57 protein-coding genes and 1 tRNA gene (1 of these 58 running past the window's edge) are annotated in these 55,511 nt (G+C 67.8%); 31 read left to right on the top strand and 27 right to left on the bottom strand.

Annotation, left to right across the window (positions count from 1 at the left end; translation table 11 throughout):
- The 3 genes from EJK91_RS12615 to pth form a co-directional block, all read left to right on the top strand.
- A protein-coding gene (locus tag EJK91_RS12615; RefSeq protein ID WP_125079099.1) for an oxidoreductase crosses the window boundary here: on the top strand, nt 1-639 show its 3' portion. It extends 243 nt beyond the left edge of the window; 639 of the gene's 882 nt are visible here — the last part of the coding sequence; its start codon lies beyond the left edge, outside the window; it ends in the stop codon at nt 637-639.
- 138 nt (nt 640-777) lie between these two features.
- Nucleotides 778-1,410 carry a 50S ribosomal protein L25/general stress protein Ctc gene (locus EJK91_RS12610; protein ID WP_125079098.1) on the top strand — a complete coding sequence of 211 codons (633 nt, stop codon included), beginning with the start codon at nt 778-780 and terminating at the stop codon, nt 1,408-1,410.
- 12 nt (nt 1,411-1,422) lie between these two features.
- On the top strand, nt 1,423-2,007 hold the full coding sequence (pth, locus tag EJK91_RS12605; RefSeq protein ID WP_125079097.1) for an aminoacyl-tRNA hydrolase: 585 nt from the start codon (nt 1,423-1,425) through the stop codon (nt 2,005-2,007).
- A gap of 45 nt (nt 2,008-2,052) precedes the next feature.
- Here pth and EJK91_RS12600 read toward each other — a convergent pair whose 3' ends face one another.
- The 3 genes from EJK91_RS12600 to EJK91_RS12590 all read right to left on the bottom strand — a co-directional run bounded on the left by EJK91_RS12600 (nt 2,053) and on the right by EJK91_RS12590 (nt 6,431).
- Nucleotides 2,053-3,687: a fatty acyl-AMP ligase gene (locus EJK91_RS12600; RefSeq protein ID WP_024442520.1), complete on the bottom strand. Its 1,635-nt coding sequence runs from the start codon at nt 3,685-3,687 to the stop codon at nt 2,053-2,055.
- A gap of 250 nt (nt 3,688-3,937) precedes the next feature.
- Complete coding sequence (locus tag EJK91_RS12595; protein WP_164517950.1) at nt 3,938-4,900, bottom strand: 4-(cytidine 5'-diphospho)-2-C-methyl-D-erythritol kinase; 963 nt, start codon at nt 4,898-4,900, stop codon at nt 3,938-3,940.
- A 64-nt stretch (nt 4,901-4,964) separates the two neighbouring features.
- On the bottom strand, nt 4,965-6,431 hold the full coding sequence (locus EJK91_RS12590) for a PE-PPE domain-containing protein (RefSeq protein ID WP_125079096.1): 1,467 nt from the start codon (nt 6,429-6,431) through the stop codon (nt 4,965-4,967).
- A 135-nt stretch (nt 6,432-6,566) separates the two neighbouring features.
- Here EJK91_RS12590 and EJK91_RS12585 point away from each other — a divergent pair, with 135 nt between their 5' ends.
- Entirely contained in the window at nt 6,567-7,403 is an 837-nt protein-coding gene (locus EJK91_RS12585; RefSeq protein WP_125079095.1) for a serine/threonine-protein kinase, read from the top strand.
- Here the strand turns inward: EJK91_RS12585 and rsmA are convergent.
- From rsmA to EJK91_RS12570, 3 genes are all read right to left on the bottom strand, one after another.
- Nucleotides 7,319-8,269 (bottom strand): 16S rRNA (adenine(1518)-N(6)/adenine(1519)-N(6))-dimethyltransferase RsmA, encoded by a 951-nt coding sequence (gene rsmA / locus EJK91_RS12580; protein WP_046301311.1) that lies wholly within the window; start codon nt 8,267-8,269, stop codon nt 7,319-7,321. The genes EJK91_RS12585 and rsmA overlap by 85 nt on opposite strands.
- A complete protein-coding gene (locus EJK91_RS12575; protein WP_082105737.1) occupies nt 8,242-9,360 on the bottom strand; it encodes a resuscitation-promoting factor in 1,119 nt (372 codons plus the stop codon). The genes rsmA and EJK91_RS12575 overlap by 28 nt, the downstream gene beginning before the upstream one ends.
- Nucleotides 9,361-9,470: 110 nt before the next feature.
- Nucleotides 9,471-10,316, bottom strand: a complete 846-nt coding sequence (locus tag EJK91_RS12570; protein ID WP_206430415.1) for a TatD family hydrolase — start codon at nt 10,314-10,316, stop codon at nt 9,471-9,473.
- 18 nt (nt 10,317-10,334) lie between these two features.
- Between EJK91_RS12570 and metG the strand changes: the two genes are divergently transcribed.
- Complete coding sequence (gene metG / locus EJK91_RS12565) at nt 10,335-11,885, top strand: methionine--tRNA ligase (protein WP_125079093.1); 1,551 nt, start codon at nt 10,335-10,337, stop codon at nt 11,883-11,885.
- Nucleotides 11,886-11,902: 17 nt separating this feature from the next.
- Here metG and EJK91_RS12560 read toward each other — a convergent pair whose 3' ends face one another.
- Nucleotides 11,903-12,256, bottom strand: a complete 354-nt coding sequence (locus EJK91_RS12560) for a hypothetical protein (protein WP_024442527.1) — start codon at nt 12,254-12,256, stop codon at nt 11,903-11,905.
- A gap of 101 nt (nt 12,257-12,357) precedes the next feature.
- Here EJK91_RS12560 and EJK91_RS12555 point away from each other — a divergent pair, with 101 nt between their 5' ends.
- Genes EJK91_RS12555 through EJK91_RS12545 form a run of 3 tightly spaced genes read left to right on the top strand, consistent with a single transcriptional unit; the run spans nt 12,358 to nt 15,761 of the window.
- The gene (locus EJK91_RS12555) at nt 12,358-13,533 is read left to right on the top strand and encodes an NAD(P)/FAD-dependent oxidoreductase (RefSeq protein WP_125079092.1); all 1,176 of its coding nucleotides are present in this window, start codon (nt 12,358-12,360) and stop codon (nt 13,531-13,533) included.
- Nucleotides 13,530-14,492: an RNA polymerase sigma-70 factor gene (locus EJK91_RS12550; protein ID WP_024442529.1), complete on the top strand. Its 963-nt coding sequence runs from the start codon at nt 13,530-13,532 to the stop codon at nt 14,490-14,492. The genes EJK91_RS12555 and EJK91_RS12550 overlap by 4 nt, the downstream gene beginning before the upstream one ends.
- A 12-nt stretch (nt 14,493-14,504) precedes the next feature.
- Entirely contained in the window at nt 14,505-15,761 is a 1,257-nt protein-coding gene (locus tag EJK91_RS12545; protein WP_125079091.1) for an aminodeoxychorismate synthase component I, read from the top strand.
- Between the two features lie 5 nt (nt 15,762-15,766).
- On the opposite strand, the gene EJK91_RS12540 is transcribed toward EJK91_RS12545, so the two are convergent.
- Together EJK91_RS12540 and rsmI are read right to left on the bottom strand one after the other, a co-directional pair.
- Nucleotides 15,767-16,165, bottom strand: coding sequence for a DUF6632 domain-containing protein (locus tag EJK91_RS12540; protein ID WP_024442531.1), 399 nt, complete (start codon nt 16,163-16,165; stop codon nt 15,767-15,769).
- Nucleotides 16,166-16,235: 70 nt separating this feature from the next.
- Nucleotides 16,236-17,072, bottom strand: a complete 837-nt coding sequence (gene rsmI, locus EJK91_RS12535) for a 16S rRNA (cytidine(1402)-2'-O)-methyltransferase (protein WP_125079090.1) — start codon at nt 17,070-17,072, stop codon at nt 16,236-16,238.
- A 24-nt stretch (nt 17,073-17,096) separates the two neighbouring features.
- Between rsmI and EJK91_RS12530 the strand changes: the two genes are divergently transcribed.
- The 3 genes from EJK91_RS12530 to EJK91_RS12520 all read left to right on the top strand — a co-directional run bounded on the left by EJK91_RS12530 (nt 17,097) and on the right by EJK91_RS12520 (nt 20,320).
- A complete protein-coding gene (locus tag EJK91_RS12530) occupies nt 17,097-18,656 on the top strand; it encodes a dolichyl-phosphate-mannose--protein mannosyltransferase (RefSeq protein ID WP_024442533.1) in 1,560 nt (519 codons plus the stop codon).
- A gap of 139 nt (nt 18,657-18,795) precedes the next feature.
- Nucleotides 18,796-19,653: a hypothetical protein gene (locus tag EJK91_RS12525; RefSeq protein WP_125079089.1), complete on the top strand. Its 858-nt coding sequence runs from the start codon at nt 18,796-18,798 to the stop codon at nt 19,651-19,653.
- Between the two features lie 67 nt (nt 19,654-19,720).
- On the top strand, nt 19,721-20,320 hold the full coding sequence (locus EJK91_RS12520) for an alpha-ketoglutarate-dependent dioxygenase AlkB (protein ID WP_125079088.1): 600 nt from the start codon (nt 19,721-19,723) through the stop codon (nt 20,318-20,320).
- Nucleotides 20,321-20,329: 9 nt separating this feature from the next.
- On the opposite strand, the gene EJK91_RS12515 is transcribed toward EJK91_RS12520, so the two are convergent.
- Nucleotides 20,330-20,986, bottom strand: coding sequence for a DUF5642 family protein (locus tag EJK91_RS12515; protein ID WP_125079087.1), 657 nt, complete (start codon nt 20,984-20,986; stop codon nt 20,330-20,332).
- A gap of 42 nt (nt 20,987-21,028) precedes the next feature.
- Complete coding sequence (locus tag EJK91_RS12510) at nt 21,029-22,054, bottom strand: GNAT family N-acetyltransferase (protein WP_125079086.1); 1,026 nt, start codon at nt 22,052-22,054, stop codon at nt 21,029-21,031.
- Nucleotides 22,055-22,211: 157 nt separating this feature from the next.
- On the opposite strand from EJK91_RS12510, the gene gdhA reads away from it, so the two are divergent.
- Complete coding sequence (gene gdhA, locus EJK91_RS12505; protein ID WP_125079085.1) at nt 22,212-23,561, top strand: NADP-specific glutamate dehydrogenase; 1,350 nt, start codon at nt 22,212-22,214, stop codon at nt 23,559-23,561.
- A 99-nt stretch (nt 23,562-23,660) separates the two neighbouring features.
- Entirely contained in the window at nt 23,661-23,990 is a 330-nt protein-coding gene (locus EJK91_RS12500; RefSeq protein WP_125079084.1) for a DUF732 domain-containing protein, read from the top strand.
- Nucleotides 23,991-24,015: 25 nt separating this feature from the next.
- Here the strand turns inward: EJK91_RS12500 and EJK91_RS12495 are convergent, their stop codons facing one another.
- Nucleotides 24,016-25,050 (bottom strand): EcsC family protein, encoded by a 1,035-nt coding sequence (locus tag EJK91_RS12495; RefSeq protein ID WP_125079083.1) that lies wholly within the window; start codon nt 25,048-25,050, stop codon nt 24,016-24,018.
- Between the two features lie 10 nt (nt 25,051-25,060).
- A complete protein-coding gene (locus tag EJK91_RS12490) occupies nt 25,061-25,933 on the bottom strand; it encodes an SCO6745 family protein (RefSeq protein WP_125079082.1) in 873 nt (290 codons plus the stop codon).
- 144 nt (nt 25,934-26,077) lie between these two features.
- Here EJK91_RS12490 and EJK91_RS12485 point away from each other — a divergent pair, with 144 nt between their 5' ends.
- From EJK91_RS12485 to EJK91_RS12475, 3 genes are all read left to right on the top strand, one after another.
- On the top strand, nt 26,078-26,686 hold the full coding sequence (locus EJK91_RS12485; protein ID WP_125079081.1) for a TetR/AcrR family transcriptional regulator: 609 nt from the start codon (nt 26,078-26,080) through the stop codon (nt 26,684-26,686).
- A complete protein-coding gene (locus EJK91_RS12480; RefSeq protein WP_125079080.1) occupies nt 26,683-27,507 on the top strand; it encodes a hypothetical protein in 825 nt (274 codons plus the stop codon). Before EJK91_RS12485 ends, EJK91_RS12480 begins: the two co-directional genes overlap by 4 nt.
- 287 nt (nt 27,508-27,794) lie before the next feature.
- A complete protein-coding gene (locus EJK91_RS12475; protein ID WP_064890600.1) occupies nt 27,795-28,238 on the top strand; it encodes a CDGP domain-containing protein in 444 nt (147 codons plus the stop codon).
- Between the two features lie 24 nt (nt 28,239-28,262).
- On the opposite strand, the gene EJK91_RS12470 is transcribed toward EJK91_RS12475, so the two are convergent.
- A complete protein-coding gene (locus EJK91_RS12470) occupies nt 28,263-29,282 on the bottom strand; it encodes an alcohol dehydrogenase catalytic domain-containing protein (protein ID WP_125079079.1) in 1,020 nt (339 codons plus the stop codon).
- Between the two features lie 75 nt (nt 29,283-29,357).
- Here EJK91_RS12470 and EJK91_RS12465 point away from each other — a divergent pair, with 75 nt between their 5' ends.
- Complete coding sequence (locus EJK91_RS12465; protein ID WP_064890602.1) at nt 29,358-29,957, top strand: TetR/AcrR family transcriptional regulator; 600 nt, start codon at nt 29,358-29,360, stop codon at nt 29,955-29,957.
- Nucleotides 29,958-30,121: 164 nt separating this feature from the next.
- On the top strand, nt 30,122-31,198 hold the full coding sequence (locus EJK91_RS12460) for a MinD/ParA family ATP-binding protein (protein WP_241178692.1): 1,077 nt from the start codon (nt 30,122-30,124) through the stop codon (nt 31,196-31,198).
- Between the two features lie 33 nt (nt 31,199-31,231).
- Here EJK91_RS12460 and EJK91_RS12455 read toward each other — a convergent pair.
- The 5 genes from EJK91_RS12455 to EJK91_RS12435 all read right to left on the bottom strand — a co-directional run bounded on the left by EJK91_RS12455 (nt 31,232) and on the right by EJK91_RS12435 (nt 35,520).
- Nucleotides 31,232-31,304, bottom strand: a tRNA-Ala gene (locus EJK91_RS12455).
- Between the two features lie 49 nt (nt 31,305-31,353).
- Nucleotides 31,354-32,460: a divisome protein SepX/GlpR gene (gene sepX, locus EJK91_RS12450; protein WP_125079078.1), complete on the bottom strand. Its 1,107-nt coding sequence runs from the start codon at nt 32,458-32,460 to the stop codon at nt 31,354-31,356.
- 146 nt (nt 32,461-32,606) lie between these two features.
- Complete coding sequence (locus tag EJK91_RS12445; protein ID WP_024442841.1) at nt 32,607-33,269, bottom strand: GNAT family N-acetyltransferase; 663 nt, start codon at nt 33,267-33,269, stop codon at nt 32,607-32,609.
- Nucleotides 33,270-33,279: 10 nt separating this feature from the next.
- Complete coding sequence (gene glp, locus EJK91_RS12440) at nt 33,280-34,557, bottom strand: molybdotransferase-like divisome protein Glp (protein ID WP_024442842.1); 1,278 nt, start codon at nt 34,555-34,557, stop codon at nt 33,280-33,282.
- 51 nt (nt 34,558-34,608) lie between these two features.
- Entirely contained in the window at nt 34,609-35,520 is a 912-nt protein-coding gene (locus EJK91_RS12435; RefSeq protein WP_024442843.1) for a UTP--glucose-1-phosphate uridylyltransferase, read from the bottom strand.
- 76 nt (nt 35,521-35,596) lie between these two features.
- Here EJK91_RS12435 and EJK91_RS12430 point away from each other — a divergent pair, with 76 nt between their 5' ends.
- The 3 genes from EJK91_RS12430 (at nt 35,597) to EJK91_RS12420 (ending at nt 37,396) form a co-directional block, all read left to right on the top strand.
- Nucleotides 35,597-36,193, top strand: coding sequence for a 5-formyltetrahydrofolate cyclo-ligase (locus tag EJK91_RS12430; protein WP_241178691.1), 597 nt, complete (start codon nt 35,597-35,599; stop codon nt 36,191-36,193).
- 108 nt (nt 36,194-36,301) lie between these two features.
- A complete protein-coding gene (locus EJK91_RS12425) occupies nt 36,302-36,679 on the top strand; it encodes an FmdB family zinc ribbon protein (protein WP_024442845.1) in 378 nt (125 codons plus the stop codon).
- Nucleotides 36,680-36,745: 66 nt separating this feature from the next.
- Complete coding sequence (locus EJK91_RS12420) at nt 36,746-37,396, top strand: SAF domain-containing protein (RefSeq protein WP_125079076.1); 651 nt, start codon at nt 36,746-36,748, stop codon at nt 37,394-37,396.
- 6 nt (nt 37,397-37,402) lie between these two features.
- Here EJK91_RS12420 and EJK91_RS12415 read toward each other — a convergent pair whose 3' ends face one another.
- The 6 genes from EJK91_RS12415 to rpmF all read right to left on the bottom strand — a co-directional run bounded on the left by EJK91_RS12415 (nt 37,403) and on the right by rpmF (nt 42,519).
- Complete coding sequence (locus tag EJK91_RS12415; protein ID WP_125079075.1) at nt 37,403-37,834, bottom strand: large conductance mechanosensitive channel protein MscL; 432 nt, start codon at nt 37,832-37,834, stop codon at nt 37,403-37,405.
- A gap of 231 nt (nt 37,835-38,065) precedes the next feature.
- Nucleotides 38,066-38,560 (bottom strand): MogA/MoaB family molybdenum cofactor biosynthesis protein, encoded by a 495-nt coding sequence (locus tag EJK91_RS12410; RefSeq protein WP_024442848.1) that lies wholly within the window; start codon nt 38,558-38,560, stop codon nt 38,066-38,068.
- 103 nt (nt 38,561-38,663) lie between these two features.
- On the bottom strand, nt 38,664-40,085 hold the full coding sequence (locus EJK91_RS12405) for a S1C family serine protease (protein WP_125079074.1): 1,422 nt from the start codon (nt 40,083-40,085) through the stop codon (nt 38,664-38,666).
- A 55-nt stretch (nt 40,086-40,140) separates the two neighbouring features.
- Entirely contained in the window at nt 40,141-41,589 is a 1,449-nt protein-coding gene (locus EJK91_RS12400; RefSeq protein ID WP_024442850.1) for a HAMP domain-containing sensor histidine kinase, read from the bottom strand.
- A complete protein-coding gene (locus EJK91_RS12395; protein WP_024442851.1) occupies nt 41,589-42,281 on the bottom strand; it encodes a response regulator transcription factor in 693 nt (230 codons plus the stop codon). The genes EJK91_RS12400 and EJK91_RS12395 overlap by 1 nt, the downstream gene beginning before the upstream one ends.
- Nucleotides 42,282-42,345: 64 nt before the next feature.
- Entirely contained in the window at nt 42,346-42,519 is a 174-nt protein-coding gene (rpmF, locus tag EJK91_RS12390; protein ID WP_024442852.1) for a 50S ribosomal protein L32, read from the bottom strand.
- A 325-nt stretch (nt 42,520-42,844) separates the two neighbouring features.
- Between rpmF and EJK91_RS12385 the strand changes: the two genes are divergently transcribed.
- From EJK91_RS12385 to EJK91_RS12355, 7 genes are all read left to right on the top strand, one after another.
- On the top strand, nt 42,845-44,560 hold the full coding sequence (locus tag EJK91_RS12385; protein WP_125079073.1) for an acyclic terpene utilization AtuA family protein: 1,716 nt from the start codon (nt 42,845-42,847) through the stop codon (nt 44,558-44,560).
- Nucleotides 44,557-45,705: an acyl-CoA dehydrogenase family protein gene (locus EJK91_RS12380; protein ID WP_125079072.1), complete on the top strand. Its 1,149-nt coding sequence runs from the start codon at nt 44,557-44,559 to the stop codon at nt 45,703-45,705. Before EJK91_RS12385 ends, EJK91_RS12380 begins: the two co-directional genes overlap by 4 nt.
- Nucleotides 45,706-45,787: 82 nt before the next feature.
- Nucleotides 45,788-47,383, top strand: coding sequence for an acyl-CoA carboxylase subunit beta (locus EJK91_RS12375; protein WP_125079071.1), 1,596 nt, complete (start codon nt 45,788-45,790; stop codon nt 47,381-47,383).
- An 8-nt stretch (nt 47,384-47,391) separates the two neighbouring features.
- Nucleotides 47,392-49,383, top strand: coding sequence for an ATP-binding protein (locus EJK91_RS12370; RefSeq protein WP_125079070.1), 1,992 nt, complete (start codon nt 47,392-47,394; stop codon nt 49,381-49,383).
- Nucleotides 49,380-50,546 (top strand): acyl-CoA dehydrogenase family protein, encoded by a 1,167-nt coding sequence (locus EJK91_RS12365; RefSeq protein WP_024443587.1) that lies wholly within the window; start codon nt 49,380-49,382, stop codon nt 50,544-50,546. Before EJK91_RS12370 ends, EJK91_RS12365 begins: the two co-directional genes overlap by 4 nt.
- Nucleotides 50,546-51,334, top strand: coding sequence for an enoyl-CoA hydratase family protein (locus EJK91_RS12360; RefSeq protein ID WP_046300996.1), 789 nt, complete (start codon nt 50,546-50,548; stop codon nt 51,332-51,334). The genes EJK91_RS12365 and EJK91_RS12360 overlap by 1 nt, the downstream gene beginning before the upstream one ends.
- A gap of 56 nt (nt 51,335-51,390) precedes the next feature.
- Nucleotides 51,391-51,990 (top strand): DUF1707 SHOCT-like domain-containing protein, encoded by a 600-nt coding sequence (locus EJK91_RS12355; RefSeq protein ID WP_125079069.1) that lies wholly within the window; start codon nt 51,391-51,393, stop codon nt 51,988-51,990.
- 143 nt (nt 51,991-52,133) lie between these two features.
- Here EJK91_RS12355 and EJK91_RS12345 read toward each other — a convergent pair whose 3' ends face one another.
- On the bottom strand, nt 52,134-52,769 hold the full coding sequence (locus tag EJK91_RS12345; protein ID WP_024443582.1) for a TetR/AcrR family transcriptional regulator: 636 nt from the start codon (nt 52,767-52,769) through the stop codon (nt 52,134-52,136).
- Nucleotides 52,770-52,837: 68 nt separating this feature from the next.
- On the opposite strand from EJK91_RS12345, the gene EJK91_RS12340 reads away from it, so the two are divergent.
- A complete protein-coding gene (locus EJK91_RS12340; RefSeq protein ID WP_024443581.1) occupies nt 52,838-53,752 on the top strand; it encodes an oxygenase MpaB family protein in 915 nt (304 codons plus the stop codon).
- Nucleotides 53,753-53,766: 14 nt separating this feature from the next.
- On the opposite strand, the gene EJK91_RS12335 is transcribed toward EJK91_RS12340, so the two are convergent.
- The gene (locus EJK91_RS12335) at nt 53,767-54,123 is read right to left on the bottom strand and encodes a hypothetical protein (RefSeq protein ID WP_125079068.1); all 357 of its coding nucleotides are present in this window, start codon (nt 54,121-54,123) and stop codon (nt 53,767-53,769) included.
- 181 nt (nt 54,124-54,304) lie between these two features.
- Here EJK91_RS12335 and EJK91_RS12330 point away from each other — a divergent pair, with 181 nt between their 5' ends.
- On the top strand, nt 54,305-54,616 hold the full coding sequence (locus tag EJK91_RS12330) for a DUF2563 family protein (RefSeq protein WP_125079067.1): 312 nt from the start codon (nt 54,305-54,307) through the stop codon (nt 54,614-54,616).
- Nucleotides 54,613-55,511, top strand: an 899-nt coding sequence (locus tag EJK91_RS12325) for a putative alpha/beta hydrolase (protein WP_444850817.1), incomplete at its 3' end; no start/stop codon positions are given. The genes EJK91_RS12330 and EJK91_RS12325, both read left to right, overlap by 4 nt.

Genomic DNA, 55,511 nt, shown 5'->3' with positions numbered 1-55,511 from the left:
GCCGCGGAGACCGAGTCAGTCGATGTGCTGATCAACAACGCGGGCATCATGGCGGTGCCCTACGCCAAGACCGTCGACGGTTTCGAAAGCCAGATCGGCACCAACCATCTGGGGCATTTCGCGCTGACCAATCTGCTGTTGCCCAAGCTCACCGACCGGGTGGTGACGGTGTCCTCGGCCCTGCACCGGATGGGCTACATCAGCCTCACGGACCTGAACTGGGAGTCGCGGCGGTATTCGGCGTGGCTGGCCTACGGCCAGGCCAAGCTGGCCAATCTGCTGTTCACCAGCGAACTGCAACGCCGGCTCGTGGCGGCGGGCTCACCGGTGCGCGCGCTGGCCGCCCACCCCGGCTATTCGAGCACCAACCTGCAGGGCCAGACCGGAAATCGGATCAGTGACGTGGTGATGCGCACCTTCGGCAACGGTCTGCTGGCCACCAGCCCCGACTTCGGGGCGCGCCAAACGCTCTACGCCGCGTCGCAGGATCTGTCCGGCAATACCTTCATCGGTCCGCGCTTCGGCATCGTCGGCCGCAGCGGTTCGGTGGGCCGCAGTCTGCTGGCCAAGCGCGGATCCACGGCCGCCGGGCTGTGGGAGCTGTCCGCGCAGCTCACCGGCGTTCAATTTCCACTCTGAGCCGCCGATGCGCTAGCCTGACCAGGCGTCACGGCGAGGGCGGCCACCATTGGGCCGCCGTTATCGACGAGGACCTCCTTAGATGGTTGTCGCGATCTGGCCGTGCCTCATGCACCCCGTAGCAACCAAGGAGTCCAGATGGCCAAGAGCCCGACCACCAACCAGCTGACCGTTTCGGTGCGCACCGAGACCGGCAAGGGCGCCTCGCGCAGGGCCCGTCGGGCCGGCCGCGTCCCCGCGGTCCTCTACGGCCACGGCAGCGACCCCCAGCACCTCGAACTGCCGGCCCACGACTTCGCGGCCGTGCTGCGCCACTCCGGCACCAACGCCGTGCTCACCCTCGACATCGAGGGCAAGGAGCAGCTGGCGCTGACCAAGGCTCTCGAGATCCACCCGATCCGTCGCACCATCCAGCACGCCGACTTGCTGGTCGTGCGCCGCGGCGAGAAGGTCATCGTCGAGGTCAACGTCGTCCTCGAGGGCGACGCCGTTCCCGGCACCCTGGTCACCCAGGACGCGACCGCCGTCGAGATCGAGGCCGAGGCGCTGTCGATTCCGGAGCAGCTGACCGTCTCCATCGAGGGCGCCGAGGCCGGCACCCAGGTCACCGCCGGGGCGCTGGAGCTGCCCAAGGGCGTGAGCCTGATCTCCGACCCCGAACTGCTGCTGGTCAACGTGATCGAGGCCCCGAGCGCCGAGGAGCCGGCCGAGGCTGCCGGCGAGGAAGCCGGCGCGGAGGCCGCCGAGGGCGCGGCCGACGAGTCCGAGTAGGCCGAGCACCGCGTGGCCGAGTCACCACCGATATTGGTGGTCGGCCTGGGCAACCCGGGCCCGACCTACGCCCGCACCCGCCACAATGTCGGCTTCATGGTCGTCGACCTGCTCGCCGAGCGGATCGGGTCGTCGTTCAAGCTGCACAAGAAGTCGGGTGCCGATGTGGCCACCGGGCGCCTGAGTGGGCGCTCGGTGGTGCTGGCCCGGCCACGCTGCTACATGAATGAGTCGGGCCGCCAGGTGGGGCCACTGGCCAAGTTCTATTCAGTGCCGACCGGCGGCGTCGTGGTGATTCACGACGATCTCGACTTGGACTTCGGCCGGATCCGGCTCAAGCAGGGCGGCGGCGAGGGCGGTCACAACGGCCTGCGCTCGATCGCGACGGTGCTAGGCAGCAAGGACTTTCAGCGGGTCCGTCTCGGGATCGGCCGGCCGCCCGGCCGCCAAGATCCGGCGGCGTTCGTACTGCAGGCATTCAGTGCCCGGGAGCGCGACGAGCTGCCGACGATCTGCGAGCAGTCCGCCGACGCCACCGAGCTGCTGATCGAGCTGGGTCTGGAACCGGCCCAGAACGTGGTACACGCCTGGGCCTAGCGGGCCGAGTGCCAGATTCCCACACGCGGTGGATGCTGCCGCGGCCTAGGTGACCAGGGCGACGGAGTTGGCCCGGCGCAGCTTGCCCGACGGCGTCTTGGGGATGCTGCCCGGTCCGAGCACCACCACGTTGCGCGGCCGCATATCGACCTCGGTGACCACTTCATGGGCGACCTGGTGCTCGATGCGACGTACCTCGACCGGGTCCTGCCAGGCGTTGGATTCCACCGCGACCGCGAACGTCTCCCGCGAGTGCCCGGCGTCCAGGCGCACTGCGACCGCACAGCCCGGGCGCACGCCCTCGACGCGGCCCGCGGCCCGCTCAATGTCGGTCGGATAGATGTTGCGGCCCGCCATGATGATGACGTCCTTGACGCGGCCACACACCACGACGTGGCCGTCCTCCATCTGGTAGCCCAGGTCGCCGGTGTCATACCAGCCGTGCTCGTCCTGCGCCGGCAGGAAGCCCGCCATGGTCAGGTAACCCGGGGTCACCGGCTCGCCGCGCAGCTGGATCACGCCGACCCCGCGCGCCGGCAGCGAATTGCCGTGCTCGTCGACGATCCGGATCTCGATGCCCTCCAGCAGCGGCCCCAGCGAGGCCAGTCGCCGGGTGTTGCCCTTGGTGGCGGGCACCGCCTGGCGCAGCGCGGCCAGCAGGTCGGCGTCGACCTCGTCGACCACCAGACCCGCACCGCACTTGGAGAACGACACCGCCAGAACCGTTTCGGCCATGCCGTAGGCCGGCAGGATGGCGGCCGGGTTCAGCCCGAACGGTTTACCGGCGTCGATCAGGTCCTCGACGTCGGCCGGCTCCACCGGCTCGGCACCCGAGAGCGCGAACCGCAGCGTGGACAGGTCGAACTGGCCCGGCGTGGCTTGCTTGCGCAGCCGCTTGGCGAACAGCGCGTAGGCGAAGTTCGGGGCCGCGGTCATGGTGCCCTTGTACTTGTCGATCAGCTTGGCCCACAGCAGGGTGTCCCGCAGGAAGTCCATCGGGGTGATCTTGACCAGCTCGGCGCCGAAGTACATCGGCACGGTCAGGAAGCCGATCATGCCCATGTCGTGGAAGCACGGCAGCCAGCTGACCATGACGTCCTTCTCGACGTCGTACTCAGCGCTGATGAACATCGCCTCGGCGTTGGAGTAGATGTTGCGGTGGGTGATCTGCACGGCCTTGGGCGACCCGGTCGAGCCGGAGGTCAGCTGCATCAGCGCCAGATCGTCTTCACCGGCTTCTTCCGGATCGATCGGTTCGGCGGCCAGCAGGTCAGCAACGGTGACGACCTTCAGGCCCTTCTCGGTCAGCACCGGGGCCGCCGCCATGAAGGGGTCGGAGATGATGACGGCCTTGGCGTCGATCATGTCGACGACGGTCATGGTGTCCTCGGCCCACACCGCCAGGTCGGTGCGCGGGGTGGGCTGGTGCAGCATGGTCAGGCTCGCCGCGCGCATCCACACGCCCTGGGCGGTGGGAGCGATTTCGACGGGGGCGCCGGCGAGCACGCCGACGGCGTCACCCGGGCCGACGCCGGCAGCCGCCAGCCCACCGGCGATGCGCCGGGCGCGTTCATGGACCTCGCCCCAGGTGTGCCGGACGGGTGTGTGCGGCTCACCGGTGACCATGCCCTTGGACGACTCCCGGGCACTACGGAACATGTTGTCGGTAAACCTGCTCACGACGGCCTCCTAGCCGGCACCAGTACTTTCCATACGGGCTCAGATTTCATGTTCCACCTGCCGTTGACCACATCGCGAGAGGCACACGCGCACAATTCGGTGGCGGTTAGATCTCGATACCGTAATGCGCGGCCCACCAGAGCGGCGAGCGTCTGGATGGCAGGGTTGTCCTGGCCGCAAATTGTCACCGCGGGCCATCTTAAACTCCTCTTAATCCGCGGGCAAATCTGCTAGCGGATCGGTGACGGTGTTATGCGCCACTCACCGATGACGGCACCACCCGGGCGCCGTAGACCGGACCGCTGGCCACCCGCACCGCCCGTCCCGCGCCGAGCGCCGACAGCTCGACGGCGACGTCGGTCGCCGACTGCGCTGAGCTGCACAGGAACGCACACGTCGGACCGGATCCGGACACCACGCCGGCCAGGGCACCTGCCTCCACGCCAGCGCGCAAGGTGCGGCGCAGGCCCGGATTGAGGCTGACCGCCGCCGCCTGCAGGTCATTGCCGAGCAAGCCGGCCAGCCGCTGCGGGTCCCCGGCGGCCAACGCGGCCAGCACCGGCTCGGGGTCGCCCGATTCCGGCAGTTTGCGCCCGGTGTCGCGCAGCCGGTCCAGTTCTTTGAAGACCGCCGGCGTCGACAGCCCGCGGTCGGCGAACGCCAGCACCCAGTGGAACGTCTCACGGGTCAGCACCGTGGCCAATTCCTCGCCACGACCGGTGCCCAGCGCCGTCCCGCCGTGCAGCGCGAACGGCACATCGCTGCCCAGCTTGGCGGCCAGTGAGTGCAGGTCGCGACGCGGCACGCCCAGCTCCCACAGCACGTTCATGCCGACCAGCACCGCAGCGGCGTCGGCGCTGCCGCCGGCCATGCCGCCGGCCACCGGGATGGACTTGTCGATGCTGATCGCCACGTCCGGAGCCCGGCCCACGTGCTCGGCCATCAGCTCGGCAGCCTGCCACGCCAGGTTGCGCTCATCGGTGGGCAGCACATCGGCGCCCTCGCCGCTGAGTCGCAACGACAGCACGTCGGCGTCGCGGACGGTCACCTCGTCGACCAGCGAAACCGCGTGGAAGACGGTGGTCAGCTCGTGGTAGCCGTCATCGCGACGGTCACCGACGGCCAGGTAGAGGTTGAGCTTGCCCGGTGCCCGCACGGTGACCGAACCGGTCGGGGACCACTCGGTGGCGGTATTGCCGTCGGATGCGGTCACGTGGATGAGACTATCGGTCCACGGCAACCCTGCACCCGGGCTCCGGGCCGCGAATCCCTACCGATCAGGAGAACAGGTCGGCGAAGTCGGCGCTGATCGAGCTGAAGGCATTCATCAGAACCTCCACCTCGAACCCGGCGGCCATGGTGACCAACCCGGTGGTGGCCGCCAGCGGCATCCCGATCGCGCCCACCAGATCACCGGACATCAGCTCGTTGAAGAACAGGCTCGCGCTGTAGGCCGGCAGCGTGGTGATCAGCGAGTTGATGATGTCGGCGGTCGGCAGCAGCGTCGCGTACAAGGTCGCCGCGGCACCGCTGAGGGTGTTGACCACATCCATCAGGCTCGGCAGCGAGAAGTCCGCGGGGCCGCCACCGTCCAGACCGAACAGGTCGGTCGCGCTGCCGGACCCCATGTTCTGCAGATCGGCGATGAAGTCATTCCAACCTTGTTCGGCACCGTTGACCAGTGCGGTGAGCACGTCCATCGGGTTCACGTCGGGGAACAGTCCGAACGGCGTGGAGATGTCCGCCGGCCCCTGGTCCCAACCATGCTCGATGTTGCCGTAGCCGAGGTTGATCAGCACCCGCAGGGCCGGCTGCAACAGGTCGGCGAACGCGTTGCCGAATGCGTTGCCGCGCAACAGCTGCAGCAGCGGCAGGTCTTCGGTAGGAATCATGAAGTACTGGTTGTTGCCGGTGTAGCCGTCGGAGACATTGAGCTCGATGGCGCTCGCCAGCTGTTCGTCGGTGAGCCTCGGGTAGGTGCCGTGGATGAACATGATGCCCAGGAAGGCGTTGAGGTCGGCCAGGAAGTTCAGCGGGTACTTCGGGAAGTCGGCGAAGCCGTCGTATTCCTGGATGTAATTGGCGGTTTCCCAGGGCGTCTCAGATGGAGCGCCCCCGCTGAACGTGACACCGAGACTGGCCAGGCTCAGCGGAACCCCGGGCACGTCGAAGCGAGACAGCAGGCCACCGTTGGGGTTGGCCGGGCTGCCCAGCGTCACGAACGACAGCTGGTCGGAGGTCGGACGCTCGCCCTCGGGCAGGGCCAGCAGCTGGTCCATGACCAGACCGTTGATGACGCCGCTTTGCGAATAGCCTAGTACGACAAGGTCATTGCCCTTGCCGACCTCTTCCATGATCTTCTGGTACAGGATGGTGGAGCCCTGGGCCAGCGAGGTGTCGAGCGGCAGCGTCTTCACACCGGTCAGCGGGTAGAGACCCTCCGGGGTGAACAACGGGTTAGTGGCATCCACCTGAAAAGTAGGCTGGCCCTCGAACTTCGGGGTCTCCGGCGAGATGAACCGATCTGTGAGGGCGGTCAGGTACTGCGGCGGCGGGATGGGCAGCCCGCTGCCGCCCATGATCCACGATTCGGTGTCCAGCAAAGATGTCTGCGCGATCACGGTCTTCACGGACGCGGTCAGGTCCGGCACCACAACCGGGGCGACACCGAGGGCGGTGATGGCGGCCAGCGTCAGAGGCACGGCACCAAGGGAACTCAGTTTGCTGTGGGACAGAGTTGTCATGACGGCCTCCTGGATGCTGATGCAATCGGGTCGATTATTCACCTCGCGCCAGCGAAATGTCATCCCCTTTTAGCTATTCGATCATGCAAATCTCAGTTTTCTGCGAGGTAGCTGTGCGCGCCCTAATCTGAGGTAATGAACGCAGCCGGCGACTACGGCGGCTACCTGATCGAGCGCGAGATCGGGCGTGGCGGGCACGCCGGGGTGTATTTGGCCCACCACCCCAGCAGCCGCGACGTGCCCGTAGCGCTGAAGGTCCTCGATGAGTCGCACCGCTCCCCCGCCGAGCAGCGCCGGTTGGAGCGGGAGTTCGGGTTCGCCAGCGCCCTCAAGCACCCCCACATCGTCGCGGTGTACCGGCACGGGCCGTTCTGGCTGGCGATGCAGTACGTCGACGGGGGCAAGGCGACCCGCCTGCGCACGCTGCAGGACCGCCTGGCCGCGCTGACCCAGATCGCGGCCGCGCTCGATTACGCGCATCGTCGCGGCATCGTGCACAGTGACGTCAAGCCGGCCAACATCCTGATCCATGCCGACTTCGGCCGGGCCGGTGCGGTACTGACCGACTTCGGAGCGGCCCACGCCGTCGTGGAAGACGTGTGGCACCGGCCCGGACATTTCGGGCACCCCGAAGTCTCGTTGCCCTACACCGCGCCGGAGATCCTGCAGGGCAAGGCCCCGTCGGCGGCCACCGACGAATACGCCTTGGCCTGTACGGCGGTAGAACTGCTCGCCGGAGCGCCGCCCTTCCCCACGCAGAGCGCAGCCGACCTGGCCGAAGCGCACCTGCGGCTGCTACCGCCACCACTGTCCGACACGCTCGGTCCGGCGGCGAGACCAGCCGATGTGGTGGTGCAACGTGCGCTGACGAAGTTTCCGGCACGCCGCTACGGGTCCTGCGCAGACTTCGTCGAGGAGTTGTCCCGCGCGCTGCTGCCGCATGCCGGGCCACCCAAGCCGGTCGAGACCTGAAGCAGGCGCACGAAATCGTCGATCGCCAACGTCTCGCCGCGACTCATCGGATCGATTCCTGCAGCCTCCAGCAACTCCGCGGAGCGCCCCCCCGATCCCGCCCAGTCGGCGAACGCATTACGAATAGTCTTGCGGCGCTGGGCAAAAGCGACATCAATCAGGGCAAAGACCTGACGGCGAAATGCATCTTCGACCGGCCACGGAGCGGTCTCGTATCGGTCGATGCGCACCAACCCGGAATTCACCCGCGGCACCGGCCAGAACACGCTGGGCGGTACCGTGCCGCAGCGGCGCACCGCGCCGAAGAATCGTGCCTTGGCGCTGGGCACCCCGTAGTCCTTGCCACCAGGCTCAGCGGCCAAACGCTCGGCTACCTCCAACTGCACCATGACCGTCACGGTGCGGATGGAGCCGAACTCCGACAGCAGGTGCAACAACGCCGGAACCGCAACATTGTAGGGCAGATTGGCCACCACCGCCGTCGGCGCGGTCGCCACCTCGTCACGGCGCAGGGTCAAAACGTCCCGCCCGAGCACCTCGAGCCGGGCGGCGTCAGCGGGAGCGTGTTCGGCGATGGTCTGCGGCAACCGGGCGGCCAGCACCGGATCCTTCTCGACGGCGATCACCGTCGGGCCGTACTCGAGCAACGCCAGGGTCAACGAGCCCAGCCCAGGCCCGACCTCGAGGACGTGGTCGTCGGCGGTGATACCGGCGCCGTCCACAATCCGGCGCACGGTGTTTGCGTCATGAACGAAGTTCTGCCCCAGAGATTTTCGGGGCCGCAGGTCGAGTTCGTTTGCCAGGGCCCTGATGTCACCGGCCCCGAGTAGCCCGATGGTCAGCGCCTCCCGCTGCACACCGGCCAGGCTCCCCAGCCTTGGCGGGCCTGGGTGACCTCCGCGATCGCGATCTGCTCTTCGCGAGTAGCCATATCCGCGCGCGGCGCGTACTTCAGACCGCCGTTGGCCACCCACGTGCCGTAATCGAACTGCACGCCACCGTAGAAGCCGTTGCCGGTGTTGATCGCCCAGTTTCCGTGCGACTCACAGTTGGCGATGCGGTCCCAGGCGGCCCCGTACACCGACGGCGGCACCTCGGTGCCCGGCTTGGCGCCGACCCGCAGTACCGAATCGCGGGCCGGGTCCACCACCGCGTTGGCGACCGGCAGGCGGCCGGTCTCGGCGCCGTTGACGGTGGCCACCGAGTAAGTCACGTCCTGGGTGCCCGGCGTGCCCGGGTCGTCAACGACCTGCCGGCTGATGTTCATGGTCGGGTCTTCGATGCGACGGGCCGGCGGGGGCAGCGGCACCCGCTCGGTGACCTGCTTGACCCGGATCCGCGTCACCTGGATCGCCATGCCCTCGGTGACCGGGGTCGAGGCCGCCGGGATGACCTTGTCGGCCTGCTCCAGCGGGGCGCCGTCGGCAGCCAGCAGTTCAGCGACATTGGGTGCGGCCAGGTGCACGGTGCGCACCACGCCACCGTCGTCGATCGTGACTGTCTTGGCGCTGACGACCGGCAGTGCCATGCCGGCCAGCGGAACCCGGCTGCCGCGCGATGCCGCAGCGGGGGCGGTGTCGGTCATCGAGAGCTGGGCCAGCGCCTCGTCCACCGAGAGCGCCGTCGTCCACACCTGCTGAGGCTCACGCCCGTCCAGCGAGACCTGCAGGGGCCGCCCGCGGCGGACCATGATCGTGTCCGAGTCGTGCACCTGCGCGGTGCGGGCGGGGCTCACATCGTCGCGCTCGCCGAGGTCGAAGCCGTTCTCGGAGACGACGTCGATGACCCGCGACCGCATGGTGGTGACGGTGATCGGGGTTCCATCGACGTCCAGCGTCACGGTCTTGGCGCTGGCGACCGCGAAGCCGCCCGCAAAGGTCAGCACCAGCAGTAAAGCGCCGACCAGAAGCCGCAGCATCGGCGAGGGAGCCTGATGCAGCCTGGTCAAAAGATTCAAGACAAAAACCTCACGACACGGGAAAGGGGCCCTTGCGGTGCCCCAGCTTCGATAACGGAACGGTAACGAACTCCACTGGCGTCGGCAACCGAATGTGACCTGCTCGACCTTCACCCCAGCCCATACACCCGCCGGGCGTTGCGGTTCGTGACCTGCGCCAGTTCGGCTGCCGATCTTCCCAACAGCTCGGCCAGCGCTCTCACAGTGTATGGCAGACAGTAGGGCTCGTTCGGTGCACCGCGGTACGGATGCGGAGTCAAAAACGGCGCATCGGTCTCCACCAGAAGCTGCGCGTCCGGAATCAATGCTGCCGCTTCCCGCAGGTCACGGGCGTTTTTGAAGCTGACCGTGCCGGACAGACTCAGAATCCAGCCGGCGTCGATGCAGGTGTGAGCCATCTCCGGGCCGGACGAGAAACAGTGGAAGATCACCGTCTCCGGGGCGCCTTCGGCGCGCAGCACGTCGAGCACGGCGGCGTCGGCGTCACGGTTGTGGATCATCAGCGGTTTGCCAGCCCGTTTGGCCAGGTCGATATGCCAGGCGAACGCCTCGCGCTGGGCCTGGGGGGTCGCGCAGCCCTCCAGACGCCCGGGCCAATACAGGTCCATGCCGGTCTCGCCGACCGCCACCACTCGAGGATGGGCGACCAGCGCCTCGATCTCGGCGCGGGCCGCATCGGTGAGCGAATCGGCGCGAGTGGGATGCAGGGCGACCGCCGCGTAGACCCGCTCGTCGGCGTCGGCGGCCTGAGTCACCCAGCGAGCCGACGCCAAGTCGTCGGCGACGGTCACCGCCGCCTGCACCCCGACGGCGGCGGCGCGGTCCATGATGGCGCGCACCGACGAGGCGTCGGCACCCCCACAGGCGTCGAGGTGGGTGTGGGCGTCGACCAGCGGACTCAGCTCCTGCGGTGCCGGCGGCGGAGTTTTGGCTGACCGTTTCGAGCTCACCCGCACACAATAAGGTGGCGAGTGATGAGAAGAACGCAGCCTTTCTATGTCACCACCGCTATCACCTACCCCAACGGTGACCCGCACATCGGCCACGCCTACGAGTACATCGCCACCGACGCGATCGCCCGGTTCCACCGGCTCGACGGGTTCGACGTGCGGTACCTGACCGGCACCGACGAGCACGGGCTGAAGATGGCCGAGACCGCCGCCGCCGAGGGCATCGCCACCGCGGATCTGGCCCGGCGCAACTCCGATGTGTTCCAGCGACTGCAGGAGAAGCTCAACATCTCCTTCGACCGGTTCATCCGCACCACCGACGCCGATCACCTGGAGGCCTCCAAGGCGATCTGGCAGCGCATGGTCGACGCCGGTGACATCTACCTGGACGCCTACTCCGGCTGGTATTCGGTGCGCGACGAGCGGTTCTTCACCGAGGGTGAGACCCGGCTCAACGAGGACGGTTCGCGGGTCGCCGCCGAGACGGGGGCGCCGGTCACCTGGACCGAGGAACAGACCTTCTTCTTCCGGCTCTCGGCCTACGCCGACCGGCTGCTGGCGCACTACGAGGCGAACCCGGACTTCATCGCCCCCGACGTGCGTCGCAACGAGGTGGTCAGCTTCGTCTCCGGCGGCCTGCGGGATCTGTCGATCTCGCGCACCTCGTTCGACTGGGGGGTGCCGGTGCCCGGACACCCCGACCATGTCATGTACGTCTGGGTGGACGCGCTGACCAACTACCTGACCGGCGTCGGCTATCCCGACACCGACTCGCCAACCTTCCGCCGGTATTGGCCCGCCGATCTGCACATGATCGGCAAGGACATCATCCGGTTCCACACCGTGTACTGGCCCGCCTTTCTGATGTCGGCCGGAATCGATTTGCCGCGCAGGGTTTTCGCACACGGCTTCCTGCTCAACAGCGGCGAGAAGATGAGCAAGTCGGTGGGCAACGTGATCGACCCGGTCGAGTTCGTCGACAAGTACGGCGTCGACCAGGTGCGCTTTTTCCTGCTGCGCGAGATCCCGTTCGGCCAGGACGGCAGCATCTCCGACGAGGCGATGATCGGCCGCATCAACGCCGACCTGGCCAACGAGCTGGGCAACCTGGCGCAGCGCTCGCTGTCGATGGTGGCCAAGAATCTGGGCGGGGTGGTGCCCGAGCCGACCGCGCAGGCCGCCGACGGCGAGGAACTGCTGGCCCTGGCCGACGCGCTGCTGGAGAAGATGCGGGCGGCCTTCGGCACGCAGTCCATGCACCTGGGCCTGGAGGCGATCTGGCAGATGCTGGGCGCGGCCAACCGGTACTTCTCGGCCAACGAGCCGTGGAAGCTGGCCAAGAGCGAGTCCGCGGCCGATCAGGCCCGCTTCGGCACCGTCCTCTACACCACGCTGGAGGCGGTGCGGATCGCCGCGCTGCTGGTGCAGCCGGTGATGCCGGACTCGGCGGCCAAGCTGCTGGACCTTCTGGGCCAGACCAGCGAACAGCGGATGTTCACCGCCGTACCCCAGCGGCTGGCGCCGGGCCTGACGCTGCCGGCACCCTCCGGGGTTTTTCCGCGGTATCAGCCCTGACGATGGGAACGCCCGGGCTAGAGCGGATCTAACCGTACGGCCACGGTCACTGCGCCATGCTCGTCGCGGTGCGCGACGGCCTGCCCGGTCCGGTTGACTCCGTCGAGCCGGATCGTCAACGGCCCGCCCTCGCCTGAGAAATTGCGCCACCAGGCCTTTGCGTCCGGCATGGCGACTCCGATTCGCACCTCGTCACCGCTGCGCCAGTAGCCCACCGGAAGAGTGAAGGTCTGCCCGGACCGTCGCCCCACATAGCTGATCGTGGTCAACCGCCGGCCGAACAGCGAACCGAGCATCGGCGCTGCGATCAGCGACGTCGCCACGGCGTTGAACACCTGAATGAATCTCCGTCCCCGGCCACCGAACGCCATGGACCCAGCCTACGCACGCAGTGAATCAGGTCACACCGTGTCACGCTCGCCCGCTCCGCGGTGTCTAGAGGGCATCACCACTTCAAGGACAGGAGCACCTCATGACCCGCATCCAGGTCGTCATCATCGGCGGCGGCTACGCCGGCACCCTGGCCGCCAACCGGCTGCGCCAGCACCCGGACGTCGACATCACCCTGGTCAACCCGCGCCCGGAGTTCGTCGAGCGGATCCGGCTGCACCAGTACGTCGCCGGCACCGGGACGGCCACCATCGACTACCCCGAACTGCTCGGTGACGGCGTGCGGCTGCTGGTCGACTCCGCCACCCGGATCGACGCCGCCGACCGGCGCATCCAGCTGGCATCGGGCACCGTCCTGCGCTATGACTTCCTCATCTATGCGGTGGGCAGCACCGGGGCGATCACCCCGACGGTTCCCGGCGCCGCCGAATTCGCCTACTCAATCAGTGAATTCGAGTCCGCGACCCGGCTGCTGGCCCGGCTCGGCGAGCTGGCATCGGATGCCCCGGTGACTGTGGTGGGCGGCGGACTGACCGGAATCGAGGCGGCCTCCGAACTGGCCGGACAGGGCCGGCCGGTGACCCTGGTCTGCGGCGAAATGCTCGGACCGTCACTGCACGCGGCGGGCCGACGCTCGGTGGTCAAGGCGCTGCGCAAGCTGGGTGTCGATGTGCGCGAGGCGGTCGTCGCCGAAGTGCGCCCCGACGCTCTGGTGCTGCGTGACGGCACCGTGCTGCCCAGCGCGGTGACGGTCTGGACGGCAGGGTTCGGCGTGCCGGACCTGGCCGCGGCCAGTGGACTGGCCACCGACGCGTTGGGCCGGCTGCTCACCGACGAAACCCTGACCAGTGTCGACAACCCGTGGATCATGGCGGCTGGGGATGCCGTCGCCCCCTCGGGCCAGCCGCTGCGGATGAGCTGCCAGGCCGCCCTGCCGCTGGGCGCCCAGGCCGCCAACACCGTGTTGGCCCGCATCGCCGGCACCTCGCCGGTCGCGCTGGACCAGGCGTTCGCCGCCCAGTGCATCAGCGTGGGGCGCGACGCGGCCACGGTGCAGTTGTCCCGCCGTGATGACACTCCAATCAAGGCGTTCGTCGGCGGTCGGCTTGGCGCCGTGGTCAAGGAGGCGATCTGCAAGTACACGGTCAAGTGGATTCGGGGCGAGGCGGCCAAGCCGGGCTCGTACCGTTGGATGAAGGCCGGCGCCCGTGCGGGCCGCATCGCACAGGGTCAGGCGGAACGGGGGGCCGCGGTGTGACAAACGGTCAAACCCAGCGGTTCAGCGAGCCTCGACGAAGGAGAGGCGAAGCTGGAACCGCTGCTCAAGCCCAGCGGTTCACCGAGCTCCGGCCGCTACTGTTCACCATCGCCTACGAGATCCTTGGCTCGGCAACCGAATCCGACGACGTCTTGCAGGACAGCTACCTGCGCTGGGCTGAGGTGGACCTGGCCGAAGTCCGCGATGTCAAGGCGTACCTGGCCAGCCTGGTCACCCGTCAGGCGCTCAACGCGCTGCGGGCCGGCGCTCGGCGCCGCGAGGAGTACGTCGGGCCGTGGCTGCCTGAGCCGCTGCTGCTGACCGAGCACGATCCCTCGGCCGATGTCGTGCTGGCCGAATCGGTGTCGATGGCGATGCTGGTGGTGTTGGAGACGCTGCGCCCCGAGGAGCGCGCGGTGTTCGTGCTGCGCGAAGTGTTCGGTTTCGACTATGACGAGATCGCGGCCGCGGTCGGCAAATCCGCGGCCGCGGCCCGCCAGGTCGCGCACCGGGCGCGCAACCACGTTCAGGCGCGGCGGCCGCGCTACGCTCCGGTCGACCCGGAGGAGAGCGCGCGGGTCACCGCGGAGTTCATGGCCGCGGCGGCGGGCGGCGACATCACCACCGTGCTGTCGATGCTGGCGCCGGATGTGGTGTGGACTGCCGATAGCGGCGGCAAAGCCAGCGCGGCCCGCCGGCCGGTCGTGGGTGCCGACAAGGTGGCCCGCACGGTTATCGGGCTGCTGCGGCAGGGGACGCAGATGCCCGACGTCCGGGTGGACATGGGCGTCTGCAACTCCGCACCCGCGGTGCTGTTCTACCGCGCCGACCGTCTGGAGGGTGTGTTCACCTTCGAGATCGTCGACGGGCTGATCACCAACTTCTACGCCATGCGCAACCCGGACAAGCTGGCGGCGGTGGCGGCCGCCCGCGAGATCACCCGAGGCGCCGACGTCTGACAAGCTAGTGCCGTGCGAATCGAGCGGCTCGGCGACTTGGGGGCAGCCCCGGCGGTGCTGCGCGCAGTCGGCGATGCGACCGACCGACGCGGGCTGCCGCCGCCGGCCGCTCTGACCGGCGAGTGGTTCGGGTCCCAGGCGGTGATCGCCCCCAGCGTGGCCGTGAAGCCGGTGGGCCCCGACCAGGTGTTTTGTGCCCCGAATGCCCCGAATGCCCCGCATGGACCCGGTGTGGTGGGCGGCGGCTGGATCGGCTATCTGTCCTACCCCGATGCCGGCGCCGACGGCCTGGGGCCTCGCATCCCCGAAGCCGCCGGCGGCTGGACTGACTGCGTGCTGCGTCAGGACAACACCGACGGGCAGTGGTGGTTCGAAAGCCTGTCCGGAGCGGCCATGCCGGGTTGGCTGGCCGAGGCGCTGACGACGCCCGCCCCGGCGCGGGGATACCGCATCTATTGGGAGACTCCGGACCGCCAAGCGCACCGCGCCGGAGTGCTGGCCTGCCTGGAGGCTATCCGGTCCGGTGAGGTGTATCAGGCCTGCGTGTGCACCCGCTTCACCGGAACCGTCAGCGGCGCCCCACTGGATTTCTTCGCCGACGCGGTGGCGCGCACCGGCCCCGCGCGTGCCGCCTACGTCGCCGGCGACTGGGGCGCGATGGCCTCGCTGTCACCGGAGCTGTTCCTGCGCCGCCGCGGTCAGGTCGTGGACTCCAGCCCGATCAAAGGCACCCTGCCGCTGTACGCCCGCCCGTCGGCGCTGCGCGCTTCGACCAAGGACGTCGCGGAGAACATCATGATCGTGGACCTGGTCCGCAATGACCTGGGCCGGGTGGCGATCACCGGCACGGTCACCGTGCCCGAGCTGTTGGCGGTGCGGCCGGCCCCCGGGGTGTGGCATCTGGTGTCGACGGTCTCGGCCCGGTTGCCCGAGCAGCTGGCCATGGCGGAGTTGCTGGATGCGACGTTCCCGCCCGCGTCGGTGACCGGGACCCCCAAACACCGTGCCCGCCAGCTACTTTCGGAGTGGGAGCCCGCGCGTCGCGGGGCGTACTGCGGCACGGTGGGGTTGGCGTCGCCGGTGGCCGGCTGCGAACTCAACGTCGCGATCCGCACCGTGGAGTTCGACGCCGCCGGTGGCGCGGTGCTGGGGGTCGGCGGCGGTATCACCGCGGACTCCGACGTCGACGCCGAGTGGCAGGAGTGCCTGCACAAGGCCGCCCCGATCGTCGCCGACGGCCAGTCCCAGGAACGCAGCACCGCGTCGTAGACGCGCTACACGGTTGCGCCGCGGCGCGGCATCAGCAGCGCCAGCACCAGCGCCACGATCACCAACGCGGGCACGTCACCGGCCAGATGACCACGTTCGGCCGGGTCGCCGATCGCCTGCGCCGTCATGATCGCGGCGTGCACCACACTGGAGGCCACCGTGAACCAGATCAGGCTGCGATGAGCCAGCGGATCACGTGCGGCGAACAGCAGGAACACCCCGAGCGTGGCGTACATGCCCAGGATCATCACCAGATAGTGCGACGAATCCGCGCCGGCATGGCCCCAGGCCCAGCCCGCCGGCCAGAGCACGGTCAGCGGATAGATCCCGACGACGAAGATCAGCCCGACGACGGTCAGCGCAACCTTCAGCGGTGTCGTTTCAGTCCTGTCGTTCGACGTCATCCGCGTCCTCTTCGAGCCCGAGCAGCTACATCAGCAAAGCCTAACGGCGCACAGGCGAATCCGATATCCCCTACTGGCGGGATCGCAGCACCGCGTCGTACAGCTCGCGTCGCGACACCGCGGCGGGCACGTCGGCGATCACCTGCGCGCAGGCATCCTTGACCCGCATGCCTTCGCCCGCCAGCCGGTTCACCTCGTCCACCAGCGTCGCCAGGTCAGCGCGCGGGGTCGCGCCCGCCAACACCACGGTGATCTCCCCCAGCACGCCGTCGACGGCCCAGCCGGCCAGCTCGGTCAGCGTCCCGCGCCGCACCTCTTCGTGGGTCTTGGTCAGCTCCCGGCAGACCACTGCGCGACGGTCCCCGCCGAGTTCGGCGACCGCGTCACGCAGGCAGTCGGCCAGCCGCCGCGGCGACTCGAAGAACACGCAGGTGCGCCGCTCGTCGGCCAACGAAGCCAGCCACGCCCGTCGCGCCGCCTGCTTGCGGGGCGCGAAGCCCTCGAAGCAGAACCGCTCCGAGGCCAGCCCGGACAGCGCCAGGGCGGTCGTCACCGCCGATGGCCCGGGCAGGCAGGTCACGGCCAGCCCGGCCTCGGCGCACGCGGACACCAGGCGGTAGCCCGGGTCGCTGATCAGCGGCATCCCGGCGTCGCTGACCACCAGCACGGTGGCGCCGGCCTCGATCTCGGCAAGCAGGGCCGGGACCCGCGTCGCCTCGTTGGCGTCGAACAGGCTGACCACCCGGCCGGCAATCTGCACATCGAGAGATTTGGCCAGCGTCCGCACCCGGCGGGTGTCCTCGGCGGCCACGACATCAGCGGTACGCAGCGCTTCGACCAGCCGCGACGACGCGTCACCGGGCTGGCCCAACGGGGTGGCACCCAGCAGCAATCGACCATCGGGCATGGCGCACAGCCTACGATCGTCGGAATGAGCGCTCCGACCGCTACCAGGCCCGCGGCCGTGCCGGAGCGCTCTGCTCCGGTGATCAGCCCGGGGCTGCTGGTGCCGGTCGCCGATTTCGGCCCGACCGACCGGGTCCGGGGCTGGGCCGTCACCGCGGCAGTCACGCTGTTGGCCGCGGTGACCCGGTTTTCCAACCTCTACACGCCGACCGACGCCGGCACCCCGATCTTCGACGAGAAGCACTACGCGCCGCAGGCCTGGCAGATGCTGCACAACCACGGGGTCGAGGACAATCCCGGCTACGGCCTGGTGGTGCACCCGCCGGTGGGCAAGCAGCTGATCGCGATCGGTGAGGCGCTGTTCGGCTACAACGGGCTGGGCTGGCGGTTCACCAGCGCACTGCTCGGCGTGCTGGCAATAGCGCTGCTGGTGCGGATCGTGCGGCGCATGACCCGCTCGACGCTGGCCGGCGGGATCGCCGGGCTGCTGCTGGTGGGCGACGGGGTCAGCTTCGTCGCCGCGCGCACGGCGCTGCTGGACGGCTTCCTGACGTTTTTCGTGGTGGCCGCGTTCGGGGCACTGATCGTCGACCGCGACCAGGTGCGGATGCGGATGCATACCGTGCTGACGGAAGGCCGCTGCGGCGCAACCCCGTGGGGCCCTCGACTCGGGGTGCGCTGGTGGCGCTTCGGCGCCGGGGTGCTGCTCGGCTTGGCCTGCGCCACCAAGTGGTCCGGCCTGTACTTCGTGGTGTTCTTCGCGGCGATGTCGCTGGCGTTCGACGTGGCCGCCCGCCGGCAGTACCGGGTGCGGCGGCCTTGGCTGGGGACGCTGCGCCGCGACGTCGGTCCCACGGCGTATGTGTTCGCGCTCATCCCGTTCGGGGTGTATCTGGCGTCGTACGCGCCATGGTTCGCCTCCGAGACCGGCGTGGACCGCCATGAAGTCGGCCAGTCGATCGGCTTCGAGAGTCGGTTCCCGATTCCCGACGCGCTGCGCTCGCTGTGGCACTACACCTACCAGGCGTATCACTTCCATGCCGGGCTGACGAACGCCGCCGGCAACCACCACCCGTGGGAGTCCAAGCCGTGGACGTGGCCGATGTCGCTGCGCCCGGTGCTCTATGCGATCGACCAGCACGACGTGCCCGGCTGCGGCGCGCAGTCCTGCGTCAAGGCGGTGATGCTGGTGGGCACGCCGGCGATGTGGTGGCTGGCCGTGCCGGTGCTGGGCTACGCATTGTGGCGCAGCCTGGTGCGCCACGACTGGCGCTACGCCGCGGCGCTGACGGGCTACTGCGCTGGTTGGCTGCCTTGGTTCGCCGGCATCGGCCGGCAGATGTATTTCTTCTACGCGGTGCCGATGGCGCCGTTTCTGGCGATGCTGCTGGCCCTGATCTGCGTCGACATCATCAACAACGGCAGAACCCGTACCGAGGAGCGGTGGGCGCTCGGTCTGCTTGCGGTGTCGTGCTACGTGGCCCTGGTGCTGACCAACTTCGCCTGGCTGTATCCGATTCTGACCGGGGTGCCGATCTCCCCGGCCACCTGGAACATGGAGATCTGGCTGCCCAGCTGGTCGTAGCAGCGTCGCCGCGTGCGTCGTCGCGTCCTTCGTCGCGTGAGATTGCGCGCAGGGCTGCGGGCGGAACTTATCCACAGCCCTGCGCGCAATCTGAACGCGCGGGCCTCTAGATGTCGGTGCTCCTCACCACCATCGACCCATGTTCGAGGTGTTCAAGGGAACCGAGGCGCTCGCCGGCGGCCTCACTCGCGGCACCCTGCGGTGGAACTACTCCGCGCTCTTCCCCGACGTCTACCTGCCAAAGGAGGCGTCACCGACATTGCGCGCCCGTACCGTGGGCGCCTGGCTGTGGTCGGGGCGCAGGGGCGTGATCGCGGGCCGTGCCGCGGCGGCACTGCACGGCGCCCGGGGGATCGACGCGGCTACGCCGATCGAGATGATCTGGCGCAACGGCCGGCCACCGACGGGAATCATCGTGCGCAACGAACGCATCGACGCCGACGAGCTGGTCGACGTCGACGGGATGCTGGTGACCAGTCCGGCGCGTACGGCGCTGGACCTCGGCCGGCATCTACCCCGCGACCTGGCCGTGCGGCACCTCGATTCGTTGAGCCGTGCCACCGGTGTTCAGGCTCGCGACGTCCTGGTGCTGATCGAGCGGCATCGCAAGGCGCGCGGATTGCGTCGGGCAATACCTGCACTCGACCTGATGGACCCCGGCGGCGAATCGCCCAGAGAGACCTGGCTGCGGCTTCTGCTCATCGATGCGGGGCTTCCGCGGCCCAGGACACAGATCCGGGTGAGCGATGGCTTCAACAACGCCTTCATCGACATGGGGTACGACGAGACGAAGATCGGCCTGGATTACGAGGGCAAACACCACAGCACGGATCGGGCGCAGTACGTCCACGGCATCGGGCGTGCTGAGCTGCTCCACAGCCAAGGGTGGATAGACCTGCAGGTGGTGGCCGAACATAGCCGGAGGTTCATCCTGCATCGGCTGTCGGAGGCATTCGCGCGCCGCGGCCAGCCGTTGAGATTGCGTACTGGGTCGTGAAGTCCGGCCGCGCACAGCCGTAGACGCAATCTCGACGAATCGAACGGATGTGCGATAAGCTGCGGGCGTGGCGATACCGGTACAGGAGTCGCTGTTCGGCCTCAGCGAACGCCGACAGCTCGGCGCGGGCGCCTGGCTCGACGTTCGCCCGGGCTGGCTCTCCGAGGAAAGCAGCGAACTGGTCAGCGAGCTGCAGTCGGTAATTCCGTGGCGGGCCGAACGCCGCCGGATGTATGACCGGGTGCTCGATGTCCCGAGATTGGTGAGCTTCCACGATCTGGCGACCGGCGAAGCGCCGCACCCGGTGATCGCCAAGCTGCGCCGCCGGCTGAATGACATCTACGCCGGGGAACTCGGCGAGCCGTTCACCACGGCGGGGCTGTGCCTCTACCGCCACGGGGGCGACAGCGTGGCCTGGCACGGCGACACCCTCGGCCGCGGCGCCAGCCAGGACACCATGGTCGCGATCGTCAGCGTCGGCGCCACCCGTACGCTGGCCCTGCGCCCACGCGGGGGCGGCGCGGCCCTGCGCTTGGCGCAACACCACGGCGACCTGGTGGTGATGGGCGGCTCGTGCCAGCGGACCTGGGAGCACTCCATTCCGAAGACGGCCACGCCCACCGGCCCGCGGATCAGCATTCAGTTCCGTCCGCGCGGCGTGCGCTGACCGAACGCGCTAGTTCCGGATCGCTTCGACCGCGGCCACCAACAGCTCGCGGGCACGGGCGGTGTCTACCGGGGCGATGGGCTCGCCCGGCCGCACCAGCGAGTTGGCGGTGACCAGCACCTGGTAGGGCCCGAAGTAGGCCGAGTAGTTGTACAGCTCACCGACGCGGGGCTTGCCCCCGGCGACGGCTTCGATCACCCGGTGCACACCCAGGGTCTTCACCCCGTCGATGTGCGGCACGTCGACGGTCTCGATCAAGCCGCGCATCGCACCCCCGGAGAAGCCGATACGCCGGCAGGTACGGCCCGGCTCATTGACTGAAACCGGCTCGGAGGTCTCCAGGGCGATGGTGATGAACCGGTTGCCCTGGCCTTCGGCGGCAACGGCGGCCATGTTGCCCTGCACACCCTGCGGCAGCTGCTGGCTTATGGCGAACTTCGAGCAGTCGGCGGGATCGAAGGTCAGGCCCGAGGGCAAGGCGGTGCCCGCCAGCAGCTTGGGGTCGATCCCGGTGCGGGGGACGGCCTTCGCCTCGAATTCCGGGCCGAATGACGACTTGAGGTCGACTACCTTGCCGATGTCGGCGGACACCTCGGCGGGGCTGGAGCTGCAAGCGGCGAGCAGGCAGACGCAGCCGATGGCCAGTACCGCGCGAAGGGTCAACATCGCAGCCAATTTACCCAACGCGACCTGCGGCGTTGGCAGCGGTTACCCCACAGCCTGGATCGCTTGGCGGCCAACCTCTTTGATCTGATCGGCGATCGCGCGGCCGAACGGCAGCTGCTCCTCGCCGGGCACATCGAGCATGGTGGTGACCACACCGGGATCGTCGCGCTCCCAGTAGGCGCCCAGATGATCGAGGATGGCGCGCATGGGCGCATTCTCCGAGAGCACCCGCGCGGTGAACTTCTCAATGCCTTCGAGCCGCGCGATCACGGCCACCGCTCCCATCAGATAGGTACCGATGCCGCGGCCCTGGTAGCTGTCGCCGACGATGAAGGCGATCTCGGCGAACGTCGGATTCTCCGGATCGCGGACGAACCGGCCGTCGGCGACGAACGAGCCGTCGAGCTCGGTGATCACCCACACGAAGTGATCGACGTAGTCGACCTCGAACAGGTAGTGCATCAGGGCCGGGTTCGGTGTCCGGGTGGTCTGGAACCGCCGGTAGAGGGTCTCGCCGGAGAACTCGACGTGGCCCGTCACGGTTCGGGCGCTGTCGCCGGGCAGCACCGGCCGCAGCAAGAGTTCGGTGCCGTCGCGAGCCTGGATCGGCACGGCGGTGAGGTAGGCGGCCAGGCGCTGGCGCGCGATGCGCACCAGCCGTCCCATGACCTCGGGCACATGCACCATCGCGTGGAAGGCCTGCTCGTCACCGATCCAGCCGGTCAACGGCGTCGAGGTGGTGACAGTGGCGGTTCGCAGGCCTTTGCGCAGCAGCGCGATCTCGCCGACCACCATGCCGGCCGTCACCTCGTTGACTACCACGGCACCGTCGTCGCCGATATGCTTGACCTGGGCTGATCCCGATGAGATCAGGAGGAATGACAGCGCCTGCTCGCCTTGCCGCATCAGTTCGGCACCGGCGGGTGCCTGCAGGGGACGCAATCCGGCGGCCAGCGGAGCCAGATCAGCCGCGGAGCATCCGGCGAAGATCGCCATCTCGGCGAGGTCAGCGGCGGGTAGCGCTCCATCGGGTGCTGCGGTAATCGGGTCCCGCCGCGACATCGCCATCGAAGTGCTCCGCCCCTAGTCCGCCAACTTAGGTTAACCGGCGCCCCGCAAATGTTAATGATTTAACAACGATGTAACGGCCAGGATTCGGCGTTAGCGATTCTGGCCGCTAGCCTGTGGCCGCTGACTGCGACACGCGAGGAAGAGATCATCCACTATGACCGAACTGAATCCGAAGCTGCACGACATCTACGAAGAGGTGCTCCGGCGCAACCCCGGTGAGGCCGAGTTCCACCAGGCCGTTCTCGAGGTGCTCAGCAGCCTCGGCCCGGTGGTGACAAAGCACCCCGAGTACGTAGACCGCGCCGTCATCCGGCGGATGTGCGAGCCCGAGCGCCAGATCATCTTCCGGGTGCCGTGGCTGGACGACAACGGCGACGTGCAGATCAACCGCGGTTTCCGGGTGGAGTTCAACTCGGCCTTGGGCCCCTTCAAGGGCGGCCTGCGGTTCCACCCCTCGGTGTACCTGGGCATCATCAAATTCCTCGGTTTCGAGCAGATCTTCAAGAACTCCCTGACCGGCCTGCCAATCGGCGGCGGCAAGGGCGGGTCGGACTTCGACCCCAAGGGCCGCTCCGACAACGAGATCATGCGGTTCTGCCAGTCCTTCATGACCGAGCTCTACCGCCACCTGGGCGAGTACACCGACGTCCCGGCCGGTGACATCGGTGTGGGTGGTCGCGAGATCGGCTACCTGTTCGGCCAGTACAAGCGCATCACCAACCGCTACGAGTCCGGCGTGCTGACCGGCAAGGGCCTGAGCTGGGGCGGGTCGCAGGTCCGCACCGAGGCGACCGGGTACGGCGCGGTGTTCTTCGCCGACGAAATCCTCAAGACCTCCAAGGACTCCTTCGAGGGCAAGCGGGCCGTGGTGTCCGGTTCGGGCAACGTGGCGATCTACGCCATCGAGAAGATCCACCAGCTCGGGGGCACCGTGGTGGCCGCTTCGGACTCCAGCGGCTACATCGTCGATGAAAAGGGCATCGACCTGGAGCTGCTCAAGGAGATCAAAGAGGTCAAGCGCGAGCGGATCGAGGCCTACGCCAAGGCCCGCGGCGGGGCGACGCAGTTCGTCAGCGACGGCTCCATCTGGGACGTGCCCTGCCAGATCGCGCTTCCTTCGGCCACCCAGAACGAGCTGGACGGCACCCACGCGGCGACGCTGGCCAAAAACGGCTGCAAGATCGTCGCCGAGGGCGCCAACATGCCGTGCACCCCGGAGGCCGTCAAGTTGTTCGGTGACGCCGGTGTGACGGTGGCCCCGGGCAAGGCGGCCAACGCCGGCGGTGTGGCCACCAGCGCCTTGGAGATGCAGCAGAACGCGTCGCGCGACTCGTGGAGCTTCGAGTACACCGAGCAGCGCCTGGCCGCGATCATGCAGAGCATTCACCACCGCTGCCTGGTCACCGCCGATGAGTACGGCGCCCCCGGCAACTACGTGCTGGGCGCCAATATCGCCGGCTTCATCCAGGTCGCCGACGCGATGACCGCGCTGGGCCTCATTTAGTTCCGGTTGACTCTGCGTCCATGGCGGGTGCACTCGCACTTCTCCGCCATGGACGCAGAGTCGACGTGCTTTCGGCTCCTTATCGCTAGCATCGCCGGTATGAATCGGATTCTGGGTGCCGCCGTGTTCGTCGGAACGGCCGCCTTCGCCTTGCTCGGCAGCGCACCGGCCTACGCCGACGACGCGAGCTATCTCGCGGCACTCGACGCCAACGGTGTCTTCAAGTCCGGTCCGCCCAACGCGCGCCTGTCGGCCGGACACCGGTTCTGCAACCAGCTTCGCGGCGGCTCCTCGGTCGATCAGGTGGTCAACGATTACGTGCGTCGCCCGTCATTCGGTGGACCGTCCATGGTCGACGATCTGACCGTCAACCTGCGCCCGGTGATCGACATCGCGCAGCATGAACTGTGCCCTGACACCCTGCACTGATTCGCCGGTTCAGCTGCCGGAGGATTTAGTCGCCGGGTTGGAACCGATGAGCGGACCGGTCGAGTATCTCGTCGATCAGCGGGATGTCGACATCGCCGTCGGAGATCACCGCCGGCTCCCACAGCCCGGCGTCCAGGTCGTACTTCTCGGTGAGGAACCGCAGCCGGTAGGCCTGCTGGGCGCGTTCGAAGGTCTGCTGGGCGATGCGTGCGTTGAGCCCGCCGTTGACCACCGCACCCAAGATCGGAACTGCTTGCGCCAGCTTGCGTTTGGCCAGCCGGAAGCCGAGCGCCATGGAGACCTGACTGATCACGTTGTCCGCCTGCTGCGGCTGTAGGTGGTGCCACGTCCCCTGCCGCAGCATCTGCTGGGTCAAACGCGACAGCGACGCCAAGGCGGCGGCCTTCTCCGCGGAGTTGCCGGCGGAGGAATAGGCGATCACCCCTGATGCGAACGCCTGCTCGTCGGGCTCGCGGACGTCGTAACCGTAATGCGCCGCAACCAATGCCACGATCCGGCCCATGCCGACCAGTACCGCGGTCACGTCCGCCACAACGGCCGAGGCGGCGACGGTCATGGTCGTGCCGGCGGTGACCGCGCTGGTCACTGCCGAGCCCGTCACCGCCAGCGATGACGCCGCACCTTCGGCAATCGCCAGGGCGACGTAGCGCTCCTTGCGGCGCGGGACCGAACGGTCGCAGTGTTTCAGGTCGAGGTTCTTGACTTCGCCATAGGACCGCACCGTGAGGCCTTCGTCGGCGAACATCGCAAAGACGTTGGCCGGCTTGACCGAATTGAGCCCGCGCTCGACCAGCACGGTGTGCAAGGCTTCCAACGCCTTGGTGGTGACCTGGTCCAACTTGCCGATTGCCGCGGTGACGCCCGGGACCCGCTCGACCCCGGAGCGGACTTGGGAGACCACGTCTTTGGCGCGATCGGCGATGCCCTGGCTTAGGCCCTCGAACCATCCGGGGGATTCGGTGCCGGTGGCCGCCTCCAGCAGCGCGCCCCATTGCTTGCGCTCGTAGGAGGACATGACCGGCCGACCAGACTGAGCCACGTGAGAAATCCTACCGCTCACGACCGCTCGAGAGTGGGCGAAGATCAAGGCCCATCGGCGAATCAAGCGGGATCTCGCCGGCCGACACGACGGCGTGGGTCAGCGGCCGCAGCGCGCGGATGAGGTCGTGTCGTTCGGTCTCGGTCAGCGCCTCATATGCCGGGGCGGCGAGCCGGTCGGTTTGTTCTTCGATCTGCGCCTTGAGCCGGACACCGTCCGGGGTAAGCCCCCCTGTCCCGGCAAGACCCCGGTTGCGCAGCAACTCCGTTCGCCGGTTCCACTCGTCATCGGTGAAGTCGCGGGCCACCGTGTACGTCTGGCGCGGGGCCCCCGAGGACAGGGCGTGGAACACATGCGATTCGCGGCCTTCGATGCCGGCAGCCAGAAGTGCCGCAATATGGCCGTCACCGCGATGCTCGCGCAGCACCGTGGCGGCGTGCCACAACCTCGCCAACGGCTGATCGGGCGGCGGCAGTGCATGATTCGCAGCGCCAAGCACCCGGCCGGCGAGTGGCACCGCGTCCGCCGCGCGTGCGGCGAGTTCGGCCGCACGAGCCACCTCCGGCCCGTCCGCCAAGGCCGCGAGTTGGCGCCGCAATGCGGCGACCGCACCTTCTACCCGCGCTTGCAGCGCGGCTTCGGGCGGCGCGAAACCCCATGCGGCGGGCAATGCCTTGGCAACGCGTTCGAAGGAGAAGTTGTAGAACGCCGCATGCACGACTTCGGCGCCGACCGCACCCAGTGGCGCGGCGCGGCCCGCGAAGTAGCCCATCCAGAATCCGCGATAGCCGGCCGCGTCGAGTGCAGCCAAGGGTTCCGGCGAGAAGTAGACAACCGCGTGCAAGGGCTCCAGCAGCCGCCAGGCGTCACGAGCGCTAGACACGGTGGCCTCCCGCTCTGGATGTCGTCATGCCCATCCCCGAAGGAAAGCACACCGCTCCCGCGTTCTCAGTCGGCTGTCGATTCTCCGAATATTTGCTGACGATTGTCATTGACGGTCGTCAATGAATGTTGCTAGCGTTCGACCATGACGACCGCCCGGGCAATCAAGAAGACCCGATCGCAAGCCAGCGGTGCCCGCGAAGCCCGTCGACTCGAGACGAGGTCGCGGCTGTTTGAGGCCGCGGTGTCGGAGATCCGCCAGTACGGACTCGCCGGTGCAGACGTCAGCGCCATCGCCAACGCAGCGGGCGTAGCCCGGGGCACGTTCTACTTTCATTTTCCAACCAAGGAGCACGTCCTTATCGAGGTCGAGCGCAACGAGGAGACTCGGATCATCGGCGAACTAGCCGAGGCCAACGGCGACCTGGCGTCGGTACTTTCCCAGCTCGTCCATCATGTTCTGCGCGCCAAGCAGCGGTTGGGTGCCGAGGTCTTCCAAGACATGCTCGGCCTGCATTTCTCCTCGACCCGTCCCGTCGAGGATGAGTTGACACAGCACCCCCTCGCGGAGTTCCTGGTGGAGCTCATCGAGCGGGCACGGGCCGCCAACCAGGTTCCCCAGGAAAGCGACGCCGCCGAACTCGGGACGTTCTTCCTTACTGGGCTTTTCGCGTTGCTATCCACCGGGGTCCACGATCCGGCACTGCTGGATCGGTACGTGTCAACGATCGTCAAGGGAATGGAGATCCGATGAACGGCACCGGGATTGACGGCTATCGCGACTACTTGCGTCAGCGCGACGGGGAAGCCGACTTGTTGAATCGACGGCTTGCCAATCGCGAAGAGTTCTTCGGTCGCGTTGAAGCCACTCCCGTGCGGTCAGCGAAAACCGTTGACCGACCGACTTTTCTTCGCAATCTACGGCGCCGGCGACCCGAGCCCGGCCTGGACCGCACCATGCTGTTTCTGTTGGCGACGGCGAAGCTCAACCAAGCCGAACGATTCGGCGTCGGGCTGGGCGAGACCTACGGACGCAACAGCGACGACAATCGGCCGCCCGAGAACGTCTACCTCGAACTGGAAGAGCACTACCACACCAGGCTGCTGGCGTACGCGCTCGACGTTTTTGGCCTGCCCTTTCAAGTTGTTCCCCCGCCGTTCGTCATGCGGCAGTTCGTCAAAACCGGGGTGTTCATCCCCGAGCGACTCGGCTTCCTGTTCGTCGGTGCGGCCGAGATGGCGGGCTGCATCATGTTCGACGAGCTACGTCGTGCCGGCACCGCGCTGTTTACCGACGAACCCGACGTGGCCGAACGAATCAACTTGCTCTACAGCGAGATTCTGACCGACGAGATCGGCCATGTCGGATACTGCGCGTCCCGCTGCACGTCGGGGGAACGGGCGATCATGCGCCGCATCTACCCGCTGATCGGGCGGCTGATCGCCCGACAGACCGCCGAGATCGACCTGCTCATCGACCCCAAGGTGCTGCGCGCGCGGCTGGATCGCCCTTTCGATCTCGCGGAACTCAGTGCCGAGCTGACCAACCCGACGTACGTGGTGACACACCCTTAGTGCCGACGGAGCAGTCCGACAAGATCGAGCATGCCGAAGCGACGAGCCGGTCGGCTCGCTCTTCGATCTGCGCACTTCCGCAATAGCCGGCCGCGCCGCGCGCGAGCAGGGTTCCAGCGGAGATTGACGACCGCGCACTGGGTCTCTACCAGCGGTAATGTCTGCCCTCGACCTTCGAATCGCGGTGAACGTAAAGTAACGCTACGGTGAACAACAGATGAACTACCGTTTGCCTGATCTGTCCGAGCGTGTGTTGTTGTAAGCCGAGTTCGAAGGATTACTTCCCCATGTCCACCCATCCGATATTCAGAACAATCATCGGCATCGTCGCCTTCGGCGCAGTTGCCTTCATGGACGCCTACAGTCCCCCGGTGGCCCGCGCCGACATCCCCGCCAACTGCGATTCCCGCCCCTGGGGCTTTCTGGGCAGAGAGACGCGCCTGATCTGCGATTCGCCGATCCGGCCGGACGGCTATTGGACACGCGACCGGATCATCGGGATTCCGGCCCACTATGAAAACGCGACCAGTCGCTGCTCTAACAGCAGGTACTACAGCAACTGCACCTACTACCCCGGCGGCTGGGTCAGCACCCACATCTCAAGCCAGGAGACTTACCAGGTCCGCGCCGACAACGTTCTCCCCGACGAGCCGGGGCACATGCCGGACCCGGCACCACTGCCCCCTCCGCCCGAGAATTCCGCGCCCCCGCCGACTCCGGGCCGCGATTGAGTAAGCATCCCCGGGCCATGGAGATCAGTCGTCCAGCACGAAGATTGGCTTGCTGCCAGCCTTGGGTGACGCGAGTATGTCTGGCATCTCAGCCCAGGAGTATGTCCCGCTGGTGACGACTTCGGGATGCAACACCCCAGCGGCGACTGCGTCGAGCGTAGGCGTCATGTTGGGCCGAGCGTGCCCTTTGCCGTTATGGAAATGGACGCCGCGCAGATAGAGATTGAGCAACGGCAGTGCGACGTCCTCAAAGTAGATGCCAACGCTATTGACGTAGCCCTCAGGCATCACCGACAGCAGCGCCTTGCGCAGGCGTTCGGGATCAGCAGAGGCATCCACCGCAAGATGAAAGTCTTTCTCGCGCTTGCCATTGATGTCGCGGACTTCGGCCCCCAGCTGCGCTGCAACAGCCATCCGGCCAGGATCGTCGTCGTAGTAGACAGTGCGCGCCTGAGCGCAGTGCACAGCGACATCGACGCAGTAAAGACCGATCGAACGCGTGCCGCCGAAGATGGCGATCTCCGGATCATCGATCCCCGCGACGGTCGGCATGACGGACTCCCAGCCGAGCGCGAGGTTGTCGCCGATGGACGCAAGGTGCACCGGGTCAACGCCTGCAGGTAGTTGGGCGAGGTTGAAATCGGCGTAGGGAACGCGGATCAATTCGGAGAATGTGCCACCCCAGAATCCGTTTACGGGAAGGCCGTATTGCGCCTCGCCGTGCAGCAGGCAACGCGCCGTGTGGCCAAGTCGACATTGCACGCAGGTCCCGCACGCGATGTGCCAGGCGACCCCGACAACGTCACCGACCGCGACGCTTCCACATTCCGGCCCGACCTCAACCACGGTGCCGACACACTCATGGCCCAGCGGAAACGGCCCGAGGCCGGAGAACGGAGTGCGACCGGCAATGACGACATGATCGAGGTCGCATGTCGTAGCGGCCAAGGGACGCACCAATGCGTCCGCCGCATCAACGATCTTGGGTTCATCGACTTCATCAAATCGAAGCTGACGGGGACCAACGAACATCAAACTGCGCATACCCACTCCTTATAACACTCGTTATAGATCGAGGACGTTAGACTATGACGGTCGTTATAGCAAGGGAGGTCGGCGATGCCGGAGGACTCAGCGGCGTCCCGCCAGCGGATGGTGATCGGCGCAGCCGACATGATCCGCAGGCGTGGACTCAACGCCACCAGCGTGCGCGAGCTGGCCAAGCACGCCGACGCCCCCCTGGGCTCGACCTATCACTACTTTCCGGGCGGCAAGTACGACTTGGCGACCGAAGCGGTGCGGTGGGCCGACGACATCACCGCCCGGATGCTCACCCAAGAATTGAAGGCAGGCCCCCTGGCCGGCCTGAAAGCCTTCCTGGCCATGTGGCGAAAAGTGGTCCTCGACAGTGACTTCCACGCAGGATGTCCGGTCTTGTCGGTGTCGGTAGAAGACCTCCCCGACAAGCACGGTCGCCCTCGCGAAGCTGCCAGTGCGGCCTTTCTCAATTGGACCCGCATCCTGGGTGACTCGCTGCGCGAGCACGGCGTGAAGTCAGCAGACGCCGAACGCCTCGCGATCCTCATCGTTGCAGCCGTGGAGGGCACCGTCGCCATGTGTCGGGCTCATCGAAGCATCGAACCACTAGACCAAGTCGCCGAAGAGTTAAGCCGGCTCATTGAAGACGCTGTTGCGCTTGGGCGTACGGACGGCCACTGACCGTCGTTGCCGCCGCACCCGACAGAAGAAACCCGAACCTGGGATAGCCACTGCGACTGCCGCCGTACCGGATTAGCTGCAGAACTGTAACGGCCGGCAAACAGTTCTGTTGTGCTGACCAAGATTGGTGATAAGCGCTTGACCACCCGTGCTACTAATGCTGCGTGACCGACCTGCACCGACCGTCACCGCAGTTGCCCGATTGGGGCGCTGCCGGCACGGAACGGCGTTCGCATCGGCGGCCGAATCAGGCCGGTGCCCACCGGATCGGAAACGAGGCGGGCCGCCGTCCCCGTCGGTATTACCCGATCTCCGAAATCCTGCATATTCCGGATGCGCCCGCGCCGCGGAAGCCCGCACCGGCCTCCGGCTGGCGCAAACTGGTATACGCGGCCTCCTTCCACGGCATCAACGCGGGGGAATCGCGAATTGAACAGCATTACCGTGTCCTTCGAGACCAGATCCGTCAGCGCATGCACAAACACCTGGTCATCGGCGTGGTCTCCGGTAAAGGCGGGGTCGGTAAGACCACGCTGACCACATGTATCGGCGGAATCTTCCGGGAATGCCGTTCAGACAACGTGGTGGCGATCGACGCCGCACCGGGCTTCGGGACATTGGCCGACCGGATCGATAGCGACGCACCTGACGGCTACACCGAGATCATCACCAAGAGTCCTATTGCGGGCTACACCGATATCCGAGAACATCTCGGCCACAACAACGTCGGTTTGGATGTGCTGTCGGGAAATCAGACATCCGATCAGCCTCGTCCACTGGTGCCGTCGATGCTGAACGAGGCGTTGGCCCGCCTGCGCCGTACGCACCAGATCGTCCTGATCGACACGTCGGACAATCTGGACCATCCGGTGATGAAGACGGTATTCAACTCCTGCGACGCTTTGATCTTTGTGTGCGGGCTGACCGGCGATACCTCCCTGCCGGTCGCCCGTTCCATCGATCTGCTGCGCTCCATGGACTACGACGAGCTGTTGGCGCGTTCGATGGTCATCCTCAACGACAGCCGGAACCACGCCACTGCGAATGCGCGACGCTACCTCACCGACCTGTTCACCGAAGCCGAGATCCCCGCCGAATACATGCCATACGATCCGCACCTTGCCCGCGGCGGAATCATCGACACCCAGAATGAGCTTCGTCCCCAGAGCCGGCTACGCCTGTTCGAAATCGCGGCGACACTGGCGGAAAAACATGGGCGCAAATCCGATCCGCTGAACTGACCGGGCGCGACGACCTGATCTGCACAAACTCTGTGGAGCTAAGGGGAATCGAACCCCTGACCTTCTCGATGCGAACGAGACGCGCTACCAACTGCGCTATAGCCCCTGACCGCTAGGAGATTACCAGCCCCTAGCCGGTGCCCTGAAACCGAGACCTATTGACCGGATGCGCGTGCCAGGTCGCCGCGCCAGCCGTACCGTTCGGCGCTGGAGGTGTATTCCAGGTGCTCGAACACCGGGTCCTCGTCGTCGATCTCCAGCACCGCCACACCCGGACGGCGCAGCCGTGACGGCACCACCTCGAACGCGTCGGTGTGCAGACTTTCGCGCTGCGTACGCGGCCGCTCGGAACGCCGTGCGCGGCGCGCCCGCACCTGCTGCTCGATTCGCGTCTGACGGCGCAGGTAGGCCAGATAAAGCACCGTCGCACCCGCGGCGCCGCCACAGATCCACCAGGCGGTGGGCGCCACGGTGAAGGCGGTGAGCGCCGAGAGCACCAAGACGACCGCCAGCGACATCAACACCCGCTTGCGGAACTCGTACTTACGCGCGCTGACCGCCGCAGCGGTGTCGATACGAGGCCGGCGACCGCGGGCCGACAGACCCGCCGCGCCCGCCCTGGTGGACTCCGCCGCAGGCTCCAGGCCGGAGCTGTCCTCGACGTATTCGTACTCGTAGCCGTCGGCTTCACCCTCGGCAGCCGGCTCCCCGTCGGCCTCCTCCTCGGCCTCGGCTTCCGCCTTGGCCGCCAGGGCGGCCTCCTCCGCAGCGCGAGCTTCCGCCTCAGCGGCGGCCTCGGCTTCGGCCTGGGCGCGCGCCTCCGCCTCCACCTCGGCGGCCAGACCCGCGTCCGACAGCGGCAATTCGTCGGAGTCGTCGGCGACGACGTCCACGTCCAAGTAGTCGAGTTCAGCCTGCTCGCCGACCTGCGGCTCGGCGGCGACGAACACCGCCGCCGCGGCGACGAACACCCGCGAACCACCCTCGGCGGGTTCGGCCCCGGACTCGTCGACATCATCGATGTCGGTGTCCTCGAGGTCGTCGGCGCTGTGCTGCCAGTCGGGGTCGCTGCGGTGGCCGGTTGCCGGGCCGCCGCGCTTGAGCAGCCGGGCACTGGAACCACTGGTCAAGACCCGGGTCGCCAGGGCGACGTCGCTGGTACGACGCACCGCGTCACGCTTGCTGACCAGCATCGGCACCAGTACGAACAGCCAGAGGACGACCAGTGAGATCCAGAGCAATGATTGCGGGATGCTGGGCATGGTTGGCCTGCTCCTTTCCGAGCCAAGGCTAGGTGTGAGAGCCACACGACCTCGGATGACGCGCCGAACCAATTACACAGTTGTAATTTACTCGCTGACCTCGTCAGTCACAACTACCACACGGGTAACATTCGCCCGAATATTCGTCAGACCCGGGAGGCCCGGCCGGACTGGATCAGCGCCGAGGTCACCGATCCGGCGACCTCCTCCGTCGTCATCGCCACCAGTAGGTGGTCACGCCACCCGCCGTCGACGTCCAGGTAGCGCTGCAACAGCCCTTCCTGACGAAAGCCGACCTTGGCCAACACCGCCCGGCTGGCCGCGTTCTCCGGCCGGACGGTGGCCTCCACCCGGTGCAGCCGTACCGGCCCGAAGCAGTGGTCCAACCCGAGGGCCACCGCCCCGGTGGCCACTCCTCCCCCGGCCACCGCGCTGGACACCCAATAGCCGATCCAGGCCGAGCGCAGCGCCCCGTGGGCGATGTTGCCCACCGTCAGCTGACCGCAGAATCGGCCGTCGAGCTCGATCACGTACGGCAGCATCCGCCCATAGCGGGCCTCGGTCCGCAGGCTCGAACACAGCGGCGGCCAGGAGGCACTACCGTGCCGGGTCACCCAGTCCACCTCCACGCTGGGCTCCCACTGCTCCAGGTAGGCGCGGTCGGCCAGCCGGATCCGGCTCCACGCCACGCCGTCCCGCATCCGCACCGGCCGCAGCCGGATCACCCCTGCCGGCACCCGCAGAGGCCCCAGCACACTCGGCCAGCCGGGATGCTCAACGGCTTTGAACGGCCACAGATTGACCAACATGGACCCGGGTTCAGCCCCGCTGCGCCAGGAAGGCGACATCCACCAACTCGCCGGCGGCGATCTGCTCGACCTCCTCGGGAACCACGACCAGGCAGTTCGCCTCGGCCAACGTGGCCAACAAGTGCGACGCAGTGCCGCCACCCGCCCCCAGCACCTGCACCAGGTACTCGCCGGTGTCTTCGTCGCGCATCAGCTGGCCGCGTAAGAATCCCTTCCGTCCGGGCATCGAAGCGATCGGCCCGAGGGTGCGCGCCTGCACCATCCGGCGCATTGGCTCACGCTTGCCCAGCGACAGCCGGATCAACGGGCGAATCATCACCTCGAACACCACTAGCGCGCTCACCGGGTTGGTGGGCAACAGAAACGTCGGCACACCCTCGGGGCCGAGCTGGCCGAACCCCTGCACCGAACCGGGGTGCATCGCGATCCGGGCGACCTCCATGTCACCGAGATCGGACAGCGCCGCGCGCACCTCATCGGCCGCAGCGCCCCCGACCCCACCGGCGATCACCACCACCTCGGCGCGATTGAGCTGTCCCTCGACGACCTCGCGCAGCTTCTTGGGGTCATGGCTGACGATGCCCACCCGGTTGACCTCAGCGCCCGCGTCACGACCGGCCGCGGCCAGCGCGTAGGAGTCGACGTCGTAGACCTGCCCGTTGCCGGGCGTGCGATTGACGTCGACCAGTTCGCCGCCCACCGCCATGACCGAGACGCGGGGGCGCGGGTGGACCAGTACGCGATCGCGCCCGACAGCGGCCAGCAGCCCCACCTGAGCCGCCCCGACCACCGTGCCGGCGCGCACCGCCACATCGCCGGGTTGCACGTCATCGCCGACCCGGCGCACATAGTCGCCCGGGCGGACGCCCCGCAACACCCGCACGCGGGAGTTCCCACCGTCGGTCCACCGCAGCGGAAGCACCGCATCGGCCAGCGTGGGCATCGGCGCCCCGGTCTGAATCCGGGTGGCCAACTTGGGTTGCAGCCGAGTGGGCGTGCGGGCGCCGGCTTCGATGACACCCAACACCGGCAGGGTGACGACGGTATCGGCGGCATCATCGCGTCCGGCCCCAGCAGAGCTCTCGCCGATCGCGTCGGCACCCAGGACATCAACGCTGCGCACCGCGTAACCGTCGATGGCGGCCTGGTCGAAGGCGGGCATCGGCCGCTCGGCGACCACTTCCTCCGCACACATCAAGCCCTGCGCCTCGGCGATCGCCACCCGGACCGGGCGGGGCGCTACCGCGGCAGCCGAAACCCGGGCCTGCTGCTCCTCAACCGAACGCACGGTGTGCCTTTCTCCGTTGCAGCCTCGGTCCGATTCTCCGCAGACGTCAGCTCAGTTCTCCGCCAAGCCCAGCCGCGCCACCAACCACCGGCGCAGATCTGGACCGTAGTCATCGCGGTCCAAGGCAAAGTCAACCGCAGCTTTGAGGTAGCCGCCCGGATTTCCCAGGTCGTGTCGCGACCCCCGGTGCACCACGACGTGTACGGGATGGCCCTCGGCGATCATCAGCGCGATGGCGTCGGTGAGTTGCACCTCGCCGCCGGCCCCGCGGTCGATGCGCCGCAACGCGTCGAACACGGCCCGGTCCAGCACGTAGCGGCCCGCCGCGGCATACATCGACGGTGCGTCTTGCGCCTTGGGCTTCTCGACCATCCCCTTGACTCGCATCACGTCCGGGTTGTCACCGTCGGGCAGCGGCTCGACGTCGAAGACGCCGTAGGCGCTGACCTCCTCGGGGCTGACCTCGATCGCGCACAGCACGGTGCCGCCCCGGCGGGCACGCACCGCCGACATGGTCTCCAACACCCCGGTGGGCAGCACCAGGTCGTCGGGCAGCAGGACCGCCACGGCATCCTCGTCGTCGGACAAGGTGGGCTCGACACAGCTGATGGCATGCCCCAGACCCAGCGGCTCGGCCTGCACCACCGACTCGACTTTGATCAACTGCGGGGCCCGGCGCACCTTGGCCAGCATCGCCTTCTTACCGCGAGCCTCCAGCGTGCCTTCCAGCACCAGGTCTTCGACGAAGTGCGCCACCACGCCGTCCTTGCCTTCGGAGGTGATGATCACCAACCGCTCGGCACCGGCCTCGGCCGCCTCGGCGGCGACCAACTCGATGCCGGGGGTGTCGACGACCGGCAACAGTTCTTTGGGCACGGTCTTGGTAGCGGGCAGGAAACGGGTGCCCAAACCTGCCGCGGGCACAATGGCGGTGCGCGGAATCGGGACCTTCGGCGTGGGCATTGCTCACACGATAACCGCAATCCACTTCGCCTCTTCGGCTGGCGGTGGGCGAGCCGTTGCTGACAGTCTGGTTGCCGTGACCGACGACGCGGTGGTGGCCGCCAAGTCCGCGTTGCGGGCGCGGCTGCTCGCCGACCGACGCGCGGTAACCCCCGCTGTGCACGAGGCCGAGGCCGCGGCGCTGGCCGAGCACCTGGAGCGCCTCGCGGGCGAGGCCACCACGGTCTGCGCCTATGCGCCGGTGGGCAGCGAGCCGGGCTCGACCGCGATGCTCGCGGGCTTGGCCCGTAGCGGCGCGCGCGTGTTGTTACCGGTGGTGCGCACCGAGGACGACGGCACCCCGATGGCGCTGCTGTGGGGCGAATACCGGCCCGAGCATCTCACCACCGCCCGGTTCGGACTGCTCGAACCACCGGAACCCTGGCTGGCCGCTGACGCGCTGGCCGAGGCGGACCTGATCGTGGTGCCGGCGGTGGCCGTCGACCGCTGGGGCGCGCGGCTGGGGCGCGGCGCCGGGTTCTACGACCGCTCGCTGCGGTGGCGCAGGCCGCAGGTTCCGCTGGTCGCGGTGGTTCGCGACGCGGAGCTTCTCGATGAACTGCCCGCGGAGCCCCACGACGTGCCGATGACCCACGCCGTGACGCCCGGGCTCGGTGTGGTGGCGCTGGGCTGACGTCGAGGTGGCCTGAGCACGAGTCCTGGAATGAGGAAGGCCACATGGTGGTTCTAGCACTTAGCACGGTAGAGTGCTAAGCCGATTGTTCGATCCACGGAGGTTCACGTGCCCACCTACAGCTATGCCTGCACAGAGTGCAGCAACCGCTTCGACGTGGTCCAGGCCTTCACCGACGACGCGCTGACCACCTGCGAGGAGTGCAACGGCCGGCTGCGCAAGATCTTCGGCAAGGTCGGCGTGGTCTTCAAGGGCAGCGGCTTCTACCGCAACGACAGCCGCGAAGCGGGTAAGTCGGGGAAGTCAACGTCCAACGGTTCCAGCAACGGCAGCAGCTCGGCCAGCTCTTCGGCCTCCAGCGACTCGGGCAGCAGTTCGGGCGAGAGCAGCACCAAATCGACCGACAGCGGCTCCACGTCCGGCGACAGCGCCAAGGCCAGCGCCTCCTCGTCGGCGTCTGCGAAGCCCGCGACCGCCTCGGCGTAGTTCGTTATCCACAGCCCGGCGCCCCGGCCGGCGATCCGTTGTGGGCCGGCCGCCTAGCGTGGCGCCATGGGCGACTCGCTCAACCCCACACTTGCCAGCCGGGTCTCGCTGGCACTGCGTCCGGACTGGACTCGCACCGTGCGCGCCCGGCGAATCACCGCCGGCGCTCTGGTGGTGTTGGCCGGCGTCACGGCGATGCGCTCCAACCCGCAGGGTGAACAGCTCGACGTCGTAGTGGCACGCCGCGACATCGCGCCGGGCACCGCCTTGACCATCGACGACCTTTCCCTCGAAAGCCGTTCGGCTCGAACGGTTCCCGACGGTGCTGCCACTGATGTGGCCGAGGCGGCAAAGATGACGCCAGCCGGTCCGGTCCGCCGCGGCGAGATACTCACCGATGTACGCATGCTGGGCCGCCGGCTCACCGAGGCGGCCGCCGGACCCGATGCCCGCATCGTGGGGGTGCATCCGGCCGACGCCGCGCTGATCGATCTGGTGCGCCCCGGCGACGTGGTCGACGTCGTGACGGCCGCCCCCGAGGATGTCGCCGGCCCGCCAGGTGCCGCTCGGGTGCTCGCCAGCGGCGGGATCGTGGTCTCGGTGTCGGGCAAGCACAATCAGGATGACCGGGTGGTACTGGTGGCGTTGCCGGCCACCGCGGCGGTGGCGGTGGCCGGCGCCACGCTCGGTCAGGCTGTCACGCTCACCCTGCGCTGATCCCCGCTATGCGGCGGTGGCGGGCTGGACGCTGGCGCAGAACTTGCACTTGTTGGCATCGGCGGCGATTTCGGACTTGCACTCCGGGCAGGTCTTGGTCGGTGCCGGGTCGCCGAACACGGTGGTCCCGCGGCGCTTCTGGATGTGCTTGTAGGGCAACACGATCAGGAAGTAGATCGTGGCCATGAACACCACGAAGTAGATGATCGCGGAGATGAATGCACCGAGGTCGATGAACGTCGCCTCGTTGCCCTCCGCCCCCAATTGGTAACCCAGCCCCAGCCCGGACGTGTCGGGCTGCGCGGCCGAGACCAGCGGGTTGATCACGCTGTCGGTGAAGGCCTTGACCAGGTTGGAAAACGCCAGCGCCACCACCAGACCGATGGCGACCGTGATGACGTCGTCGCGCATCAGGAAATTTTTGAACCCCTTGAGCACCGCAACTCCCCTTCCGTACAGATGCACTGCGAAGCGGCGCCACGCCGCCTACGGCGAACCGTAATAGCCGCCGTGGAGTCCATACGGGCGATTTCGCGAAGTCGAACCTCAACCGTGATGCGGCGGGATGTTGTCCCGCAACCAGCGCTCGCGTTCTTCAGCCTCTCGAGCGTCGTCGGGATCGCGTTCGTCCGACGACGACTGGTGCTCTTCGAGTCCGGGCATGGCCGCCTAGATCTCCAGACTGGACAATTGGCCGATGATCGCCGCGGCCAGCGGGTTCAGCGTCGCCATCCCGTCGCGGACCGCCGCCCGGGACCCAGCCAGGTTGACCACCAGGGTGCTGCCTGAGACGCCGGCCAGACCACGCGAGAGCCCCGCGTCGGCAATGCCGGCGGACAGCCCCGAGGCCCGCAGCGCCTCGGCGATGCCGAGGATCTCGCGGTCCAGCAGCTCGCGGGTGGCCTCGGGGGTGACGTCGCGCGGGGTCACCCCGGTCCCACCCACCGAAACGACCAGGTCGACCCCGCCGATCACCGCCGTGTTCAGCGCGTTGCGGATCTCTACCTGGTCTGCGGCGACGGCGACTACACCGTCGACCATGAATCCGCCTTCGGCCAGCAACTCGGTGACCAACGGGCCACTTTGGTCCTCATCGCCGTGGGCGGTGCGGTCGTCAACAACGACGACGAGGGCGCGGCCGGCGAGTTCTCGGGACTGCTCCATGGGTGCAACCGTATATCCGGTTACCGCCGGCGTTTCAGCGAGGCTCGACGAAGGAGAGCCGAAGCTGGGACCGCCGCATGAACCGAGCGGACCCAGCAACCCGTCACTGCTGCGCTTTACCCAGCGTGACCTGCGCGGTCTTGGATGCTCCGCCGGCGTCTAGGTAGGTCAGCGTCACCTGGTCGCCGGGCGCCTTGGAGCGCACCGCGGCCACCAGCGCGTCGGCACTGCCGATGGGGCGCTTGTCGAAGGCCGTAACGGTCGCGCCCTCGGGCAGACCGGCCTTGGCGGCTGCCTCCCCAGGCACCACCTCGACCACCTTGGCGCCGTGCAGGCTGCGCTCGCTGGTGACGCGTACCCCCAGCGAGGCGTGCGACGCCGTGTGGTCCGGCGAGTTGATGAGTTCATCGGCGATCCGCTTGGCCTGATCCACCGGGATCGCGAAGCCGAGGCCGATCGAACCGCTCTGCGCTTCGGCCGAATCGCCGCCCATGGTGGCGATCGCGGAGTTGATGCCGACCAGGTCGCCGTTCATGTTGACCAACGCACCGCCCGAATTACCGGGATTGATGGCGGCATCGGTCTGGATCGCGTCGAGCACCGTGTTCTGGTTGCCCGACTCACCACTGGTGGAGACGGGCCGGTTGAGAGCGCTGACGATCCCGGTCGTCACGGTGCCTTCCAGGCCGAGCGGCGACCCGACCGCCACCACGTTCTGGCCCACCCGCAGATCCGCTGAGGACCCGATCGTGATCGGGGTCAGGTCCGAGACGCCCTGCGCACGCACCACGGCGATGTCGCTGGCTGGGTCCGTACCCACCACGGTGAACGGCGCGGTGCGGCCATCGGAGAAGGTCACCGTGGTCCTCGGGGCGCCCTTGGGAGCTCCGTCGGGCTTAGCGCCCGGGTCCAGCTTGGTGCTCGGGTCGGGCTTGGCGGCTGCGGCGGCCACCACGTGATTGTTGGTCAGGATCAGCCCGTCGGCCGACAGGATGATGCCCGAGCCCTCCTCGGACTGACGGCCCAGATCGGTCTCCAGCATGACGACGCTGGGCACCACCTTGGCCGCGACCTTCTCCACCGAGCCGTCCGGCAGATTGACCGCGGCCGGTACGCCCGGGGCCTGAATGCTCGGCAGGTGGCTTCCGGTGGCCACCGGCTTGTGATCGGAGTGCAGTGCCGACCCGACCACACCGCCCATCACACCGGACATCGCCGCGATTGCTACCGCCCCCAGCACCAGGCCGGTGCGGGACCGCCTCGGCTGTGCCCCGCCCGGGCCACGCCCACCGGGACCGCTCGGAACACCGGGGCGACCGTAGGTGGCGTCGTAGGCGGAGCGATAAGCGGACTGCTGCTGACTCTGGTGCGGGGCGTAACGCCAGTCGTAGGGCGGCGGGTACGCACCTTGCGGGGGCCGGCCCGGGTAACCGGACTGTCCGCGTTGGTCCGCCGCCGGTGCACCAGCCGGGTTGGACCGTTCCGGTTGCTGAGACGGCGGGACGTACCCGGGGTAATTCGTCATGTTTTTTGCCTACTCCTAGGGACACGACTGCGGCGACGTTGCCTCACCACCATGCCTACGTGGACTGAGAAGCGCCTGTGACTGCTCCGACGGGTATTTCCGCCGTTGTGGGACCGCCGGGTAGCACCATCCGGAACGATGTCCCGGGGGGATGCCCACCGGGGATGGTCTCGCCGATGGTGATCGCTCCGCCGTGTTTGAGCACCACCTGTTTGACGATCGCCAGCCCCAGCCCGGATCCAGGCATGGCACGCGCGGAATCCGACCGGTAGAAGCGCTCGAAGACCAATTCCCGTTGGCTCTCCGGTATTCCCGGTCCCTCGTCCGAGACGACCATCTCCATGTGCGTCGGGTCGAGCTGCCGCATCCGCAATCCGACGACCCCGCCCGACGGGCTCCACTTGGCCGCGTTGTCGAGCAGGTTGAGCACCGCACGGGACAGGCCCGCCGCGTCGCCGTACACGTGCCAGGGGAGCACCTGGATGTCGAACTCGATGTCGTTGCGGCGCCGCCGAACCCGCTCCATGCTGCGGTCCACGACCTCGGTGACGTCGACCTGCTCGTAGGCGACCTCACGCTGGTCGTCGCGGGTGAGGTCCACCAAATCGCCTACCAGCGTGGACAATTCTTCGATCTGACCGATTGCGTCGGCACGCAGTTCGGCCATCTCCTCCTCCGGCAACTGCGGGGCGCCCGGGGCCGCGGACGCCATCAGCAGCTCGACGTTGGTACGCAGCGATGTCAACGGCGTCTTCAGCTCGTGTCCGGCGTCGGCGACCAGTCGCGCCTGCCGCTCTCGCGACTCGGCCAGGGCCCGCAACATGGCGTTGAACGCCTCGGTGAGGCGGGCCAATTCGTCGCTGCCGTATACCGGGATCGGTCTCAGGTCATCGGTGCGCGCCACGCGTTCGGCCGCTTCGGTCAGCCGGCCCACCGGTCTCAGCCCGGTTCGGGTGACCATGCCGCCGGCCACCGCGGCCACCACGACACCCACCCCGCCGACGACCAGCAGCACCCACCGCAGCTTCATCGTCACCGCACGGGTGGGCGCCAAGCTCTTGGAGATCAGCAACGTGCTGCCATTGGGCAGATGCACAGCCAACACCCGCTGACCGGACGCGGTGCGGCGCGACAGGAACAGCTCGCCGCGGATGACGGCCTTCTCCTGCTGTCCGACCGGCAGCCGCTGCCCGGGCTGGTTGGCCGTATAGATCGACCGGCCCGGGTTGACCAGCATGGCGTTGACGTCGGAGTAGGCGGTGCCTTCGATCGCCTTGCGGGGATCGGCCGCCAGCGAACCACTGGCGATCAGCATCTCCGCGCGGCTCTGTAGCTGGTTGTCGATGTCGTTGTAGAGCGCAGCCGAGATCACGGCGTAGACGGCCACCGCCATCAACACCACCACCAATGCCACCATCGACATCGCCAGCAGCATCACCCGCCAGCGCAGCGACAGGGAAGTCCTCTTCGCCTCTTCATCCTGTCGACGGCGGAAGGATTGCATCAGGGAGGAGTCTCGCGGAGCACGTAGCCCACTCCGCGCACGGTGTAGATCAGCCGCGGCTCACCTTCGGCTTCAGTCTTGCGGCGCAGGTACCCGATGTAGACCTCCAGCGCGTTGCCCGAGGTGGGGAAGTCGAAACCCCAGACCTCCTCGAGGATGCGGCTGCGGGTCAGCACCCGGCGCGGGTTGGCGATCAACATCTCCAACAGGGCGAACTCGGTGCGGGTCAGGCTGATCTGCCGGTCCCCGCGGGTAACCTCGCGGGTCACCGGGTCCAGCGTCAGGTCTTCGAACGACATCGCGACCGATTCGGACAGGTCCTCGGCGGTGGTCCGGCGCAGCAGCGCCCGCATCCGCGCCAGCAGTTCCTCCAGGGCGAACGGCTTCGGCAGGTAGTCGTCCGCACCGGCATCGAGGCCGGCCACCCGCTCGGACACCGAGTCTCGGGCCGTCAGCACCAGGATCGGCAGGTCGTCACCGGTGCTACGCAGCTGGCGACAGACTTCCAGTCCGTCCAGCCGCGGCATCATGACGTCCAGGATCATCGCGTCCGGACGATCGCTGGTGATTGCCTCGAGCGCCTCGACGCCGTCAGTGGCCAGCGAGACCGAGTAACCATTGAACGACAGAGACCTGCGCAACGACTCGCGCACAGCGCGATCGTCATCAACAACCAGTACCCGGGTAGCCATGGGTGCTATCCAATCATCCGAAAGGCGATCTGGAGGGTCAGGAGCCGGTCGTGTCGGAGCCTATTTAGCGGCGATCGAGGTCGATGAGGCCCAGGCGTGCGGCTTTGAGGAGGCGACGCGGCACCTTGTGCGCACGGCCGGCGACCGTCACGTTGACCAGGCCGGTTGCCTCAGCCTTCCACTGCGCGCGGCGACTACGAGTGTTCGCACGCGACATCCTGCGTTTCGGCACGGCCATGGTCGAGCCTCTCCTGTTGTTGGCATAGAGCCGCTCGATACCAGCGGCGGGACTATCCGAAAGGATAGCCGGTGACCAGCGTCGGCTCCAAAATAGCGGACCCGGCGGTTCAGCGAGGCTCGACGAAGGAGAGCCGAAACTGGGACCGCCGCGTGAGCCGAGCGGTTCAGCGAGGCTCGACGAAGGAGAGCCGAAACTGGGACCGCCGCGTGAGCCGAGCGGTTCAGCGAGGCTCGACGACGGGCCCGGTGCGGCTCGCCGCACCTTGACGCGACACCGGCGGTACCGGCTAACCTACCGGTTGGTTGAGGGATGGGATGTGGGGATGACACCAGCCGTTCGCATCGGTAACTGCTCGGGCTTCTACGGCGACCGCCACGCCGCGATGCACGAGATGCTGACCGGCGGTGAACTGGACTACCTCACCGGTGACTACCTGGCCGAACTGACCATGCTGATCCTGGGTCGCGACCGGATGAAGAACCCGGAGCGCGGGTACGCCAAGACCTTCCTGACCCAGCTCGAACAGTGCCTCGGACTGGCCGTCGACCAGGGCGTCCGCATCGTGGCCAACGCCGGCGGGCTCAACCCGGCGGGCCTGGCCGACGCCGTGCGCGAGCTGGCGCAACGCCTGGGCGTTCCGGCCCGCGTCGCCCACGTCGAGGGCGACGACCTGCTGCCGCGCGCCGCCGAGCTGGGATTGGGCAGCCCGCTGACGGCCAACGCCTACCTGGGTGCCTGGGGCGTCGCCGAATGCCTGGCCGGCGGAGCCGACGTGGTGATCACCGGCCGTGTCACCGACGCATCGGTGATCGTGGGACCCGCCGCCGCACACTTCGGCTGGTCACGCACCGACTACGACCAGCTAGCCGGTGCCGTGGTGGCCGGCCACGTCATCGAATGCGGCATCCAGGCCAGCGGCGGCAACTACTCGTTCTTCACCGAGATACCCACCGAGAAGTTGCTGCACCCCGGATTCCCGCTCGCCGAGATCCACGCCGACGGGTCCTCGGTGATCACCAAGCATCCGGGCACCGGTGGACTGGTCAGCGTCGACACCGTCACCGCCCAACTGCTCTACGAAGTGACCGGCGCGCGCTACGCCAACCCCGACGTCACAGCGCGCATGGACAGCATCGAGCTGACCGCCGACGGACCGGACCGGGTACGCATCTCCGGCGTGACCGGCGAGGCACCACCGCCCACCTACAAGGTGTCGCTCAACAGCATCGGCGGATTCCGCAACTCGACCACCTTCGTGCTGACCGGCCTGGACATCGAGGCCAAAGCCGAGCTGGTCCGCACCCAGCTCGAAGCGGCCATGACCGTCCGGCCCGCTGAGCTGCAGTGGACGCTGTCGCGCACCGACCACCCCGATGCCGATACCGAGGAAACCGCCAGTGCCCTGCTGCACTGTGTGGTGCGCGATCCCGACCCGGCCAACGTGGGCCGCAAGTTCTCCGCTGCCGGCATCGAGCTGGCGCTGGCCAGCTATCCCGGGTTCTGCGTTACCGCCCCGCCCGGTGACGGCCAGGTCTACGGGGTGTTCACCCCCGGCTACGTCGATGCCACCCAGGTGCCGCACGTCGCCGTGCACGCCGACGGCACCCGGGTCGACATTGCCGCCGCCACCCAGACCCTGCAGCTCGCCCCGGCCGCCGAGCCGGAGCTGCCGGAGCCGTTGCCGGCCGGCCCGAACCGGCGGGCACCGCTGGGGACGATCGCCGGCGCCCGCAGTGGCGACAAGGGCGGCTCGGCCAATGTCGGAGTCTGGGTGCGCACCGAGGAGCAGTGGCGCTGGCTGGCCCACACCCTGACCGCCGAGAAGTTGCGCGAACTGCTGCCGGAGACCGCCACGTTGCCGGTGACGCGCCACCTGCTGCCGAAACTGCGCGCGGTGAACTTCGTCATCGAGGGCATCCTCGGGCAGGGCGTGGCCTACCAGGCCCGATTCGACCCGCAGGCCAAGGGGCTGGGCGAATGGCTGCGCAGTCGCCATCTCGAGATACCCGAGCAGCTGTTGCCAGGAGGGGGACTGTGAGTATCTGGACCACCACCGAGCGCCTAGCGCTCCGCAAGACGGTTCGGGGATTCGTCGAACGCGAGATCCTGCCGAACGTCGACGAGTGGGAACGCACCGGCGACCTGCCGCGCGAACTGCACCGCAAGGCCGCCGATGTCGGCCTGTTGGGCGCGGGCTTCCCCGAGGAGGTGGGCGGCAGCGGCGGCGACGGCGCCGATGCGCTGATCGTCTGCGAGGAGATGCACCAGGCCGGGGCACCAGGCGGGGTGTTCGCCTCCCTGTTCACCTGCGGTATCGCGGTGCCGCACATGATCGCATCCGGCGATGCTCGGCTGATCGATGAGTTCGTCCGCCCCACGCTGGCCGGCGCGAAGATCGGTTCGCTGGCCATCACCGAGCCCGGTGGCGGCTCCGATGTCGGGCACCTGCGGACCACGGCACGCCTCGACGGCGACCACTACGTGGTCAACGGCTCCAAGACCTTCATCACCTCCGCGGTCCGCGGCGACTATGTCGTCACCGCGGTGCGCACCGGCGGGCCGGGAGCGGCCGGGGTGTCGCTGCTGGTGGTCGAGAAGGGCACGCCTGGCTTCGAGGTGTCACGAAAGCTGGAGAAGATGGGCTGGCGGTCCTCCGACACCGCCGAACTGTCCTACGTCGACGCCCGGGTGCCGGCAGCCAACCTGGTCGGTGCCGAGAACACCGGTTTCGCCCAAATCGCCGGGGCGTTCGTCTCCGAGCGGGTCGGGCTGGCCGCGCAGGCGTACTCCAGCGCGCAACGCTGCCTGGACCTGACCGTGGCGTGGTGCCGGGACCGCGAAACGTTCGGCCGGCCGCTGATCTCACGGCAGGCGGTACAGAACACGCTGGCCGAGATGGCCCGGCGCATCGACGTGGCCCGGGTCTACACCCGCCACGTGGTCGAGCGTCAGCTGGCCGGCGAATCCTTCCTGATCTCGGAGGTGTGTTTCGCCAAGAACACCGCGGTCGAGGCCGGTGAATGGGTGGCCAACCAGGCGGTGCAGCTGTTCGGCGGGATGGGCTACATGGCCGAGTCCGAGGTGGAGCGCCAGTATCGGGATATGCGCATCATCGGTATCGGCGGCGGAACCACCGAGATCCTGACCTCCCTGGCCGCCAAGACGCTTGGATACCAATCATGATTACTCCCCCTCTCCCCCGTAAGCGGGAGGTACCCCCACCGCATCGCTGCGCAGGCTCCGCTCTGAATCGTCGGGGGTGGCTATGACCACCCTCAAGTCCACCCTGGACCCCAAGTCCCCCGCCTACACCGAGGCGGCGTCGGCGCTGAACGACAAGCTTGCGGAGATCGACGCCGAGCACGCCAAGGCGCTCGCCGGCGGCGGACCCAAGTACGTCGAGCGCCACCACGCCCGCGGCAAACTCACCCCCCGGGAGCGGATCGAGGCTCTGATCGATGCCGACTCACCCTTTTTGGAGTTGTGCCCGCTGGCCGCCTGGGGCAGTGCGTTCCACGTCGGGGCCAGCGTGGTCACCGGAATCGGCGCCGTCGAAGGCGTGGAGTGCATGATCATCGCCAATGACCCGACCATCAAAGGCGGCACGTCCAACCCGTGGACGCTGCGCAAGATCCTGCGCGCCAACAAGATCGCTTTGGAGAACCGGCTTCCGGTGATCTCACTGGTGGAATCCGGCGGAGCGGACCTGCCCACCCAGAAGGAAGTCTTCATCCCCGGCGGCCAGATGTTCCGCGACCTGACTCGCCTGTCAGCCGCCGGCATTCCGACCATCGCGCTGGTCTTCGGAAACTCCACCGCCGGTGGGGCCTACGTGCCGGGCATGTCCGACCACGTGGTCATGATCAGGGAACGCTCCAAGGTGTTCTTGGCCGGGCCGCCGCTGGTGAAGATGGCCACCGGCGAAGAGTCCGACGACGAGTCGCTCGGTGGCGCCGAGATGCACTCGCGCACCTCGGGGCTGGGCGATTACCTCGCCAATGACGAGCTTGACGCGGTGCGGATCGGCCGGCGGATCGTGGCCCGGCTGAACTGGACCAAGAAGGGTCCCAAGCCCAAGCCGGTGACCGAGCCGCTGTTCGACTCCGAAGAGCTGATCGGCATTGTGCCCGCAGACCTGCGCATCCCGTTCGACCCGCGAGAGGTGATCGCCCGGATCGTCGACGGTTCCGATTTCGACGAGTTCAAGCCGCTCTACGGTTCGTCGTTGGTGACCGGCTGGGCACGGCTGCACGGTTATCCGATCGGCATCCTGGCCAACGCGCGAGGCGTGCTGTTCAGCGAGGAATCGCAGAAGGCCACCCAGTTCATCCAGTTGGCCAACCGCTCCGACACCCCGTTGTTGTTCCTGCACAACACCACCGGCTACATGGTGGGCAAGGACTACGAAGAGGGCGGGATGATCAAGCACGGCTCGATGATGATCAATGCCGTGTCCAACTCCAAGGTGCCGCACATCTCCCTGCTGCTGGGCGCCTCCTACGGCGCCGGGCACTACGGCATGTGCGGGCGCGCCTACGATCCCCGCTTTCTGTTCGCCTGGCCGTCGGCCAAGTCCTCGGTGATGGGCGGGGCGCAGCTCGCGGGCGTGCTGTCGATCGTGAACCGGGCAGCTACCGAGGCCCGCGGCCAGCAGGTCGACGAGCAGGCCGACGCCGCCATGCGCGCCATGGTCGAAGGACAGATCGAAGCCGAGTCGCTGCCGATGGTGTTGTCGGGGATGCTCTATGACGACGGTGTGATCGACCCGCGCGACACACGCACCGTGTTGGGAATGTGTTTGTCCGCCATAGCCAGTGGCCCGATCGAGGGGACGTCGAACTTCGGCGTCTTCCGGATGTGAGGACTCGCATGATCAGCACTGTTCTGGTGGCCAATCGCGGCGAGATCGCCCGACGGGTCTTCGCCACCTGCCGTCGCCTGGGCCTGGGCACGGTCGCGGTCTACACCGACCCCGATGCGGGTATGCCGCACGTGGCCGAAGCCGACGCGAAGGTGCGCCTGCCGGAGACCACCAGCTACCTGTCCGCCGAGGCGATCATCGCCGCGGCCCAGGCCGCCGGCGCCGACGCCATCCACCCCGGCTACGGATTCCTTTCCGAGAACGCCGACTTCGCCGCTGCAGTGCAGTCCGCCGGTCTGACCTGGATCGGGCCGCCGGTGGCCGCGGTGACCTCGATGGGCTCAAAGATCGAGTCGAAGAAGCTGATGGCCGCCGCGGGCGTGCCGGTTCTCGACGAACTCGACCCGGCAACCGTCACCCAAGCGCAGCTTCCCGTGCTGGTGAAGGCCTCCGCGGGCGGCGGCGGCCGCGGTATGCGGGTGGTCAGCGAATTGTCTTCCCTGGCAGGAGAAGTGGAAGCAGCCCAGCGCGAGGCTGCGTCGGCGTTTGGTGACCCGACGGTGTTCTGCGAGCGCTATCTGCCGACCGGGCATCACATCGAGGTGCAGGTGATGGCCGATCAGCACGGCACGGTGTGGGCGGTCGGCGAGCGGGAGTGCTCGATTCAGCGCCGCCACCAGAAGGTCATCGAAGAGGCGCCGTCGCCGTTGGTGGAACGCACCCCCGGGATGCGCGCCAAACTCTTCGAGGCCGCCCGGCTGGCGGCCGGCGCGATCGGCTACACCGGCGCGGGCACCGTGGAGTTCCTGGCCGACGAGAGCGGTGAGTTCTACTTCCTGGAGATGAACACCCGGCTGCAGGTCGAGCATCCGGTCACCGAGGAGACCACCGGTGTCGACCTGGTCGAACTGCAGATCGCGGTGGCCGACGGCGCTCGACTCGACGCTGAACCTCCTGCTGCGCAGGGACATTCGATCGAGGTCCGCCTCTACGCCGAAGACCCGGCCCACGGCTGGCAGCCGCAGGCCGGGCCGGTGCACGCCCTCGACGTTCCTGCCGTGGCGGCACAGTTCGAGACACTGGCCCGACGCACCGGCGTCCGGCTGGACTCCGGCATCGTGAGCGGGTCGACGGTGTCCATCCACTACGACCCGATGCTGGCCAAGGTGATCAGCTACGCACCCACGCGCCGGCAGGCGGCCACCGTGTTGGCCGGAGCGTTGGCGCGAACTCGGCTGCACGGCCTGCGCACCAACCGTGACCTGCTGGTCAACGTACTGCGCCATCCGGCCTTCCTGGACGGCGCGACCGACACGGCGTTCTTCGACACCCACGGACTGGCGGAACTGTCGGCGCCGCTGGCCGACGCCGCCACCGTGCAGACCAGCGCGCTCGCGGCCGCGCTGGCCGACGCGGCGCACAATCGGGCCACCGCGCAGGTATACGGCTCCATTCCCGGCGGTTGGCGCAACCTGGCCTCGGGTTTCCAGTCCAAGGGCTATCTCGACGACGCCGGGATCGAGCATCGCATCGAATACCGTTTCACCCGAACGGGGCTGATCGTCAACGGCAGCGAAGTCACCCTGATTTCGTCGACTCCGGGTGAAGTGGTGCTGGCCGATGCGGCCGGCGTCGCCCGGACATTCACCGTCGCCCGGTACGGCTCGGATGTCTACGTCGACTCCCCCGCCGGCGGGGTCCACCTGGTGGCGGTGCCCCGATTCGGAGATCCGGAGTCGGCGGTGGCGCAGGGATCGCTGCTGGCGCCCATGCCCGGCAACGTGATCCGGCTGGGTGCAGCCGTCGGCGACCAGGTGACCGCCGGCCAGCCACTGATCTGGCTGGAAGCCATGAAGATGGAACACACCATCAGCGCGCCGTCCGACGGCGTGCTCGTCCAACTCGACATCAAGCCGGGCGACCAAGTAGAGGTCGGCGCCGTGCTGGCCCGTGTCGAAGCGCCCGAATCACCATCGCAAGTACAAGGAGATCAGCAATGAGCGACACCAGCTTCATCGAAAGCGACGAACGGCGCGCACTGCGCGAGTCGGTTGCAGCGATGGCCCGCAACTACGGCCAGGACTACTACCTGGAGAAGGCCCGCGCCGGCGAGCACACCGACGAACTGTGGAACGAGGCAGGCAAACTCGGCTTCATCGGCGTCAACCTTCCCGAGGAGTACGGCGGCGGCGGCGCCGGCATGTACGAGCTGTCGCTGGTCATGGAAGAGATGTCGGCCAACGGCTGCGCGTTGCTGATGATGGTCGTCTCGCCGGCCATCAACGGCACCATCATCTCCAAGTTCGGCACCGACGAGCAGAAGAAGCGCTGGATCCCCGGTATCGCCGACGGCTCGCTGACCATGGCGTTCGCCATCACCGAGCCGGACGCCGGGTCGAACTCGCACAAGATCACCACCACCGCGCGCCGCGACGGATCCGACTGGATCCTCAAGGGCCAGAAGACCTTCATCTCCGGTGTCGACCAGGCGCAGGCGGTGCTGGTGGTGGGTCGCAGCGAAGACGCCAAGACCGGCAACCTGCGGCCGGCGCTGTTCGTGGTGCCCACCGACACCCCGGGGTTGAGTTGGACGCCGATCGAGATGGAGCTGATCAGCCCGGAGCGTCAGTTCCAGGTGTTCCTCGACGATGTTCGGCTGCCGGCCGATGCGCTGGTGGGCTCGGAGGACGCCGCGATCGCGCAGCTGTTCGCCGGACTGAACCCGGAGCGCATCATGGGCGCGGCCAGCGCAGTCGGTATGGGCCGCTTCGCGATCGGCAAGGCCGTCGACTACGTCACCACCCGCCAGGTGTGGAAGACCCCGATCGGCGCGCACCAGGGCCTGTCGCACCCGCTGGCGGCGAACCACATCGAGATCCAGTTGGCCAAGCTGATGATGCAGAAGGCCGCGACGCTGTATGACGCCGGTGATGACTTCGGCGCTGCCGAGGCGGCCAACATGGCCAAGTACGCCGCCGGCGAGGCATCGACCCGCGCGGTCGATCAGGCCGTGCAGTCCCTCGGCGGCAATGGCCTGACCAAGGAGTACGGCATCGCCGCAGCGGTCACCGCGTCCCGGCTGGCGCGGATCGCGCCGGTGAGCCGGGAGATGATCCTCAACTTCGTCGCGCAGACGTCGCTGGGCCTGCCCCGGTCGTACTGATGGACACGCTGGTCACCTACACCGGGCCGGAGCACACCGGCGACGGCTCGGCCCGGCTGACGCTGGACTCGCCGCACAACCGCAACGCGCTGTCGTCGAAGCTGGTCGCTCAGCTGCACGCCGGGCTGCGCGACGCGGCGGCTGACCCCGACGTGCGGGTGGTGGTGTTGAGCCACACCGGCAATACGTTTTGCGCCGGCGCGGACCTCAGTGAAGCCTCCGGCGAGCCCGGAGATTCACCCGGCGACCTGGCCGCCGACCGTGCCCGCGAGCTGGCGGCTCTGCTGCGCGCGATCGTCGAGTCACCGCGCCCGGTAATCGCAGCGGTGGACGGCCACGTGCGGGCCGGCGGCATGGGGCTGGTCGGCGCCTGCGACCTCGCGGTCGCGGGACCGGCCAGCACCTTCGCCCTGACCGAGGCCCGCATCGGAGTGGCGCCGTCGATAATTTCGCTGACGCTGCTGCCCAAGCTCTCCCCGAGGGCCGCGGCCCGTTACTACCTGACCGGCGAGAAGTTCGGCGCCGCCGAAGCCGCGGCGATCGGCCTGATAACTCTGGCGGCCGAGGATGTCGGGGCCACCGTTGCGGACCTGGTCGCCAACCTGCGCCTGGGGTCCCCGCAGGGGTTGGCGGCGTCCAAGGCCCTGACCACCGCGGCGGTGCTGGCCGGGTTCGACCGGGATGCCGAGCCGCTCAGTGTCGCGTCGGCGCGGATGTTCGTCTCCGACGAGGCCCGGGAGGGAATGCTCGCTTTCCTGCAAAAGCGTCCACCCAGCTGGGCCGGATAGGCACTTTGGCCAACCCAGCTTGCGGCAAACGCGGTTAGTCGTAGGCTTGGTATCCGATGAGGAACTCAAGCCGGCGTGGCCAAGACTCCAACGGCACCGAGTCGCGCGCCGCCGACACCGACCGGATCCAGTTGGCGCAGGTGCTGGGCGACGCCGTCGCGCAGGGGCAGTTGCCGATGAGCGAGTACGAGGCACGGCTCGCCAAGGCCTACGCCGCGCAGACCTACGACGAGCTCGACGGCCTGCGTGCCGACCTGCCGGGCTCCTCGGTGTGCCCGCACCGCGGTGGGGACTGCAAGCCCGCGCCGTCGACGTTGCTGCTGGCGATCATGAGTTCCTTCGAGCGGCGCGGTCGGTGGAACGTGCCCAAGCGGCTGACCACCTTCTCACTGTGGGGCGGCGGCGTCATCGACCTGCGTTACGCCGATTTCACCTCGCCGGACGTCGAGATCAACGCCTACTCCATCATGGGCGGGCAGACCATACTGCTGCCGCCGGAGGTCAACGTCGACATCCACGGTTACGGCGTGATGGGCGGCTTCGACCGGCAGGTCGAAGGCACCGGCACCCCCGGGGCACCCACGGTCAAGGTGCGTGGCTTCTCGTTGTGGGGCGGAGTCGGCATCCGGCGGAAGAACCGCAAACCTCGCGGCTGACACCGCGCGCAGCGGGCCGTCGCCATCCCGCCTAGCGGTGGTCGCAAGCGCGGCGAAGCCGGGCGCAGCGGGCCACCGCCATCCCGCCTAGCGGTGGTCGCAAGCGCGGCGAAGCCGCGCGCAGCGGGCCGTCGCCATCCCGCCTAGCTCCGAAACAGGGCCGGATCGTCGAGCTGGCCCAGTAGAGCGGTCAGCTGGTCCACCAGTTCCTCCGGCGCCAGTTTCACGTCACCGGCCAGCCAGGCACTGATTGTCTGGGCCACCCCGCCGACCATGAAGTGCGCCGCCGCCTTGATCCGATCGTTGCCCGGGACCCGTAAAACGTTCTGCACGTAGCGTCCGGACAACATCGCGAACAGCGCACTGGACTCGGCACGCTTGCGCACCAGCAACGCGTTGGTCAGCTGCGTGCTGAACAGAATCTGGCCGATGCGGACGTCCCCGGCGATGGCAGACACCAGGTGGGCCATGCCGGCCCGGGTCTGCTCGGCATAGGGCACCGCGGCCACCGCGGCCTGGGTGCTGGTCGCCAGGTCACCGACCACCCAGTCGAACACTGCGGCCACGAACTCGTCCTTGTCGGCAAAGCTCTCGTAGAAATACCGGGACGCCACACCGGCCCGATGGCAGATCCCTCGCACGGTCAACTCGATCAATTCACGGGCCCCCAGCAGGTCGAGCCCGGCCGCCAGCAGGCGTTCCCGGCGCTCGGCCAGCCGATCGGCTGCTTGCACACCTCGGTAGGGGCGCTCGGGAACGGCGGAAACCACGCTCACCATCTTGACACCGGGCCCACAGCTGGGCAATATCAGGAAACCGACGTTTCCAGTTACAGCGAGGTGCAGTAATGACAATCAGCGAGCCGGTTCCCCTGGTGGAGCGTGCGGTCAACGACTCACTGGATGCGCACCCCGCCCCGCGTCGGCGTTCCTGGCTGCCGCAGGTCAGCTGCAAAGACAACATGATGATGGGCGTGGCGTTGTTGGCCGGGCCCGCCAACGTGATCATGCAACTGGGCCGGCCCGGCGTCGGCTACGGCGTGATGGAGAGCAAAGTCGAAAGCGGCCGGGTGGACCTGCATCCGATAAAGCGAGCTCGCACCACGTTCACCTATCTGGTGGTTTCCACCCAGGGCAACGACGTGCAGAAGGCCGCCTTCCGCGAAGCGGTCAACAGTGCGCACCGACAGGTTCGATCCACCGCCGACAGCCCGGTGAAGTACAACGCATTCGACCGTGACCTGCAGCTGTGGGTCGGAGCCTGCCTCTACAAGGGCAACGTCGACATCCACCGCATCTTCCTCGGCGAGATGGACGACGAGCATGCCGACCGGCATTACCACAACGAGGGCAAGGCAATGGCCACCATGCTGCAGGTGCCCGAGGACATGTGGCCCGCCGACCGGGCGGCCTTCGACCAGTACTGGCAGGAGCAACTGGACAAGGTCCACATCGACGACGCTGTCCGCGAATACCTGAAACCGATCGCGGCGGCCCGGCTGCGGGGCCTGACCCTGCCCGGCCCGTTGCAGCGGGCGAATGAACGGCTGGCGCTACTCATCACCACCGGTTTCCTCCCGCAGCGCTTCCGCGACGAAATGCAACTGCCGTGGGACGCCGACAAGCAACGCCGGTTCGACCGGCTGATGGGCGCTCTTCGGGAAGTCAACAATGTGCTGCCGCAGTTCTTGCGCGGCTTCCCGTTCAACCTGATCCTGTGGGACCTCGACCGTCGTATCCGCGCCGGTCGCCCGCTGGTGTGACCGGGCCGCTGCCGTCAGGCGTTCTTGGTCAACACCCACCAAATGGTGGTTGACGAGCCGGCCAGTTTCCCGGCCAGGGTCTTCTGGTCGAAGGAATGGGTCAGCCTCCCGTCATCGATGGTCCATACCCACCTGTTGCCCTCGAGGTGAGCTTCCTTGTCCCAGCCGATGGCGGTGTCGCGAACGTTGAGACAGCCTGGGCCGCACGGCGCCAAGAACCAGGTATAGGCCGACCCGGCCCGGACTATTCCGGCGCCGTCGGTAACGGTCATGGTGTAGGAACCCAACAGCGGTCCCGGCTCGCTCGGGCTGAACATCTCGGCGGCGGTGCCGACCAGGGCCGCCGCGACGAAAACATCTTTGAAGCCCACAGCTGCCACTCCTTCCCTCTCGGCCTTGCCCGGATCCGCTAGGTCGAACCTAGGATTCGCCCCCACCGCGGCGAAACAGGGTTTTCCCTTGCTTCTGGCCGAAGCTCTGCGGGTGAATTGACGGTTCAGCCCCCGTCGGTAGGCTTTGACCTCGACACAAGCGGATGGAAGGTGGCAGGCGATGCACGTCGACCCCCATGTGTTGCGCACCGGAGCAAACGTGTCCGACGATGCCGGCGCGCACGCCAATGACGGTGCTCAGCGCCTCGACGTGGCCGGCGTGACCGCCAAGATGTTCGGCGATTTCGATGACGCTCACGGTTTCCAGGCGGCGCTCGGCAGCGCCAAAGACAGTCATCGCGATGCCCTGCACAGCCACCACCAGAACCTCACCGGCATCGCCGAGAACGTGCGCACCGCCGCCGCCGGCTTCACCGAGATGGACAACCACAACGCCCAACTGTTGCGAGACGTCGCCGGCCCCCGACAGTGAGTCGTCCCTCCCTGCAGCACCTGCATGTCGACGACCTCGTCGCGCAGGCTGGTGGTGATCCGTGGGCGATCGATGACAGTCTGCAGGCCGGCAGCCCCACCCAGATCAACTTCCTGGCCCAGTCCTTCCACTCTGCCGCCGGTTCGGCCACCGCCGCCGAAGACTCCTTCCGCACCGCCCAAGACCACTTCGCCCAGTACAACCGCGAAAACGGCGAGCAGCCCATCAACAACGGCGCCGAAGTCCAGCGCGTCAAAGACAGCCTGCACGCCACCAACGAGCAGCTCGGCCAGATCGCCGCTGACCTGGAGACCATCGCCGCCGCTCTGGCTCAGGCCCGCGCGACCTCGCGGGGCAACGTCAAGTCACTCAATGAGAACCTGCAGACCGCCGACTATCTGATCGGCCACTACCTCGACCTGGAGAGCCAGGGCCTGGATCGCGATGCCGATATCGAGGAGGTTCGCCGGGCAGCCAAGGCCGACACCGAGACGGCCCTGCACAACGAGACGTTCTTCCGCAATGACTACTCCAAGACGCTGAAACAGGCCCTGACCAACCTGCGGGTCAAGGACGGCTACGACCCGGACGTCGTGGTACGCAAGTTCGACGCCGACAGCGAGCCTGCAGCCGACGACGGCGTTCCGGGGACCGCCGGCTCAGCTGACGGCACGCCCAACGGCCAAGCCGGGCAGACACCGCCGGCAGGCGGTACCCCGACGGGAGCCGATGGTGGCACTGGCGGCGCCAACGGCCAAGCTCCCGGAACGCCGGACGGCAAGGCCGGCGACGGCGGCGCCGGGGCCACCCCGCCGTCGGTGCCACCGGGCACGCCCGTGATGGTCCCCGGGTCACTACCGCCGCCCACCCCACCCACCCAGATCAACGGCAAATT

Origin of the sequence: Mycobacterium sp. P7213, assembly GCF_900604305.1 — a bacterium.
GTDB lineage: Bacteria > Actinomycetota > Actinomycetes > Mycobacteriales > Mycobacteriaceae > Mycobacterium.
Note: the sequence above shows the minus strand (reverse complement) of the source record. Positions and strands in the feature narration are given on the sequence as shown.

What these genes read in the sequence shown, in the direction of transcription:
- EJK91_RS12610 (WP_125079098.1), top strand. Translation starts at nt 778, where the DNA reads ATGGCCAAGAGCCCGACCACCAACCAGCTGACCGTTTCGGTGCGCACC.
- EJK91_RS12590 (WP_125079096.1), bottom strand. Translation starts at nt 6,431, where the DNA reads ATGACAACTCTGTCCCACAGCAAACTGAGTTCCCTTGGTGCCGTGCCT.
- EJK91_RS12585 (WP_125079095.1), top strand. Translation starts at nt 6,567, where the DNA reads ATGAACGCAGCCGGCGACTACGGCGGCTACCTGATCGAGCGCGAGATC.
- metG (WP_125079093.1), top strand. Translation starts at nt 10,335, where the DNA reads ATGAGAAGAACGCAGCCTTTCTATGTCACCACCGCTATCACCTACCCC.
- EJK91_RS12560 (WP_024442527.1), bottom strand. Translation starts at nt 12,256, where the DNA reads ATGGCGTTCGGTGGCCGGGGACGGAGATTCATTCAGGTGTTCAACGCC.
- EJK91_RS12555 (WP_125079092.1), top strand. Translation starts at nt 12,358, where the DNA reads ATGACCCGCATCCAGGTCGTCATCATCGGCGGCGGCTACGCCGGCACC.
- EJK91_RS12540 (WP_024442531.1), bottom strand. Translation starts at nt 16,165, where the DNA reads ATGACGTCGAACGACAGGACTGAAACGACACCGCTGAAGGTTGCGCTG.
- rsmI (WP_125079090.1), bottom strand. Translation starts at nt 17,072, where the DNA reads ATGCCCGATGGTCGATTGCTGCTGGGTGCCACCCCGTTGGGCCAGCCC.
- EJK91_RS12530 (WP_024442533.1), top strand. Translation starts at nt 17,097, where the DNA reads ATGAGCGCTCCGACCGCTACCAGGCCCGCGGCCGTGCCGGAGCGCTCT.
- EJK91_RS12525 (WP_125079089.1), top strand. Translation starts at nt 18,796, where the DNA reads ATGTTCGAGGTGTTCAAGGGAACCGAGGCGCTCGCCGGCGGCCTCACT.
- EJK91_RS12515 (WP_125079087.1), bottom strand. Translation starts at nt 20,986, where the DNA reads ATGTTGACCCTTCGCGCGGTACTGGCCATCGGCTGCGTCTGCCTGCTC.
- EJK91_RS12510 (WP_125079086.1), bottom strand. Translation starts at nt 22,054, where the DNA reads ATGGCGATGTCGCGGCGGGACCCGATTACCGCAGCACCCGATGGAGCG.
- gdhA (WP_125079085.1), top strand. Translation starts at nt 22,212, where the DNA reads ATGACCGAACTGAATCCGAAGCTGCACGACATCTACGAAGAGGTGCTC.
- EJK91_RS12500 (WP_125079084.1), top strand. Translation starts at nt 23,661, where the DNA reads ATGAATCGGATTCTGGGTGCCGCCGTGTTCGTCGGAACGGCCGCCTTC.
- EJK91_RS12485 (WP_125079081.1), top strand. Translation starts at nt 26,078, where the DNA reads ATGACGACCGCCCGGGCAATCAAGAAGACCCGATCGCAAGCCAGCGGT.
- EJK91_RS12480 (WP_125079080.1), top strand. Translation starts at nt 26,683, where the DNA reads ATGAACGGCACCGGGATTGACGGCTATCGCGACTACTTGCGTCAGCGC.
- EJK91_RS12475 (WP_064890600.1), top strand. Translation starts at nt 27,795, where the DNA reads ATGTCCACCCATCCGATATTCAGAACAATCATCGGCATCGTCGCCTTC.
- EJK91_RS12470 (WP_125079079.1), bottom strand. Translation starts at nt 29,282, where the DNA reads ATGCGCAGTTTGATGTTCGTTGGTCCCCGTCAGCTTCGATTTGATGAA.
- EJK91_RS12465 (WP_064890602.1), top strand. Translation starts at nt 29,358, where the DNA reads ATGCCGGAGGACTCAGCGGCGTCCCGCCAGCGGATGGTGATCGGCGCA.
- sepX (WP_125079078.1), bottom strand. Translation starts at nt 32,460, where the DNA reads ATGCCCAGCATCCCGCAATCATTGCTCTGGATCTCACTGGTCGTCCTC.
- EJK91_RS12445 (WP_024442841.1), bottom strand. Translation starts at nt 33,269, where the DNA reads ATGTTGGTCAATCTGTGGCCGTTCAAAGCCGTTGAGCATCCCGGCTGG.
- EJK91_RS12435 (WP_024442843.1), bottom strand. Translation starts at nt 35,520, where the DNA reads ATGCCCACGCCGAAGGTCCCGATTCCGCGCACCGCCATTGTGCCCGCG.
- EJK91_RS12420 (WP_125079076.1), top strand. Translation starts at nt 36,746, where the DNA reads ATGGGCGACTCGCTCAACCCCACACTTGCCAGCCGGGTCTCGCTGGCA.
- EJK91_RS12410 (WP_024442848.1), bottom strand. Translation starts at nt 38,560, where the DNA reads ATGGAGCAGTCCCGAGAACTCGCCGGCCGCGCCCTCGTCGTCGTTGTT.
- EJK91_RS12405 (WP_125079074.1), bottom strand. Translation starts at nt 40,085, where the DNA reads ATGACGAATTACCCCGGGTACGTCCCGCCGTCTCAGCAACCGGAACGG.
- EJK91_RS12400 (WP_024442850.1), bottom strand. Translation starts at nt 41,589, where the DNA reads ATGCAATCCTTCCGCCGTCGACAGGATGAAGAGGCGAAGAGGACTTCC.
- EJK91_RS12395 (WP_024442851.1), bottom strand. Translation starts at nt 42,281, where the DNA reads ATGGCTACCCGGGTACTGGTTGTTGATGACGATCGCGCTGTGCGCGAG.
- rpmF (WP_024442852.1), bottom strand. Translation starts at nt 42,519, where the DNA reads ATGGCCGTGCCGAAACGCAGGATGTCGCGTGCGAACACTCGTAGTCGC.
- EJK91_RS12385 (WP_125079073.1), top strand. Translation starts at nt 42,845, where the DNA reads ATGACACCAGCCGTTCGCATCGGTAACTGCTCGGGCTTCTACGGCGAC.
- EJK91_RS12375 (WP_125079071.1), top strand. Translation starts at nt 45,788, where the DNA reads ATGACCACCCTCAAGTCCACCCTGGACCCCAAGTCCCCCGCCTACACC.
- EJK91_RS12370 (WP_125079070.1), top strand. Translation starts at nt 47,392, where the DNA reads ATGATCAGCACTGTTCTGGTGGCCAATCGCGGCGAGATCGCCCGACGG.
- EJK91_RS12365 (WP_024443587.1), top strand. Translation starts at nt 49,380, where the DNA reads ATGAGCGACACCAGCTTCATCGAAAGCGACGAACGGCGCGCACTGCGC.
- EJK91_RS12360 (WP_046300996.1), top strand. Translation starts at nt 50,546, where the DNA reads ATGGACACGCTGGTCACCTACACCGGGCCGGAGCACACCGGCGACGGC.
- EJK91_RS12355 (WP_125079069.1), top strand. Translation starts at nt 51,391, where the DNA reads ATGAGGAACTCAAGCCGGCGTGGCCAAGACTCCAACGGCACCGAGTCG.
- EJK91_RS12345 (WP_024443582.1), bottom strand. Translation starts at nt 52,769, where the DNA reads ATGGTGAGCGTGGTTTCCGCCGTTCCCGAGCGCCCCTACCGAGGTGTG.
- EJK91_RS12340 (WP_024443581.1), top strand. Translation starts at nt 52,838, where the DNA reads ATGACAATCAGCGAGCCGGTTCCCCTGGTGGAGCGTGCGGTCAACGAC.
- EJK91_RS12330 (WP_125079067.1), top strand. Translation starts at nt 54,305, where the DNA reads ATGCACGTCGACCCCCATGTGTTGCGCACCGGAGCAAACGTGTCCGAC.